At 38.7% G+C, this 57671-nt stretch carries 62 protein-coding genes and 1 pseudogene (2 of these 63 cut by a window edge); 52 read left to right on the forward strand and 11 right to left on the reverse strand.

All coding sequences use genetic code 11. The annotated features are described in order from the left end of the window. A protein-coding gene (locus B3D94_RS16690) for a hypothetical protein (protein ID WP_036225075.1) crosses the window boundary here: on the forward strand, nucleotides 1–34 show its 3' end. 212 nt of this gene lie to the left of the window's left edge; 34 of the gene's 246 nt are visible here — the last part of the coding sequence; its start codon lies off the left edge, out of view; it ends in the stop codon at nucleotides 32–34. A gap of 51 nt (nucleotides 35–85) precedes the next feature. Here the strand turns inward: B3D94_RS16690 and B3D94_RS16695 are convergent, their stop codons facing one another. Beyond that, nucleotides 86–1135: an NAD(P)/FAD-dependent oxidoreductase gene (locus B3D94_RS16695; RefSeq protein WP_291758513.1), complete on the reverse strand. Its 1050-nt coding sequence runs from the start codon at nucleotides 1133–1135 to the stop codon at nucleotides 86–88. A gap of 147 nt (nucleotides 1136–1282) precedes the next feature. Here B3D94_RS16695 and B3D94_RS16700 point away from each other — a divergent pair, with 147 nt between their 5' ends. The 7 genes from B3D94_RS16700 (at nucleotide 1283) to B3D94_RS16730 (ending at nucleotide 6095) form a co-directional block, all read left to right on the forward strand. Continuing rightward, nucleotides 1283–2071 carry an ABC transporter ATP-binding protein gene (locus tag B3D94_RS16700; protein WP_036125139.1) on the forward strand — a complete coding sequence of 263 codons (789 nt, stop codon included), beginning with the start codon at nucleotides 1283–1285 and terminating at the stop codon, nucleotides 2069–2071. A gap of 16 nt (nucleotides 2072–2087) precedes the next feature. Further along, entirely contained in the window at nucleotides 2088–3014 is a 927-nt protein-coding gene (locus B3D94_RS16705) for an iron-hydroxamate ABC transporter substrate-binding protein (RefSeq protein ID WP_069480945.1), read from the forward strand. A 23-nt stretch (nucleotides 3015–3037) separates the two neighbouring features. Continuing rightward, nucleotides 3038–4039: a FecCD family ABC transporter permease gene (locus B3D94_RS16710; RefSeq protein WP_069480946.1), complete on the forward strand. Its 1002-nt coding sequence runs from the start codon at nucleotides 3038–3040 to the stop codon at nucleotides 4037–4039. Continuing rightward, on the forward strand, nucleotides 4032–5039 hold the full coding sequence (locus B3D94_RS16715; RefSeq protein WP_069480947.1) for a FecCD family ABC transporter permease: 1008 nt from the start codon (nucleotides 4032–4034) through the stop codon (nucleotides 5037–5039). Before B3D94_RS16710 ends, B3D94_RS16715 begins: the two co-directional genes overlap by 8 nt. 157 nt (nucleotides 5040–5196) lie before the next feature. Next, entirely contained in the window at nucleotides 5197–5505 is a 309-nt protein-coding gene (locus tag B3D94_RS16720) for a hypothetical protein (RefSeq protein ID WP_291758519.1), read from the forward strand. 35 nt (nucleotides 5506–5540) lie between these two features. Continuing rightward, entirely contained in the window at nucleotides 5541–5738 is a 198-nt protein-coding gene (locus B3D94_RS16725; protein ID WP_291758520.1) for a hypothetical protein, read from the forward strand. Nucleotides 5739–5762: 24 nt separating this feature from the next. Next, nucleotides 5763–6095 carry a DUF4288 domain-containing protein gene (locus tag B3D94_RS16730; RefSeq protein WP_291758521.1) on the forward strand — a complete coding sequence of 111 codons (333 nt, stop codon included), beginning with the start codon at nucleotides 5763–5765 and terminating at the stop codon, nucleotides 6093–6095. 430 nt (nucleotides 6096–6525) lie between these two features. On the opposite strand, the gene B3D94_RS16735 is transcribed toward B3D94_RS16730, so the two are convergent. Continuing rightward, nucleotides 6526–6945 carry a topoisomerase gene (locus B3D94_RS16735; RefSeq protein ID WP_291758522.1) on the reverse strand — a complete coding sequence of 140 codons (420 nt, stop codon included), beginning with the start codon at nucleotides 6943–6945 and terminating at the stop codon, nucleotides 6526–6528. A 158-nt stretch (nucleotides 6946–7103) separates the two neighbouring features. Here B3D94_RS16735 and B3D94_RS16740 point away from each other — a divergent pair, with 158 nt between their 5' ends. The 5 genes from B3D94_RS16740 to B3D94_RS16760 all read left to right on the forward strand — a co-directional run bounded on the left by B3D94_RS16740 (nucleotide 7104) and on the right by B3D94_RS16760 (nucleotide 12727). Then, nucleotides 7104–7523: a MarR family winged helix-turn-helix transcriptional regulator gene (locus tag B3D94_RS16740; RefSeq protein WP_069480949.1), complete on the forward strand. Its 420-nt coding sequence runs from the start codon at nucleotides 7104–7106 to the stop codon at nucleotides 7521–7523. Between the two features lie 13 nt (nucleotides 7524–7536). Beyond that, complete coding sequence (locus B3D94_RS16745) at nucleotides 7537–8739, forward strand: MFS transporter (RefSeq protein ID WP_193831610.1); 1203 nt, start codon at nucleotides 7537–7539, stop codon at nucleotides 8737–8739. A 162-nt stretch (nucleotides 8740–8901) separates the two neighbouring features. After that, entirely contained in the window at nucleotides 8902–9771 is an 870-nt protein-coding gene (gene efeO, locus B3D94_RS16750) for an iron uptake system protein EfeO (protein ID WP_193831611.1), read from the forward strand. Nucleotides 9772–9777: 6 nt separating this feature from the next. After that, nucleotides 9778–11037, forward strand: coding sequence for an iron uptake transporter deferrochelatase/peroxidase subunit (efeB, locus tag B3D94_RS16755; protein WP_291758530.1), 1260 nt, complete (start codon nucleotides 9778–9780; stop codon nucleotides 11035–11037). After that, a complete protein-coding gene (locus B3D94_RS16760; RefSeq protein ID WP_291758532.1) occupies nucleotides 11012–12727 on the forward strand; it encodes an FTR1 family protein in 1716 nt (571 codons plus the stop codon). Before efeB ends, B3D94_RS16760 begins: the two co-directional genes overlap by 26 nt. A gap of 57 nt (nucleotides 12728–12784) precedes the next feature. On the opposite strand, the gene B3D94_RS16765 is transcribed toward B3D94_RS16760, so the two are convergent. Then, nucleotides 12785–13639 (reverse strand): pentapeptide repeat-containing protein, encoded by an 855-nt coding sequence (locus B3D94_RS16765; protein WP_291758534.1) that lies wholly within the window; start codon nucleotides 13637–13639, stop codon nucleotides 12785–12787. A gap of 176 nt (nucleotides 13640–13815) precedes the next feature. Between B3D94_RS16765 and B3D94_RS16770 the strand changes: the two genes are divergently transcribed. The 4 genes from B3D94_RS16770 to B3D94_RS16785 all read left to right on the forward strand — a co-directional run bounded on the left by B3D94_RS16770 (nucleotide 13816) and on the right by B3D94_RS16785 (nucleotide 19439). After that, nucleotides 13816–15396, forward strand: coding sequence for a PucR family transcriptional regulator (locus B3D94_RS16770; RefSeq protein ID WP_254664251.1), 1581 nt, complete (start codon nucleotides 13816–13818; stop codon nucleotides 15394–15396). 131 nt (nucleotides 15397–15527) lie between these two features. Next, nucleotides 15528–16796, forward strand: coding sequence for a cytosine permease (locus B3D94_RS16775; RefSeq protein WP_291758536.1), 1269 nt, complete (start codon nucleotides 15528–15530; stop codon nucleotides 16794–16796). Continuing rightward, nucleotides 16793–17896, forward strand: a complete 1104-nt coding sequence (locus tag B3D94_RS16780) for a DUF917 domain-containing protein (RefSeq protein WP_069480956.1) — start codon at nucleotides 16793–16795, stop codon at nucleotides 17894–17896. Before B3D94_RS16775 ends, B3D94_RS16780 begins: the two co-directional genes overlap by 4 nt. Beyond that, the gene (locus B3D94_RS16785) at nucleotides 17889–19439 is read left to right on the forward strand and encodes a hydantoinase/oxoprolinase family protein (protein WP_291758539.1); all 1551 of its coding nucleotides are present in this window, start codon (nucleotides 17889–17891) and stop codon (nucleotides 19437–19439) included. Before B3D94_RS16780 ends, B3D94_RS16785 begins: the two co-directional genes overlap by 8 nt. Nucleotides 19440–19497: 58 nt before the next feature. On the opposite strand, the gene B3D94_RS16790 is transcribed toward B3D94_RS16785, so the two are convergent. Beyond that, nucleotides 19498–19710: a cyclase gene (locus B3D94_RS16790; RefSeq protein WP_069480958.1), complete on the reverse strand. Its 213-nt coding sequence runs from the start codon at nucleotides 19708–19710 to the stop codon at nucleotides 19498–19500. A gap of 209 nt (nucleotides 19711–19919) precedes the next feature. Here B3D94_RS16790 and B3D94_RS16795 point away from each other — a divergent pair, with 209 nt between their 5' ends. From B3D94_RS16795 to ptsP, 11 genes are all read left to right on the forward strand, one after another. Continuing rightward, nucleotides 19920–20699 (forward strand): hypothetical protein, encoded by a 780-nt coding sequence (locus B3D94_RS16795; protein ID WP_291758543.1) that lies wholly within the window; start codon nucleotides 19920–19922, stop codon nucleotides 20697–20699. Then, nucleotides 20696–21052, forward strand: a complete 357-nt coding sequence (locus B3D94_RS16800; RefSeq protein ID WP_069480960.1) for a GntR family transcriptional regulator — start codon at nucleotides 20696–20698, stop codon at nucleotides 21050–21052. Before B3D94_RS16795 ends, B3D94_RS16800 begins: the two co-directional genes overlap by 4 nt. 9 nt (nucleotides 21053–21061) lie before the next feature. After that, nucleotides 21062–21784 carry an ATP-binding cassette domain-containing protein gene (locus B3D94_RS16805; protein ID WP_069480961.1) on the forward strand — a complete coding sequence of 241 codons (723 nt, stop codon included), beginning with the start codon at nucleotides 21062–21064 and terminating at the stop codon, nucleotides 21782–21784. 42 nt (nucleotides 21785–21826) lie between these two features. Beyond that, on the forward strand, nucleotides 21827–22747 hold the full coding sequence (locus B3D94_RS16810) for an ABC transporter ATP-binding protein (RefSeq protein WP_291758544.1): 921 nt from the start codon (nucleotides 21827–21829) through the stop codon (nucleotides 22745–22747). Continuing rightward, on the forward strand, nucleotides 22725–23663 hold the full coding sequence (locus tag B3D94_RS16815; protein ID WP_069480963.1) for an ABC transporter permease: 939 nt from the start codon (nucleotides 22725–22727) through the stop codon (nucleotides 23661–23663). The genes B3D94_RS16810 and B3D94_RS16815 overlap by 23 nt, the downstream gene beginning before the upstream one ends. 174 nt (nucleotides 23664–23837) lie before the next feature. Next, nucleotides 23838–25787, forward strand: coding sequence for an N-acetylglucosamine-specific PTS transporter subunit IIBC (nagE, locus tag B3D94_RS16820; protein WP_291758545.1), 1950 nt, complete (start codon nucleotides 23838–23840; stop codon nucleotides 25785–25787). Nucleotides 25788–25884: 97 nt separating this feature from the next. Continuing rightward, a complete protein-coding gene (nagA, locus tag B3D94_RS16825) occupies nucleotides 25885–27036 on the forward strand; it encodes an N-acetylglucosamine-6-phosphate deacetylase (protein ID WP_069483310.1) in 1152 nt (383 codons plus the stop codon). Between the two features lie 33 nt (nucleotides 27037–27069). Then, on the forward strand, nucleotides 27070–27780 hold the full coding sequence (locus tag B3D94_RS16830) for an SIS domain-containing protein (protein WP_291758546.1): 711 nt from the start codon (nucleotides 27070–27072) through the stop codon (nucleotides 27778–27780). Then, complete coding sequence (locus tag B3D94_RS16835; protein WP_414674011.1) at nucleotides 27758–28507, forward strand: glucosamine-6-phosphate deaminase; 750 nt, start codon at nucleotides 27758–27760, stop codon at nucleotides 28505–28507. Before B3D94_RS16830 ends, B3D94_RS16835 begins: the two co-directional genes overlap by 23 nt. Beyond that, on the forward strand, nucleotides 28507–28773 hold the full coding sequence (locus B3D94_RS16840; RefSeq protein WP_069480967.1) for an HPr family phosphocarrier protein: 267 nt from the start codon (nucleotides 28507–28509) through the stop codon (nucleotides 28771–28773). Before B3D94_RS16835 ends, B3D94_RS16840 begins: the two co-directional genes overlap by 1 nt. Continuing rightward, complete coding sequence (gene ptsP / locus B3D94_RS16845; protein ID WP_069480968.1) at nucleotides 28770–30482, forward strand: phosphoenolpyruvate--protein phosphotransferase; 1713 nt, start codon at nucleotides 28770–28772, stop codon at nucleotides 30480–30482. Before B3D94_RS16840 ends, ptsP begins: the two co-directional genes overlap by 4 nt. A gap of 118 nt (nucleotides 30483–30600) precedes the next feature. On the opposite strand, the gene B3D94_RS16850 is transcribed toward ptsP, so the two are convergent. Continuing rightward, nucleotides 30601–30726: a hypothetical protein gene (locus tag B3D94_RS16850; protein WP_414673997.1), complete on the reverse strand. Its 126-nt coding sequence runs from the start codon at nucleotides 30724–30726 to the stop codon at nucleotides 30601–30603. 83 nt (nucleotides 30727–30809) lie between these two features. After that, nucleotides 30810–31577, reverse strand: coding sequence for a sporulation protein (locus B3D94_RS16855; protein WP_069480969.1), 768 nt, complete (start codon nucleotides 31575–31577; stop codon nucleotides 30810–30812). A 307-nt stretch (nucleotides 31578–31884) separates the two neighbouring features. On the opposite strand from B3D94_RS16855, the gene B3D94_RS16860 reads away from it, so the two are divergent. The 3 genes and pseudogenes from B3D94_RS16860 to B3D94_RS23050 form a co-directional block, all read left to right on the forward strand. Further along, nucleotides 31885–32622, forward strand: a complete 738-nt coding sequence (locus B3D94_RS16860; protein WP_069480970.1) for a sulfite exporter TauE/SafE family protein — start codon at nucleotides 31885–31887, stop codon at nucleotides 32620–32622. 26 nt (nucleotides 32623–32648) lie between these two features. Next, the gene (locus tag B3D94_RS16865; protein WP_069480971.1) at nucleotides 32649–33359 is read left to right on the forward strand and encodes a cytochrome c biogenesis CcdA family protein; all 711 of its coding nucleotides are present in this window, start codon (nucleotides 32649–32651) and stop codon (nucleotides 33357–33359) included. Between the two features lie 116 nt (nucleotides 33360–33475). After that, nucleotides 33476–33627 (forward strand): annotated as a pseudogene (locus B3D94_RS23050) (multicopper oxidase domain-containing protein); the annotation flags it as partial. 51 nt (nucleotides 33628–33678) lie between these two features. Here the strand turns inward: B3D94_RS23050 and nhaC are convergent. Beyond that, a complete protein-coding gene (nhaC, locus tag B3D94_RS16875) occupies nucleotides 33679–35061 on the reverse strand; it encodes a Na+/H+ antiporter NhaC (RefSeq protein WP_069480972.1) in 1383 nt (460 codons plus the stop codon). 536 nt (nucleotides 35062–35597) lie between these two features. Between nhaC and B3D94_RS16880 the strand changes: the two genes are divergently transcribed. From B3D94_RS16880 to B3D94_RS16910, 7 genes are all read left to right on the forward strand, one after another. Next, nucleotides 35598–36218 (forward strand): DUF47 domain-containing protein, encoded by a 621-nt coding sequence (locus tag B3D94_RS16880; RefSeq protein WP_025114899.1) that lies wholly within the window; start codon nucleotides 35598–35600, stop codon nucleotides 36216–36218. A gap of 15 nt (nucleotides 36219–36233) precedes the next feature. Further along, nucleotides 36234–37250: an inorganic phosphate transporter gene (locus tag B3D94_RS16885; protein ID WP_008175807.1), complete on the forward strand. Its 1017-nt coding sequence runs from the start codon at nucleotides 36234–36236 to the stop codon at nucleotides 37248–37250. A gap of 104 nt (nucleotides 37251–37354) precedes the next feature. Beyond that, the gene (locus B3D94_RS16890; protein ID WP_069480973.1) at nucleotides 37355–37549 is read left to right on the forward strand and encodes a hypothetical protein; all 195 of its coding nucleotides are present in this window, start codon (nucleotides 37355–37357) and stop codon (nucleotides 37547–37549) included. Then, entirely contained in the window at nucleotides 37550–38248 is a 699-nt protein-coding gene (locus tag B3D94_RS16895; protein WP_291758558.1) for a response regulator transcription factor, read from the forward strand. Continuing rightward, nucleotides 38245–39684 (forward strand): HAMP domain-containing sensor histidine kinase, encoded by a 1440-nt coding sequence (locus B3D94_RS16900; protein ID WP_291758560.1) that lies wholly within the window; start codon nucleotides 38245–38247, stop codon nucleotides 39682–39684. Before B3D94_RS16895 ends, B3D94_RS16900 begins: the two co-directional genes overlap by 4 nt. Nucleotides 39685–39691: 7 nt before the next feature. Then, the gene (locus B3D94_RS16905) at nucleotides 39692–40762 is read left to right on the forward strand and encodes a LolA family protein (RefSeq protein ID WP_291758562.1); all 1071 of its coding nucleotides are present in this window, start codon (nucleotides 39692–39694) and stop codon (nucleotides 40760–40762) included. A 9-nt stretch (nucleotides 40763–40771) separates the two neighbouring features. After that, a complete protein-coding gene (locus B3D94_RS16910; RefSeq protein ID WP_036225161.1) occupies nucleotides 40772–40993 on the forward strand; it encodes a hypothetical protein in 222 nt (73 codons plus the stop codon). A 265-nt stretch (nucleotides 40994–41258) separates the two neighbouring features. On the opposite strand, the gene B3D94_RS16915 is transcribed toward B3D94_RS16910, so the two are convergent. Continuing rightward, complete coding sequence (locus tag B3D94_RS16915) at nucleotides 41259–41612, reverse strand: DUF4260 domain-containing protein (protein ID WP_069480977.1); 354 nt, start codon at nucleotides 41610–41612, stop codon at nucleotides 41259–41261. Between the two features lies 1 nt (nucleotide 41613). Next, nucleotides 41614–42039, reverse strand: coding sequence for a MerR family transcriptional regulator (locus B3D94_RS16920; RefSeq protein ID WP_069480978.1), 426 nt, complete (start codon nucleotides 42037–42039; stop codon nucleotides 41614–41616). A gap of 115 nt (nucleotides 42040–42154) precedes the next feature. On the opposite strand from B3D94_RS16920, the gene B3D94_RS16925 reads away from it, so the two are divergent. From B3D94_RS16925 to B3D94_RS16935, 3 genes are all read left to right on the forward strand, one after another. After that, the gene (locus tag B3D94_RS16925; protein WP_069480979.1) at nucleotides 42155–42661 is read left to right on the forward strand and encodes a sigma-70 family RNA polymerase sigma factor; all 507 of its coding nucleotides are present in this window, start codon (nucleotides 42155–42157) and stop codon (nucleotides 42659–42661) included. Beyond that, nucleotides 42654–43844, forward strand: a complete 1191-nt coding sequence (locus B3D94_RS16930) for a hypothetical protein (protein WP_291758566.1) — start codon at nucleotides 42654–42656, stop codon at nucleotides 43842–43844. The genes B3D94_RS16925 and B3D94_RS16930 overlap by 8 nt, the downstream gene beginning before the upstream one ends. Before the next feature lie 233 nt (nucleotides 43845–44077). Continuing rightward, a complete protein-coding gene (locus tag B3D94_RS16935) occupies nucleotides 44078–45526 on the forward strand; it encodes a tetratricopeptide repeat-containing diguanylate cyclase (RefSeq protein ID WP_291758568.1) in 1449 nt (482 codons plus the stop codon). Between the two features lie 46 nt (nucleotides 45527–45572). Here B3D94_RS16935 and B3D94_RS16940 read toward each other — a convergent pair whose 3' ends face one another. After that, nucleotides 45573–46127 (reverse strand): GNAT family N-acetyltransferase, encoded by a 555-nt coding sequence (locus B3D94_RS16940; protein ID WP_291758569.1) that lies wholly within the window; start codon nucleotides 46125–46127, stop codon nucleotides 45573–45575. Between the two features lie 166 nt (nucleotides 46128–46293). Here B3D94_RS16940 and B3D94_RS16945 point away from each other — a divergent pair, with 166 nt between their 5' ends. The 9 genes from B3D94_RS16945 to B3D94_RS16985 all read left to right on the forward strand — a co-directional run bounded on the left by B3D94_RS16945 (nucleotide 46294) and on the right by B3D94_RS16985 (nucleotide 54541). Further along, entirely contained in the window at nucleotides 46294–46764 is a 471-nt protein-coding gene (locus B3D94_RS16945) for a DUF2975 domain-containing protein (RefSeq protein ID WP_291758571.1), read from the forward strand. A 10-nt stretch (nucleotides 46765–46774) separates the two neighbouring features. Then, nucleotides 46775–46987 (forward strand): helix-turn-helix domain-containing protein, encoded by a 213-nt coding sequence (locus tag B3D94_RS16950; protein ID WP_008175824.1) that lies wholly within the window; start codon nucleotides 46775–46777, stop codon nucleotides 46985–46987. 202 nt (nucleotides 46988–47189) lie between these two features. Next, nucleotides 47190–47837: a TetR/AcrR family transcriptional regulator gene (locus tag B3D94_RS16955; protein ID WP_036146244.1), complete on the forward strand. Its 648-nt coding sequence runs from the start codon at nucleotides 47190–47192 to the stop codon at nucleotides 47835–47837. A 38-nt stretch (nucleotides 47838–47875) separates the two neighbouring features. Beyond that, entirely contained in the window at nucleotides 47876–50194 is a 2319-nt protein-coding gene (locus tag B3D94_RS16960) for an ABC transporter permease (RefSeq protein ID WP_291758577.1), read from the forward strand. Between the two features lie 3 nt (nucleotides 50195–50197). Beyond that, the gene (locus B3D94_RS16965) at nucleotides 50198–50956 is read left to right on the forward strand and encodes an ABC transporter ATP-binding protein (protein WP_291758579.1); all 759 of its coding nucleotides are present in this window, start codon (nucleotides 50198–50200) and stop codon (nucleotides 50954–50956) included. Between the two features lie 124 nt (nucleotides 50957–51080). Then, nucleotides 51081–51599: a sigma-70 family RNA polymerase sigma factor gene (locus B3D94_RS16970; protein ID WP_069480987.1), complete on the forward strand. Its 519-nt coding sequence runs from the start codon at nucleotides 51081–51083 to the stop codon at nucleotides 51597–51599. Next, nucleotides 51586–52248: a TIGR04104 family putative zinc finger protein gene (locus tag B3D94_RS16975; protein ID WP_291758581.1), complete on the forward strand. Its 663-nt coding sequence runs from the start codon at nucleotides 51586–51588 to the stop codon at nucleotides 52246–52248. The genes B3D94_RS16970 and B3D94_RS16975 overlap by 14 nt, the downstream gene beginning before the upstream one ends. A 148-nt stretch (nucleotides 52249–52396) precedes the next feature. Then, nucleotides 52397–52948 carry a biotin transporter BioY gene (locus B3D94_RS16980; protein WP_008175833.1) on the forward strand — a complete coding sequence of 184 codons (552 nt, stop codon included), beginning with the start codon at nucleotides 52397–52399 and terminating at the stop codon, nucleotides 52946–52948. Nucleotides 52949–52966: 18 nt separating this feature from the next. Next, entirely contained in the window at nucleotides 52967–54541 is a 1575-nt protein-coding gene (locus B3D94_RS16985; RefSeq protein WP_291758584.1) for an amidohydrolase, read from the forward strand. Nucleotides 54542–54561: 20 nt separating this feature from the next. On the opposite strand, the gene B3D94_RS16990 is transcribed toward B3D94_RS16985, so the two are convergent. Continuing rightward, nucleotides 54562–54771 (reverse strand): hypothetical protein, encoded by a 210-nt coding sequence (locus tag B3D94_RS16990; RefSeq protein WP_069480989.1) that lies wholly within the window; start codon nucleotides 54769–54771, stop codon nucleotides 54562–54564. Nucleotides 54772–54992: 221 nt separating this feature from the next. On the opposite strand from B3D94_RS16990, the gene B3D94_RS16995 reads away from it, so the two are divergent. Then, on the forward strand, nucleotides 54993–56765 hold the full coding sequence (locus B3D94_RS16995; protein WP_291758587.1) for a glycerophosphodiester phosphodiesterase: 1773 nt from the start codon (nucleotides 54993–54995) through the stop codon (nucleotides 56763–56765). 118 nt (nucleotides 56766–56883) lie between these two features. Continuing rightward, on the forward strand, nucleotides 56884–57671 hold the 5' portion of the coding sequence (locus tag B3D94_RS17000) for a copper amine oxidase N-terminal domain-containing protein (protein WP_291758589.1). The gene runs 163 nt beyond the window's last position; only the first 788 of its 951 coding nucleotides appear in the window; the start codon lies at nucleotides 56884–56886; its stop codon lies beyond the right edge, outside the window.

Raw genomic sequence — 57671 nt, forward strand, 5'->3', positions numbered from 1 at the left:
ACAGATGGGGGCACTATTAAGTTTATTCAGATAAAAGAAAGAAACCCTCTTAAGAATGCTTTCTTTAAGAGGGTTTCTATTATGATTAATGGGATGGGACAAGTTCTTTTTCGATAATGGAGCGGTTTTTCTCTTTAAATAGTTCATTATGAGAGGACACCATTCCATGGCGATAAGCAGTTGGCTCTAAATAAGTTTTAATAGAGTTGACCGCATTGGCTGCATCCTGGAATGTCCCAAGCAGTAAATTAATTTTTCCTTCAAATGATAAAATATCTCCTGCCGCAAAAATACCAGGCTGTACTGTTTCACCTGTTGCTTTGCCTTCGAAATAATAATCATCCTTTTTAGGAATCGAAATCGCTTCATCAAACGTGAGGGACGCTTCACAATTATAGCCATGACTAATGATGACCTCATCAATTTGACGAGTGTAGCTTTCTTTTGTTTTTGAGTTTTCACATCTCACTAATTGGATAGCCGTTTTATCATCATTCGCTAAAAGCTTTGTAATCGTCGTATTACATTCAATAAGGACCCCAGCATCAAGGGCTTCTTTTACGGTTGCCTCATGCGCTGATAATGTATCTTTACGGTAAACCACTGTCACACTTTTAGCAATGGGGCTCAGTTCGACAGCCCAATCAATGGCCGCATTGCCGCCCCCGGAAATAAGGATATCCCTATTCACAAAACGTTTATAGGATTGAACGGTATAGTGTAAATTGGACATTTCATACTTCTCAGCACCTTCCAGCGTTAGTTTCTGAGGATTAATAATACCTCCACCAACCGCTAGTATAACTGTTTTTGAATAATGCTTTTCACCAGTTGCTGTATGTACAATAAATAGACTTTCTTGTCGTTCAATAAAATCTACTTTTGTATTTGTTAGGATAGTAGGGTCAAATGTTTTAGCTTGCTGGATCAATTGTTTAACAAATTTCTCGCCTAAAATAGGGGGGTGACCTCCTATATCCCAAATAAGCTTTTCAGGATAAAGTAATACTTTTCCACCAAGTTGAGATTGGCTCTCTATTAACTTTGTTTTTAATCCTCGTAAACCACTATAAAAGGCGCTATACAAGCCGGCAGGGCCTCCGCCAATAATTGTCACATCATACACATGTTGCATTGTTATTGCCACATCCTTAATTAATAGTAAAAAAGTAATTGACAAAATCTTATCATAAAACTAGACTAATTTTAGTGATAATGATTATCATTTTTAACAGTGCCTATAATAGCATGGAATGAAGTAAAAAGAAAGAGAGGGTCCAAATTGCGTTTAGAAGTAGAATCGATTCGTGTTGGTTATGAGAATAAAACGATTGTGCATGACTTATCGCTGCAAATTCCAGATGGCAAAATCACAACGATTATTGGTTCAAATGGTTGCGGAAAGTCTACCTTATTAAAGGCCATTACACGTATTTTAAAGCATGAGAGTGGACAGGTCATTCTGGATGGTCAAAATATATCCAAGATGAACACGAAAGAATTGGCGAAAGAACTTGCCATTTTACCGCAAAGCCCAGAAAGTGCACATGGTTTAACAGTGGAAGAGCTTGTATCCTACGGTCGATTTCCCTATCAAAAGGGCTTTGGCAATTTATCACAGAAAGATAAAGAGGTCATTGACTGGGCTTTACAAGTTACAAAAACAGAAGACTTCCGCTTGCAATCTGTAGATGCTTTATCAGGTGGACAGCGTCAACGAGTGTGGATTGCAATGTCCTTAGCCCAAGAAACCGACATTATATTTTTAGATGAGCCGACAACCTATTTAGACATGGCACATCAATTAGAGGTTTTAGAATTACTCTATAAGCTCAATGAAGAACAAGGGCGTACGATTGTTATGGTACTCCATGATTTAAATCAAGCCGCACGTTTTTCTGATTATATTGTGGCACTGTCACAAGGAGAGCTTGTTAAATTTGGAACAGCTGAGGAAGTCATGGTTCCAGAAGTATTAAAAAAAGTGTTTAATATTGATGCTGTAATTGGCCAAGATCCCCGAACAAACAAACCAATGTGCATTACATATAACTTATTACAAACCGTTTAAAGGAGAATGAAAGACAATGAAGAAGTGGTTATTACCAATGTTTATGATGCTCGTACTCGTACTTGCGGCGTGCGGCAATAAAGAAGAGAAAACAGAAAAGGCTGATGAAGGCTCGAAAGAAGCAACTTCAGCAGAAACAATTACTTATCAATCTGAAGCAGGTCCTATTGAAGTACCAGCAAACCCTAAACGTGTAGTCGTGTTATCTTCATTTGTAGGGGATTTATTACAGCTTGATGTAGATGTTGTCGGTGTAGATGCATGGGCAGCAAAAAATCCAAACTTTGAAGATGCTATTAAAGATGCAGTAGTTGTAGAAAATACTGATATTGAAAAAATTCTTGAGCTAGAGCCAGACTTAATTATTGGTTTAAATGGTATAGAAAATGCTGATAAATTATCAGAAATCGCTCCAACTGTATTATTTACGTATGGGAAAGTAGATTATCTACAACAATTTATTGAAATCGGTAAAGTTGTAAATAAAGAAAAAGAAGCAACGGCATGGGTAGAAGATTTTAAAGCACGTGCAGCAGAATCAGGTAAAAAAATTAAAGAAAAAATCGGTGAAGATGCAACTGTCACAGTGGCAGAAAACTTTAATAAACAATTTTATATTTATGGCGATAACTGGGGTCGCGGAACAGAGATTTTATATCAGGAAATGGGCTTGAAAATGCCTGAAAAAGTTAAAGAAACAGCTTTAGAGCCTGGCTACTATGCGATTTCTCAAGAAGTTTTAGGGGATTATGCAGGGGATTATGTGATTTTCAGTATGTTCCAAGACCAAGATAACTCATTTACAGACGCAGCATGGTTTAAAGATTTAGAAGCAGTGAAAAATGGTCATTTATTTGAAGTGAATGCAAATGCCTTTTATTTCAATGACCCGATCACGTTAGAACATCAACTGAAGTTCTTTGAAGAGAAATTTTTACAATAATTAGTAGAGAGTAGCGAAGGCAAATGACAAAGTTTCGACAGTTACCATTTTGGCTTCAGGTATTGCTTGCATTGATCGTATTAATCGGCACAGCCTGTATCTCACTGTGCTTAGGTGCAGCGAATACGAGCATTCAAGATGTCTATCAAGCAATTGTCGGACAAAGTGGTGGTAAGCATTACACGATTTTACGTGAAATTCGATTTCCTCGTATCATTGCTGCTATTTTTGTTGGCAGTGCACTCGCAGTTGCGGGAGCGATTATGCAGGGGGTTACACGCAATCCATTAGCTGATCCAGGGCTACTTGGTTTAACAGCAGGGGCAAATGCTGCCCTTGCTTTAACGATGGCATTTATCCCGAAATTTTCCTATTATACATTAATTTTAGCCTGCTTTATTGGAGCTGGAATTGGTATGATGATCGTTTATGGGATCGGTGCCTCTACTAAGAAAGGCTTCTCTCCATTGAGACTTGTTTTAGCTGGTGCAGCGGTTACTGCTTTATTACAAGCGGTTGCTGAAGGCACGGGCATTTTATTTCAAATTTCCAAGGATGTTTCGATGTGGACAAGTGGCGGGTTCATAGGCACGACATGGCAGGCGTTATTGATCGTTCCTGTTATTGTCATAGGTCTCCTATTGTCATTTGCTTTTAGTCGTCAATTAACGATTTTAAGTTTAAATGAAGAAGTTGCGGTAGGTGTTGGACAAAATACAACATTGATTAAAGGTATTATGATGTTTGCTGTCGTTATTTTAGCAGGCTCTGCCGTAGCTCTTGTTGGAAATCTAGCATTTATTGGCTTAATGGTACCCCATATTGTTCGTGCGTTTGTAGGGACAGACTATCGTTTTGTCTTACCGATGAGCGCAATAATTGGCGGCTGGTTTATGGTGACGGCTGATTTTGCAGGACGCATGATTAATGCACCATTTGAAACGCCAGTTGTAGCGATTGTTTCGATTCTTGGTCTACCATTCTTCCTACTATTAGTAAGGAAGGGAGGACGCCAATTTGTTTAAAGAAGGTCGCAAAAAACAGCGAAAATGGCTTTTTACTTGGCTTGTTGTCACGTTATTCATTTTTGTTTTAGGCATTTCTTTAGGACCAGCCTCAGTTTCGTTTGATCGCATTCTCCCAACTTTGCTAGGCGATGGTAGTTTTAAAGAATCCTTCGTATTATTCTCAGTTCGCTTACCAAGAATGTTGGTATTAGCAGCGGCAGGGATGGCATTAGCTTTAGCAGGTGCAGTCCTACAAGGGGTTACACGCAATGATTTAGCAGATCCAGGGATCATTGGTATTAATGCAGGAGCAGGTGTCGGGATTACAGTCTTTTACTTACTTGTAAATGGAGATCTCCCACACTTTGCTTATATATTGCCAGTTGTAGGATTTTGTAGTGCTCTTTTTACTGCCCTTTGCATTTACTTTTTCTCTTATCAACGCAATAAAGGGGTGCAACCCGTCCAACTGATTTTAATTGGGGTAGGGGTAGCCTCTGCTTTATCTGGGGTTATGATGGTATTAATTTCCTCAGCAGAGCGTAGTGATGTGCAATTTATTTCCCAATGGCTTGCAGGAAGTGTTTGGGGTACGGATTGGCCATTTTTCTGGGCTTTAGTGCCTTGGCTTGTCGTGGGGATTCCGTATATTTTCTATAAATCCAATGTCTTAAATGTCTTGGCGATGACGGAGCAAACAGCCGTAGGTCTTGGGATGAATATAGGGCGCGAGCGGTTACGCTTATTAATCGTGGCTGTGGCACTAGCAGCAGCAGCTGTTTCTGTAACAGGTGGAATTGCCTTTATAGGGTTGATGGCACCTCATATTGCCAAACAGCTTGTCGGACCACGCTACCAATTCTTTTTACCATTGACATTATTCATTGGCGCAAGCCTATTAATGCTGTCTGATACTATTGGTCGTGTTGCCATTGCTACTGCAACTGTACCAGCGGGTATCATTGTTGCCTTTATTGGCGCACCTTACTTTTTATATTTATTACGGAAAAATGTATAGAAAAGTGATAGCATTAGTTAATGGATGCTCGAAAGCAAAGGCTTTTGAACTAGTGAAATGAATGAAAGATTTATTTTTCAAAATATATATGGCAAGTTTTTAGGAACCTCATTTGTTGAGGTTCTTTTTTTATATAATCAAGGCAGGAGGTGAATAAATGATTCTATTAGCACGTCGAACATCGGAGACACAAAAGACACTAGAAGCTATTGTTCGAAGACTCTCAATCTCTCACAGTGAGTATTCGAATTTTGATGAAAACTTAAGACGTTTAAAGGCTGGACACGCAGACGAACAGTGTATTGATGCAGAATGGCTTGAGATAGACCTACCTGCCCCCTATCATTTTCTCCTTGATTTTCAAACTAAGAATAACTTCGGCTATACTCACCAAATGGACACCATTTTTCTTTGTCGACAAAAGTTGAAGAAATGGATCGGTCATTCCCTCTACCTTGCCTTTTGAGGTCATCATTGTCAATTGTGCAGGGGATGTATCATATGAGAGAACGCCTGTTGTATTTTTTATTTCTACAATCCGTAAAAAAATCTAAGAATAGAAAAGAGACTATTAAAAGCGAATTTTCAGGCGAATATTATGACAAAACCCTTAACGAAATTGAAAAAGACGCTAAAGCGGCTAATGCACGTGCAAGAACGGCAAAAAAACTGTTAAATGATAATCACTTTAAAAAATGAATGAATAATTTAGGGAGATAAACTATGAGTATCTATTCAGTAAAATTATTATTAGAATCTACTGTAACACCAAACACTTATTCATCTAAAACATTCGAAGAAACAATCATATTAATAGAGGCTGCAAGTCACAATGAAATAGAAACGAAAATTCATAGACATTTTGTTGATAATACTTACGAAAATGCAGATGGTGGACAAACTACGTGGAGTCTGGTCAAAATTTTGGATACATTTGAGATTATTGATGAATTCGAAGGGAATATTAATTTCAAAGAAGTTTACAGCCGCTTTTTACCATTTGATGAACCTATTACTGCAGATGAAGTCATAAAATTATATTACCTTGACAAGTAAGAAACAGTTTTGTGCTATAGAATAGAATTTTAATCAAGAATAAACAATGATACAGTTAAAGAGAGTAGATTCCTACTCTCTTCCAAATAATTCTATCACGTAAAAAATTAGTTTAAATTACCATTCTATTTCTTTTTCCAGATCTTCTTTTTCTAATAAAAATATAAGATTGATGAAATAAAAACGGAGTAGCAAAACCAAATGCTACTCCGTTTCCATTTCATCAATCATTTCTAATTGAAACTAAACAGCAGATACTTCTTGAATCTCACGCTGTATGTATTTCTTTTCACCCCAAGTATATAAAATTAAATATAATCTGTTGTATCAACCTTCATATACTCTTTCAATTCACTATGACTAGTATACTTTTTTAACTATCTTTTTAAAACGGAGGTACTACTAATCTCATATGTCGCTAACACTTCCGTTAGTATGTCTCAATTGTTATGGTTATATTTTCTTCGTTAATTGTTATGTTTTCGGTTTCAGTAACATGCTTAATGGAATCTTCAATTAAAGGTTGAATCACTGAATCATCCACTTTTACATTCTTGGGGAAACTTACTGAAATGGTCATTTCTTTAGAGGGGTTACCATCTAGCATGATTGCTATTGACTCACTATCAAGTTCCGTTTGTTCTGTAATAGATCTGATTATTTCATTTTTTAATTCTGATAATAACGTTAATTCAGCGTTTTCCTCATTTGTCGGAGCAACTACTGCTTCCTGCTCGCTTTCTACTCCTTGTCCTCCTTTCTCTTCTCCATTACAGCCAACTAATAAAATTGACATAAATACCATGCCCGAAATTATACCCTTTTTCAATATTTTTCTTTCTTCTTCCAAAGTATTTTATAGAATCCTCACTTAATTCAAGTGTTACAAAAAAATAACAAATGCACCCAAAACATCCTTATTTTGTAGATGTGAAATCCCGACTAGACAAATAAAGATTTTAGGTATATAGTTAGCTAGGCTAACTAATATAAAGAGGAAGTGATCTTGTGACAATTGAGCAGGAGTTTTTTAATCAGTATCGTTTAATGTATAGACCATTTATCAATAAGTTGAATGTGCAACTTGAACCGTATCAGTTATATAGCTCACAGTGGGCAGTACTTCGTTTTTTAAAGGATAAAGGTCCGCATTCCTTTGTTGATATTGCGAATTTTATGTCTATTGAGAAGCCGAGTGTGACGAAGCTTGTACATAAACTTGTGGAGCTTGGCTATGTAGAAACGATGGCGGGCAAGGATAAGCGGGAAAAGCTTGTCCATTTATCGGCGCATGGGGAAGAGCTTGTGCAGGAGATTAAAGCACACTTGAAGCCATTTTTTGAGCATGCACTGGCAGGTGTACCTCAACGAGATATTGAAATAGCGACACAGGTTTTTGAAAGAATTTGTATGAATATTAATCAATAGGAGAGCGAGTAACGTGGAAGTAACAACAAGAAAGAAACTATGGACAAAGGACTTTTTAATTGTCTCACTCATTAATTTTACCATTACGTTAATCTTTTATTTATTAATGGTTACGATTGCTGCTTATGCAGTGGAACATTTTAATGCATCTACAAGTACAGCCGGTCTTGTTTCGAGTATTTTTATTATCGGGACATTATTAGGGCGTCTTGGGACGGGCCGTATTATTGGGGATTGGGGAAGTAAGAAGACATTATTTTGTGGATTGCTTTTATTTATGCTGTCAACGATGTCCTATTTTATAGCAGGGAATTTACCTTTACTTATGCTGAATCGTTTAGTACAGGGGATTGCCCTTGGGGTAGCAAGTACAGCAACGGGAACGATTATTGCACAGATTTTACCCCCTGAGCGACGCGGGGAAGGGATTGGTTATTATAGCTTAAGTGCCATTTTAGCCACAGCAATTGGACCATTTGTCGGTATTTTATTAACGCAGCTGTTTGAGGATTACCGCATGATTTTTGCTGTAGATTCAGTTTTAGCTATTATCTGCTTTTTCATGTATTTTATCGTAACAGTGCCAGATGCACCGAAGAAGGCGAAGGATGCGGCAGCGAAGGCTGGCTTTAAGGTGACGAACTTCATTGAATTGCGCGCTGTTCCGATTGCTTTTGTTGCACTAGTCATCGGTTTTGCGTATTCGGGCGTCATGTCCTTTATGACCTTTTATGCGAAGGAGCTTGATTTAGTATCAGCAGGCAGTTACTTCTTCATTATCTATGCTATCGTCATTTTAGCTACACGTCCATTTACAGGGAAATTACTGGATACAAGAGGCGCTAATATTATCATTTATCCATGTTTGGTGATTTTTGCTATAGGTATGTATGCATTTAGTTCAGCGTCAACAACGATTGCATTTTTAATTGCTGCAGCTTGTATCGGTATTGGCTATGGTAACTTTAACTCTGTTGCACAGGCTATTGCTATTAAAGTAACTCCGAATGAACGTTTAGGACTTGCGACATCTACTTACTTCATTTTTTATGATTTAGGATTGGGTGTCGGGCCTTATTTCTTAGGATTATTTGTTCCATCTGCGGGCTACAGAGCCATATTCTTTGCGATGGTCTTTGTCATTTTATTATCTATTGTGCTTTATTATTTCTTACATGGTAAACATGAAAAATTGAAACAATCAAAAATTTTGTAGATTAGAATCATTATATTGTAGAAAAAACGTCTTTTTTCTAGTTGTTCGTAGAAAACAACTTAAAAATGACGTTTTTTTCTTTTTAAAAAAAATTATCTTGCATTAGAGGATGATAATCATTATCATCACAATATAAAACAAAATCGGGAGTAGGTACGAAGTATGAAAAACAAATCATTATTGTCAGTATTAGTAGCAGGAGGTATTCTAATGGCTGGCTGTGGTAATACAGAAGATACAAAAAAAGAAGATAAGTCTGAAACAGAGCAAACAGACAAAGTTGCACAAGAGGTTGATTTATCTTCTGAACTATCAGCCTATCAACAATTTGCATTAGAGCAAATGGATCAATTTTTACTAGAAACAGAGAAATTCGTGAATCTTGTTAAGGCTGGCGATATTGAAGGAGCAAAAGCTGCGTATGCACCAGCGCGTATGTATTTTGAACGTTCTGAACCAATTGCGGAAAGCTTTGGCGACCTAGATCCCCGTATTGATGGTCGTTTAGCTGATATACAGGAAGAAGGAAAAGGCGAAGAAGAATGGTCAGGCTATCATAAGCTTGAGCATGCGCTATGGGAAGAAAATACAACTAAAGGCTATGAGACTGTGGCTGACCAGCTACTTGCAGATGCCAAGGAATTACATGCCCTCGTACAAACAGTTGAAGTGACTCCTGATTTAATGATTACAGGTGCTGTTGATTTATTAAATGAAGTGTCAACATCTAAAATTACAGGTGAAGAAGAAATTTATTCACATACAGACCTGTATGATTTTAAAGCGAATATTGAAGGTGCTGAAAAAATCTTTGAAATTTTACGTTCAAAATTAGAAGCGAAAGATTCAACATTAGTCACAACACTTGATGAAAAATTCAAAGCGGTGGATGATTTATTAGCACAGCATGCAACTGCTAATGGTGGCTATGTTTCCTACGAGGAATTAACTGAGGACCATACAAAAGCGCTTGCGGCAGCGGTAAATCAGCTTGGAGAACCATTAAGTCAAATGGGAATCATTTTGGAGTGAACATAAATGACAGCGTCAAATGAAGAAAAATGGATGAATAAAAAAATCTCTAGACGTGATATGTTGAAACTGACTGGCATTGGGGTGGCAGGTGTTGCCATCGGTGCATCTGGTTTAGGTGGCGTGATGAAAGCAATGGGCTATGATGTTTTTGAGCCTGTTGCTGACAGTTCCACTGCGAGCAATAAGGTCAATTTCTACGGTAGCCATCAGTCAGGTATTGTAACACCAGTACAAACGAATATTTATTTTGCTTCTTTGGATGTGTTAGTGACATCTAAGAAGGAACTGCAAGAGTTGTTCCAGCAATGGACACCTCTTGTTGTGCGCTTAATGAATGGTGAAGTAATGGCTGATGTATCGTCGAATACGAGAGTACCGACAGGTGATACAGGTGAGGCAGAGGGCTTAGATGCTGCCAATTTATCAATTACTATTGGTGTTGGAGCTTCCTTATTCGATAAGCTTGGTATGCAGCATTTAAAGCCAGTGGAATTAAAGGATTTACCACATTTCCCAAAGGATCAGCTACTGAAAGAATATACAGGTGGTGATCTATGTATTCAAGCCTGTGCAGATGATCCGCAGGTGGCATTCCATGCAGTCCGCAATTTAGTGCGTGCAGCGTCAGGGAAAGTGGAGATTAAATGGTCACAGGCTGGCTTTAACTCGTTTCCAGCAGGTGGTGGTACCCCTCGAAATCTCTTTGCGTTCAAGGACGGTACGGTGAACCCCTCCATTACAGATGAGAAGGATTTAAAAAAGGTTGTTTGGGTGGATAAAGGCTGGCTAAAAGGAGGCTCTTATTTAGTTGCGCGTAAAGTTCAAATGCATCTTGAGACATGGGATCGTACATCTTTAAAAGATCAAGAGGCTACATTTGGTCGTTACCGTGATAGTGGGGCACCGATGGGTAAAACAAAGGAATTTGATGATTTTGATGTAGAGGCGAAGGATGATAAAGGGAATTATATTATGCCTGATACATCACATGTTCATTTAGCCCGTAAATCAGGAGCTCGTATTTTGCGTAGATCTTATTCCTATGCATCAGGTGTAATGTCAAATACAGGCACTCATGATGCGGGGCTTATCTTTATTTCATTTCAAAAAGACCCAGCCCAATTTACGACGATTCAAAATAGCTTAGGGCGTATGGATAAAATGAATGAGTATATTACCCATCGAGGCAGTGCAGTGTTTGCTTGCTTCCCTGGTGTACAAAAGGGGAGTTATTTAGGTGAAGCACTTTTTAACGCGCTGTAGTATCGTGATTGCTTTAGTTCTAACTTTAGCTTTACCTGCACAAGCTGCCCAATCCTATAGTCATTTATATATTGCGATTAGTGACGCATTGATGAATACGAAGCAGGATAAAGAGGCAGAGGCAAAACAGGCACTAGGACAATTTGCTACAGACTGGGCTAAGGTTTCTTCTGAACAAAAAGAAGCGAAAGCAAAGGTTGATGAGATCCTTGCGCAAGCAACAGAGGCCAAGTCAAAGGATGACCGTTTAGAGGCACTTTCTGCATTGTCGAATGCATTACGAGCTCTAGAAAAACTGGAAAATCCAGTAGATGAGGCTGCACAGCGAGCAGAGTTTGGGCAAAAGATGAAGCCTATTTTGGCAGACTTTGAAAAAGCTTTAGCTAGTGGCGATGTTCAGGCTATTGATGAAGCCTACAAGGATTTTAATCTCAAATGGAATAAAAGCGAGCGACCTGTACGTGAGCAAAGTATTGCCATGTATGGGCAAATCGAAACACAGATGGCATTTCTACGAATCTCTATTTCTGCGGAAGAGCCGGATATCGCTTTAATGAAAACTCAATTTGCAGATTTACAACAAACGATTGCAGATTTTGTAGCGGGTAAAGAAACAGCTGAAGCGGTAGAAGGGGACTATTCATTAGCTACATTAATTGCTTATATTGATGAGGCATTGGACTTTGTAAGTGATGGTGATTATAAAGCAGCATCTAATAAGGTTCGGGAGTTTATTACGATTTGGCCACGAGTTGAAATAGAAATCTCAACTCGTAATGGTAGCCTTTATACAAAAATTGAAAGTGATATGCCCATTATCGCAAGTGATTTATTAAAATCCTCTGTCGATCAAGAGGCTATTACGAAAAAATTAAATACATTCCGTACCGAAATAGAGTTGATTCAAGGTGATTCAGATTATACAGTTTGGGATGCAGCGTTAATATTACTTCGAGAAGGGCTAGAGGCTTTACTCATTATATTAGCTCTTGTGTCATTTCTTAATAAATCAGGGCAGAAGAAAATGCGTAAATGGATTTATATTGGAGCGTTTGTGGGCGTTCTGTTGTCAGCCGTTGCCGCAGTTCTTATGTCAACGATTTTAAATTCGGCTACAATTGATACGAATCGTGAATTAATGGAAGGCTATGTAGGCTTACTGGCTGCAGCGATGATGATTGGTGTAGGTATTTGGCTGCATAGTAAATCGAGTGTGGTCAGTTGGAATCGCTATATTTCGAAGCAAATGGGCAATGCCATTTCAAGTGGCTCTATTTTTGCTATGGCAGCGATTAGCTTCTTATCCGTTTTCCGAGAAGGGGCAGAAACGCTTGTCTTTTACGCGGGTATTGCACCGAAAATGGCGACTTCTCAATTTATCCTTGGGATTGTCGTGGCACTCATTATCCTTGCCGTGCTTGCCATTGTGTTGTTTAAGGCTAGTGGCAAAATTCCTATTCATAAATTCTTTGCTGTCGCAACATGGCTCATTTATATATTAGCCTTTAAAATAATCGGTGTCAGTCTGCATACATTGCAGCTAACAAATAAGATTTCTACCACGATTGTCGATGGCTTACCTGTCATAAGCATGATTGGTTTTTATCCAACCGTAGAAACTATGATTGGGCAAGCGATTTTACTAGCATTGATCGTGGCAACGATCATTTATAAAAAGAAGCAGGCCTAAGTTTCTTTAGCAAACGTCTATGGCCGGAAAAGGATGTCTCTATGGAGGCATCCTTTTTTATTGCCAATGAGCTGGACGGTTAATATATGAGGGTAGTTTCGTAGTGTTGTCACCTTGTGCGGCATTGATTTGCATTTGTGTTAAAAATAAACTTGTCGATAAATCTGCACCGCGTAAATTCGTATCACGCATATCGGCCCCAATGAAATCTACCCCTTGTAAATTGGCTCCTTGTAAATTGGCAGCAATTAAATAGCCACCTCTTAAATCAGTAGCTCGCAAATCTTTCCCCTTTAAATTTTTACCCATCCAATCAGCACCACGCTGATTTATTTTGGGAGAAGTTTTCCCCTTTACTAGACGCTGTCGCATTTGTTCGCTAGTTTTTAAAAGGAGTGCATTTACCGGCATACGAATAGCAACCATGTCCAGTGCCAATAAACCATTTGCGTCAAGCTCCGTTGCCTGCTGTAGCTGCTCTAATTGTACGAGGAGCTGCTCATGGAGCGCATTGTCAACTTGATAGGATAGAGCTTCAGCTACATAAGCAATCATTTCATACAGCTGCTCCATAATTGGAAACACTTGAAACATCTTGTCAGCATGTTCTCGTGATTGGCGCCAATCTTGCCCTTTAAATGTCACTTGGGAAACTTGCTGACCCGCACCTAAGCAATCAAAAACAGTACAGCCTTTATAGCCGCTTTTTCTTAGCATGCTATGGATTTGGCAGCTATAGTCCTCCTTTAAATTGGAGCATGGCTTACCTGCTGGTTTATCCATGGCAAAATCACTGGAAGCGACTATATTTAATGCTGTACAACATAACCCAAAACAGCTTTGGCAATCTGCCTGTAAGCTTTCTCGGATTGTCGTGCCAAACGATGTGTCTCTATTTGTTAGTTTAGACATCCTCTTTTTCCCTCTCTTACCTCATAAACTTAGTTATTAGTTTAGCACGTACATGCTAGCTTATGAAATATGAAGATAACCATATTTTGAAAGACAGGTGCGATTATGGTATTCTTCTTCACAAGACGTTGTATAGAAAATTTAGAAAAGTAGTGGTGGTTGAACATGGGGTAACGGTGAAGGATTTATTGCAATTGCCTTCCTTTCGCGGGGCAGAGGTTTTAACAGGTCGAGATAATCTGCATCGTACGGTCTCTTCTTTATCCGTTTTAGAAGTATCGAATGTTGATTTTTATTCGAAAATTATTAATCGTGTGCAAGAGGAATGGTATGCAGAAGAGCTGGTGATTAGCTCTTTTTATTCCATTCGAGATAGTGTAGAACAGCAATGTGAAACAATTCAGCATTTACACGATTTAGGAGAGCTGGGCCTTATCTTATATTATGTTGGTATCGTGTTGCCACATATACCAGAGGAAGTTCTCGCCTTAGCTGAATCTCAAGGGTTTATTATTATCTGTATGCCAAAGAATGATTATTCCCTCCGATATAATGAGGTGATTTATGAGGTTATGGAAGCGATTGTTAGTAACCAGGGTGTCAATGACCATTTTGTCAAGGAAACATTAGAGAAGGTATCCTTATTGCCTGAGCATTTAAGAAGTGTTGAAATTACATTGAAAATGCTTTCAGATCGTTTGAAAGCCAATATTCTGCTAACCAATAGTCATTTGGATATTATCAATCAAGTCATGTGGCCAAGAAACTCATCATTAGATGTGGTCCACGCTATCCATGAATGCTCACAATCACAAGTTTATCGTGAAACAGGTAAATTCGAGTTAAAACGAAGTGACATCTCATGTGTGATTGACTATAAAAGAGTGCATCAAAAAAATGGGGAGCCTCTCTTTTTATTCCTTATAAAGGAAAATACCGATTTACCTGCCAAGACAATTGAAAAGGTGAGTGAGGTTGTCCAAGTCGCGATTAATTTATGGGGAGACAAGCATGATGAGGTCAGCGAATATGCCTTAGTCAAAGCAATCATTAATGATGAAAGTGAAAAAATGAGAAGATTAGCCAATCTCCTTCATATTGATGTTTCTGCTATTCAAATGATGTGGCTAGTATATATGCATGATTTAGCAGATGAAAAAAGGATTCGAGATGAGTTAGAAGAGCAGCTGTCTAAGTACTATCAAACAAGAGTCATTCAATGTATTGACCATTGTATGATTGTGTTACTTGGGAATTGCCTATATAAGCACCATGAGTTTGAAATTACTGCTGAATATAATGAAACTACCAATTACGCTGGACAAATCGCAGAAATCGTCTATGCACCAAAAATGAAAAACACGAAGGCTGTTCGTCAGATGTATCAGTTGGTCAATCAGGTAGGGGATAAAGCCCACACGATATACCCCATGCGAAAATTGTTTACGGCAGCTGAGGTTCGTTCCATGAAACGAGCTATTGATGTAAGTAAGCAGGGGGAAGAAATGATTGAGGAATATTTATCAGTCATTGAACCCATTTTACATGATCATGATACATTACAGACATTGGTTACCTTTTTATTAGATGCAAATGCAAGTGTGGAGCGCTGTGCAGAGCTACTTTATATTCATAAAAATACGGTGAAATATCGTATCAAAAAAATTAGTGAGCTGATTGGCACAGATGTGACCATTTACGCCGAATTTTATGATGTGTATATGGCTTGCATGCTCTATCGATTAATTAACGATTAGAATAATCTGGAATTTTGTCGTTTTGAACAAAATTTCAGATTATTTTTTTTATTTACGCAAAAGACTCCCTTCTATGCTTTCTTTATAATTAAAAACATTCATCCATCACCCAAGTATAAGGAGGGAGTCACTTGAGAAATGACAACAATGTTCAATCGTGGTATAGCTTAGGGATTATTTGGGCTGGTGCCATGATATGTATTCCAAGTTTATTAGTAGGAAATGCACTCGTTACAAGTATGAGTTTATCGAAGGCACTGGCCGTAGCATTTGTAGGCTACGCAATCGTCGTATTCATTATGATATTACAAGGAATGCAAAGTAGTGATTTAGGTAAGCCGACTGTCCATGTCGCTGGGCAAGTGTTCGGTAAAAAGGGCTCTCGCACTATTTTATCTATTATCCTAGCTATCGCTTGCTTAGGGTGGTTTGGTATTCAGGCTAATGTTTGTGGGGTTGCCTTAGCGAATTTGCTAGCAATCTATCACTTGAATATACCAGTTCCTCTAGCATCGTTCATAAGTGGTATGGTCATGGTTGTATCTGCTATTTATGGCATGAAAGTATTACGTACATTAAGCTATATTGCTGTCCCATTATTAGTCATTATTTGCGTATATGGTTTAGTTCAAACATTAACTGGGGATCAGCTTGAGTTTATTCGTGCTTACCAACCACAAGGAAATATGAACTTTATGGATGGGTTAGCTGTGACAATTGGTTCATTCGCATTAGGGGCAGTTATAGCGGGTGATTATTCTCAATTTTCCAAAAAACGTTCAGATGTTTTCAAGGCTGCTACGTTAGGAATTATTCCTGCTGGCGTGCTAATGATTGGCGTAGGTGCTATTTTAACAATTGCATATCAAACAAGTGACATTACCGCAGTCTTTTTGCATATTGCTACACCATTTATCGGCGGGGTTGGCTTGATTTTAGCCACTTGGAAAACCAATTTGGTCAATGCGATTTCAGGCGGTATTGCCTTAATTAATGTATTTGACGTAGCTAAAAACAAAGAGAGAATGGCAATTTTTGTTGCTGGGACAATTGGTACTATTTTAGCAGTCGTAGGGATTTTAAATTACTTCACACCGATTATGTCCATTCTATCCGCGATGATTCCACCTGTTGCAGGAGTCATGATTGCTTCCTATTGGGTCATCCATAAAGGTCGTAAAGAAAGCTGGGTTGAGGTGGAAGGTGTTAATCGCTTAGGGGTGTTTTCTTGGCTAGTAGGGGCAGTGATTGCCTGTATGCCCGTTGTATTCTCCTTATTTCCTAAATTGCCGACATTACCTAATCAACCAATGATCGGCATTATTATTTCATTTGTTATTTATTATATTGGGTATCGTGTATCCGTACAAAAAACTGTCATATTGGAGGAACATAGATGAGATATTTAGATCAAGCGGCTATTGAACATATAGCTATAGGTGCAGCATTTTTAGGAACTGGGGGTGGCGGAGATCCATATATCGGGAAATTAATGGCGCTTTCTGCCATTGAAAAAAATGGCCCTGTTCGGTTGTATTCCGTGGATGAAATTGATGATGAGGATTTTTTCATTCCCGCAGCTATGATGGGAGCACCATCGGTTTTAGTTGAAAAATTTCCTCGTGGCGACGAGTTCGTAAAAGTTTTCCAAAAGCTTGCGCAGTATTTGGGTAAGGATAAAATTGCTGGTACATACCCGATGGAAGCGGGTGGGGTCAATTCGATGATTCCGATTGTGGTAGCTGCACAGCTAGGTTTACCTTTGATTGATTGCGATGGTATGGGGCGCGCATTCCCAGAGTTGCAAATGGTGACGTTTAACTTAGATGGCATTTCGGCCACACCTATGGCCATCACAGATGAAAAGGGCAATATCGGCATTTTTGAAACGATTGATAATAAATGGACAGAGCGTATCGCTCGCTCTGCAACTGTTGAGATGGGAGCTAGCTCTTTAGTGAGCTTGTATCCAACAACCGGTGCTCAAATTAAGAAAAGTGGTGTGCATCATATTGTGACACTTTCAGAAAAAATTGGTGAAATTATTGCCTCTAAAGATCAAGAGGTGAACGATAAGCTAGCAAGCCTTTTAAAGCTTATTGCAGGGTACGAGCTATTTCAAGGGAAAATTGTCGATGTGATTCGTGAAACGAAGGGCGGCTTTAACTTAGGGAAAATGCTTCTAGAAGGAATTGATGGCTATAAAGATGATCAGATGAAGGTGCATTTCCAAAATGAAAACTTATTGGCAGAGAAGAACGATCAAGTTGTAGCGATGACACCAGATCTGATTTGTTTAGTCGATTATGAAACATTATTGCCTGTGACGACAGAAAGTTTAAAATACGGCAAACGTGTGCGCGTCATTGGCTTACCATCACATGAAAAATGGCGCACAGCAAAAGGGATAGAAACAGCAGGACCAAAATACTTTGGTTATGATTATGATTTCGTGCCAATTGAAGAATTGGTGAAAAAGGGGGTAGCTGAACATGTATAAAATTGGAATTGACGTAGGCGGAACAAATACAGATGCCATACTTTTAGATCATAATAGTCAGCTTATTTATAGTGTGAAGTCACCGACAAGTTTAGATATTAAATCAGGTATTGAACAATCATTACAGCAATTATTACAGGGGGCAAACATTGATAAAACGAAAATTACACATGCCATGCTAGGGACAACACAATGTACCAATGCCATTGTTGAACGTAAAAAACTAGCAAGGGTTGGTGTTATTCGACTGGGCTATCCAGCTACAGCCTCAGTTCTACCTTATACAGCTTGGCCATCCGATATGATTGATAAATTATCAGGAAATTATGCAATCACACATGGAGGCTATGAATACGATGGCCAGTTATTGAGTGCGCTTGATCAGGAAGAGATTACAAAGCTCTTAGAAGAATGGCGTGACCAAGTAGAATCAATTGCTATTGTAGGTGTCTTTTCATCTATTAAAAATGATCAAGAATTGCAGGTTCGTGACTGGATTCAAGCAATCTATGGTGAAGATTTCCCGGTTTCTTGCTCATCGTTAATTGGCTCTGTAGGCTTAATTGAACGTGAAAATGCCACGATTCTAAACGCAGCTCTATGCAAGGTCATTGAGACGACAACACATGGCTTTATTCAGGCCCTTCAAGCGGAAGGCATTTTTAATGTAGAAGTGTACCTATGTCAGAATGACGGTACATTAATGTCCATCGACTATGCGAAGCAATTCCCAATCTTGACGATAGCTTGTGGGCCAACAAATAGTATTCGAGGTGCTTCGTATTTATCACAAATTCAAAATACAATGGTATTAGATGTAGGTGGTACGACTTCGGATATTGGCGTGTTACAAGATGGATTCCCCCGAGAATCTTCAGTCGCGGTGGAGGTAGGGGACATCCGCACTAACTTTAGAATGCCTGACATTATTTCAGTCGGACTAGGTGGCGGTAGTATCGTTCGAGTGAAGGATAATAAAATTACCGTTGGTCCAGATAGTGTCGGCTATAAAATTAGTGAAGAGGCATTAGTTTTTGGTGGGTCGACTATGACAACAACAGATATTGCCGTCCGTTTAGGTCTTGCAGAAGTAGGAGATCCAAATTTAGTGGCACATATTGATGAAGCATTTGCTAAAGCCGTTCAAGAAGAAATTTCTTCGTTACTAGAACAGGCCATTGATAAAATGAAAACATCGTCAGAGGATGTATCGCTTGTTTTAGTGGGCGGGGGTAGTATTATTGTGCCAGAAAAAATTCAAGGTGTTTCAACGATTGTCAAATCGGAATACGGCGGTGTGGCAAACGCCATTGGAGCATCCATTGCACAAATTAGTGGACAATACGAGCAAATTTATATTTATTCCAAAGAACCTCGTGAGGAATCTTTAGAAGACGCACAAAATAAAGCAGTAAAACAAGCTGTATTAGCAGGTGCCCTTGCGGAAACAATTGAATTGGTTGAAGTGGAAGAAACACCATTAGCCTATCATCCAGAAAACGCAACAAGATTAAAAGTAAAAGTAGTAGGGAAAATGATTTAGCGAAGAAGAGTCCTAAAGAGGGCTCTTCTTTTTTAATGCATTAAGAGGGCGAGTTGGACTAATCTTGTCGTTTATGTTTTTCATTAATAATTTTCTTGTTAAGAATGCTTACTCTGCCAACCATTAGTAACCTCATATCTTCTACAATATATTGAGCTAACGCTTCGTCAGATATATCATCTCCTTCAATATCTAGGCGGAATCTTTGCCCTTGAATGCCCCCTCCATTTGTAAACTCAATGTCAAAATCAAATAGCACCCTTTTTTCCATTCCACTATCACCTTTCCTCCGTCTTCGTGTGCTCTCAATGTATTCTGATTTTACTAAATTGATGCGTGAAGACCCTATGCTATACAGGTTTAATTGTTTCATCCTAATCAAATGAGGCTCTATCTTCTTTTTTCTTGTATTTGGCACTTGAAAATCAATAAGTCATAGTGTAATATCTGACTAGTACACTATGACACGAGGTGTTGAGCATGAAAAGTTTTGTTGGACTTTTAAAAAAAGAATGGGTACTTTACCGCTCTTGGTTTTTGATGGGGATATTTGCGGGCATTATGCTTTCCTGGATCGTTCCCTATGTATTGCATCAATTCGTTGATCTCTTTGCTCAAGAAAATCAGCTTGCATTTGCCTTTACGCTTCTCGTTCTTTTTGTAGGTGGATTTTATTCCGTCTTACAATTTTTAGGGAGTATGCGATTGGATATTAAAGCTAAGGAAAGTTGGCTCCATTCCACTAGCTCCATCACAAAGCTAATAGGAGCAAAGATAGCCTGTTCACTAATAGGGTATGCGCTTTTTAATACGCTCTTTGTGAGTTTTGCCATTTTTCATCTAAAAGAAGAGTTTATTGCAAATATTGGACAAATCGTTTTTGTTTTAGTAATAATTGTTATTATGTTAACCGTTTTCCAATTTATGTTATTTGTTTTACTGTTGTTCTTTTTAGCTTTTTACTTGCAATTGAAGCATGTAATTGGGCGTTTTTCCATTGTGTTGACGATGGTTGCTTTTGGCGTTACAACATCTGCTTGGGTACGAATAACGGAGAGTCCGTTTTACGAAACGGTTTTCCAACGTGGCGCCATTTCGTTAAGCAAATTAGAACCGTTTTTACCCAAAGTAAGAGCGACGACAACGATGGAATGGAGGCTAGGCTCTATTTATGTTGTTGAAGAAGTTGCTTCTATTTTACTCATCGTGCTGCTCTTTTTAGCGGCATCCAAGTGGCTTGAAAAGGTGGTATTACGATGACGATGGATTTTTCACGTGATAAACCGATTTATAGTCAGCTTGTCGATCGGATATGCGGGGACATTTTGAAGGGGCAACTATTGCTTGGGGATCGACTGCCCTCTGTTCGAGAATATGCAGTCGAAACGGGTGTCAATGTTAATACGGTGCAACGAGTCTATAAGGAGTTAGAGGCAATGAATATAACGGAAACCAAACGAGGACAGGGCACATTTATTACAACCAATGAAGAACGCATTGAAGTATTACGAGATGATATGAAAAATAAATTAGCCGAAAGTTTTTTAACATCCATCGAGGCATTGGGGTTTTCTAAAGAAGAGATGCTCATTGTTTTAAAAAATAAAGCGTGAGGTGAAGGAATGTTACAGCTATCGAATGTGTCTTTTCAGTATAAGAATAAGCCCATTTTACAGGATATATCCTTTTCCTTTCCTATTGGACAGATCATTGGGCTAGTTGGGGAAAATGGTAGTGGTAAATCTACACTTCTCAAAGTTTTAGCTGGCTTACTACGATCTTCAACTGGTGAAGTAGTATTGAATGGAAAACCTATTTCTCGCAGAAGTGCGGATCAGATTGCTTACTTACCAGATACAGATTTGTTTTTTGATTATTATACGGGGGAACAGCTTTTTCAGCACTACGCCTCACAATTTGAAGACTTTTCCTATGATAAGGCTTGTATAGTCGCAGAATTTTTGCAGGTGGATAAAAATACGAAGCTACGTCAATTATCAAAAGGGAATCGTGGTCGTATGAAAATGGCTGCTACACTGGGCCGAGAAGTTCCTTATTATTTAATGGATGAACCATTTGCTGGGCTAGATCCCATTGTGCGTGAGCAGCTCATTAAAGGTTTAATTCAATTTACGGACATTGAAAATCAAACGATTTTGCTATCTACACATGAATTATATGAGGTTGAACCGATTTTAGATCAAATTATTTTATTAAAAGCTGGCTCTATCACAGCTTATGAAAACGTAGAGACATTACGTGATGTGACCAATAAAGATGCGGTTGAGTGGATGAAAGGTTTTTATCGTCATTCTACCAAAGACACAGACCACAATTACTTTTAACGATAAAGGCTTAGGCGTAACAAAAAGAAAGGGTGAATAAATATGACAGAACCAATTGTTCAATTGCAAAATCTATCGAAGACCATTCATGGAAAGCAATTAATACAACAATTAAACATTGATTTATATCCAGGACAAATTACAGGTTTCTTAGGTCCAAATGGGGCAGGGAAAACAACGACGATTCGTATGATGACAGGTCTCATGCATCCAACAGAGGGCAAGGTCATCATTGATGGGCTATCGCTACAGGAGCATTATGAAGAAGCGATTAGCAAGGTCGGTGTGATTGTCGAAAATCCAGAAATGTATAAATTTATGTCAGGCTATAAAAATTTATTGCATTTTGCACGTATGCATAAAAATGTTACAAAAGAACGAATTATGGAGGTCGTTAAACAGGTTGGTCTAGAAAATCGTATCCATGAGAAGGTTTCAACGTATTCTCTTGGTATGCGTCAACGACTTGGGCTTGCTCAGGCGTTGTTACATCGACCAAAATTTCTAATATTAGATGAACCAACGAATGGTTTAGACCCAGCTGGTATTCGAGAATTCCGTATGTACCTTCGCAAAATTGCGGCAGAAGATAATGTTTCTGTTTTTGTATCTAGTCACTTATTATCTGAAATTGAGCTAATGTGTGATCGAGTAGCCGTAATTCAAAATGGGAAACTGATCGACATTCGTGAAATTCACAATGAAAGTACATCGTTCTTCTATGTGGAAGCACAGCCACAAGAGCAGGTTTCTGCCCATCTGGCACAACATGATTACAAGTTTGAGGCAGTGAATCAGGGCTATGTAATTGAATTGAAGAAAGAGGATGTTCCTGCATTGACGTTAGGGCTTGTGCAAGCAGGTATGCAGCTATTTGCCGTACAGCCACATCAGAAAACATTAGAGGATCAATTCTTAGAAATGACTGGAGGCGGACAAATTGCTGAAGCTAATTCAAAATGAATGGATGAAATTATGGCATAAAAAAGGGACGTGGGCAATGGTCGCTATGCTTGTCCTTGTCATTCTAGTTCCTGGTGGCATCATGAAATATTATGAGGGTAAATCATCAGATGAAGGATCATGGCAGGAGATAGAGCAGCAGTCTATCCAAAATAATAAGGCAATGCTAGCAGAGGAGGATATATCCGAGGAAGACAAAGCATTTTTTGAAGAGCGAATTGCTATTTCGGAGTACCGTTTAGCCCATGATGCGCCGAGTCAAAAAGATAACAGCCTTGCAAGCTTTATGTCCTTTACAAGCAATATGCTAACACTTGTTACTTTATTTACGGTTATTACAGCTGCAAGTATTGTATCTAGTGAATTTTCAACAGGTACCATTAAAATGCTGCTGACTCGTCCAATGTCCCGTGCGAAAGTGTTAACGTCTAAATTATTGACGACTTTTTTATTCGGTTTGTTTTTAGTTGCTGTAAACGTAGTCGTGAGTGCAATTGTAGGTTTAGTATTATTTGGGGTAGGTTCAGGTGTGGAATTAGAGATTGTCAATGGGCAGGTGGCTGAAAAGGCCGTATGGAATGATTTAGCCTATCATTACCTACTATCTGGCGGTGATTTTGTCATGTCGACATTATTTGCCTTTTTAGTCGGTTCAGTGTTCCGTTCTAGCTCATTAGCAATCGGCTTAACGATGTTCCTTTCATTTACAGGTGGTATGATCGTCATGTTCTTAAGTAGATACGACATTGTAAAATACATTTGGCTAACACATTCAGATTTAACTCAATATGAAAAAGATATGTTAATGGTTCCAGATATGACAATGCCATTCTCGCTAACTGTATTAGCTATTTACGCTGTAATTTTCCTAGTGATTAGTTATACATCCTTTATGAAACGAGACGTTACTGCATAATTTAAATAAGAACTGTGCCCTAATACTATATTGGGGTACGTTTTTTTTTGCAGCAAGAATTATTAAAAAAGTATTTATTTTTTTTCAAATTGCGCCTATAATAATAGCAACTTAATGAAAACGCTTTTTTTTCATAAAAGTGGTCTAGACAACTATACCAAAGGGGGATAAAGAATGTTTGCTTTCTTACAAAAAATCGGTAAGTCACTTATGTTTCCAATCGCGACATTACCGGCAGCAGCCTTGCTTTTGCGTTTAGGTTCTGGGGATATGCTTGGTGCAGTACCGAATGAAGCAATCCAGTATATTGCTAGTATTATGGCCGCTTCTGGAAATGCTATACTAGGCAATTTACCTATTATTTTTGCGATTGGTATTGCGATGGGGTTAGCACATGATAGCAGTGGGGGAGCAGCTCTTGCGGGTGCGATTGCACACCTCGTATTAGTAGCCGTTTTAGGGACGGTTAATGAAGAATTAAATATGGGTGTGTTTGGCGGTATTATTGCCGGTATTACGGCAGGCTTACTGTATAACAAATATTATAATGTGAAATTTCCAGAATGGTTATCATTCTTTGGTGGACGACGGTTTGTACCAATTATTACGTCCATCACCATGGCAATTTTAGCGAGTATTTTAGCGATCGTTTGGGGACCAATTCAGGGCGGTATTGATGCTGTCGGCAATTGGATGATCGGTGCAGGATCACTTGGCGTTGGGATGTATGGTTTTTTCAACCGTCTGTTAATACCAGTTGGTCTTCACCATGTAATCAATACCGTTATTTGGTTTGATTTCGGTGAATTTACGAATGCCGCGGGAGAAATTGTGAAAGGGGATATTAATCGTTTCTTAGCAGGTGATCCAACAGCTGGACATTTCCAAGCTGGTTTCTTCCCAATTATGATGTTCGGTTTACCAGCGGCTTGTCTTGCGATGTATTTTACAGCGAAAAAAGAAAAACGTCCGATCGTTGGTGGGATGTTCGTATCTATCGCTTTAACAGCCTTTTTAACAGGTGTTACGGAGCCGATTGAATTTTCATTTATGTTCTTATCACCAGTACTTTATGGTATCCATGCAGTACTAACAGGTATTTCTCTTGCAGTTGCCTATATAGTTGGGTTCCGTGATGGCTTTGGATTCTCAGCAGGGTTAATTGACTACTTGCTAAACTTAGGTTTGGCCGATAATCCATTACTGCTACTACCATTAGGTTTAGGCTTTGGGGCAATATATTTTGTGGTCTTCTATTTCTTAATTAAAAAACTGGACTTAAAAACACCAGGGCGTGAAGATGATGATGAAGAAGATGGGGAAACAAATTCAGTTATTTCCGATGATATTGATTTACGTGCCTATTACACAATTGAAGCATTAGGTGGTAAAGATAATATTCAGCAAGTGGATTACTGCACGACTCGTTTACGTATGTCCGTACAGGATGCCAGTGTCGTGGATGAGAAAACATTGAAACAAACAGGTGCGCGAGGTGTTATGCGTATTAGTAAAACCAATGTACAAGTAATTATTGGAACATCTGTTGAGTTTTTAGCGGAGGCTATGAAAGAACGTCTGCAAAAAGGCAACCCAGCACCTGCTAATGCCCAATTGCCGACTGAACAGCCTGTAGCGACAGTTGAAGTAAAAAGTGACGCAACAACAACTTTCCATGATTTTGAAATGCCGATGACGGGAGATTTATTACCGTTATCAGAAGTACCGGATGAAGCATTCTCTGCTGGCCTGATGGGTCCTGGTTTTGGGATTCGTCCGACAGATGGAACTGTTTATGCACCGTTTGACGGTCAAGTGGTGATGATTTTCCCTACGAAGCATGCGATCGGTTTAAAATCTGATACAGGATTAGAATTATTAATTCATGTCGGATTGGATACTGTAACGCTTAATGGTGAAGGCTTTGACATGCTTGTGTCAGATGGTCAAACAATTAAACGTGGGGATGCATTATTAAAAGCAGACATCACAAAAATTAAGGATCAAGTGCCTTCCATTATTACGCCTGTCGTTTTCACTAGCCTAATGGGGCAAGAGATTACGCTAGGAAAATCAGGTTACCAAAGAGCAGGCTCTACCAATATTATTTTAATGAAAAAGTAACAATTCATGGGGCTGTTTGCGGAGGAATACATGGGCAATCATATTGCAAATGGATACCTTTTCAACAGCCCTTGTTCAAGAAGAGGAGATGTTTTTCTTGAGTTTAATAATTCGGAACATCACAGTGGTCAATGCTAGTGGACGAGATGAACAGATGGATGTGTGGATGAAGGACGGTAAAATTGCTCAGGTTGCCCATCATATTGAGGCGCAGGGCATTGAACAATTAGATGGTTCAGGCAAGTTTTTATTGCCAGGATTTATTGATATGCATATTCACGGGTCTGCCCAAATGGATACAATGGATGCATCCGATGAAGGGTTACATATCATGGCCAAATCACTTTTAAAAGAAGGTACAACCAGTTTTTTAGCAACTACGATGACACAAAGCTTTGACAATATCGAACGGGCCATCACCAATGTGGCACAATTCCAGCCAAAGCTAGATGAAGCGGAAGTACTTGGTCTTCATATTGAAGGACCTTTCGTATCGAAGCAGCGGGCAGGAGCTCAGCCACTTGATTATATTGTCCAGCCAGATATAGAAGTGATGACAAAATGGCAAGCATTAAGTGGTCAAAAAATTAAACAAATTACGCTAGCACCTGAAGAACCTAATGGAATGACAGCAGTCCAAAGCCTTTCTGAAAACGGAATTATTGTATCAATTGGTCATTCCGATGCTACATTTGAGCAAATGCAAGAAGCTGTTCAATTAGGTGCGTCACAGGGGACTCATTTATACAATCAAATGCGTCCATTCCATCATCGTGATCCTGGTGTGGTCGGTGGGGTTTTGCTTTTAGATGCCATAAAGGCTGAACTGATTGTTGATTTTATTCATATGCATGAAGGAGCTGTGGAAATGGCTTATCGCTTGAAGGGGGCAGACGGAATTATTTTAATAACGGATGCGATGCGAGCGAAGGGTATGCCATACGGTGAATATGATTTAGGTGGTCAATTGGTGCATGTGACAGAATCAGGAGCCCATTTATCGAACGGTTCACTGGCAGGTAGTATTTTAACAATGGATCAAGCTGTACGAAATATGCATCAGATTACCAATTGTACATTGGAGGAGCTTGTGAAAATGTCCAGCTATAATGCCGCTCAGCAATTAAAATTAACGAACAAAGGGCAGCTTATAGAAGGATATGATGCGGATGCAGTGATTGTGGATGAACATTTACTGCTACATCAAACGATTAAAGCTGGCCAAATCAATAGGCATGCAAACAATTAGTAAGAAACGTTTGAAATGAAAAGGTGATAGATCATGAATACCTATTTTCAACAAGTCAATCGCTATTTAACAATGGTGGCACAACAAGAAAATGAACAAATTAACCATCTTGCAAAGTTAATCGTCAAACGTCTCGTACAGGGAGGCATTATCCAGTTATTTGGTTCAGGCCATTCCATGTTATTAGCACAAGAATGTTATTTCAGGGCTGGTGGCTTAGTCCCTGTCAAACCGATACACATTGAATCCTTAATGCTACATCAGGGAGCACGGCAATCCTCACAAAATGAAAAGAAGCAATCATTTTTAGCCTCCTATAAGGATCAGCTACAGTTTGATGACAAAGATGTTTGTATCATTATTTCAACATCTGCCAACAATCCAGTCCCTATTGATATGGCGATCTACGCAAAAGAAGCAGGTGCGCATACGATCTCACTGCAATCATTGGCCTATCAACATCAGCCATCACGCCATCCTACAGGCAAACGTTTAGAGGATATCGTAGATGACGTTTTAAATACGCATGTCCCATTAGGGGATGGGGTTTTAACAGTTGATGAGTTGCAATATGGACCTGTATCTACAGTGTTAGGTGCAGCGCTATTAAATGCTCTATTCGCCCGAATCATTGAAGTTCTGCATGAACAAGGTGCCAGCTTACCAGTGTTTGCTAGCAGTAACCTAGGCAACACCAATAATGACGAGCTCATTGATCAATATGGTCAGCGCATTCATTTTTAAGTCTTTAGGAGAAGGAGGATATGTGGTGAACATAGAAAGATTTGATTCAAAAGAAGATTTATATGCACGTGCAGTAGCCATCATAACAGATGCTAAAAATAATGGGTCCACAACGTTCGGGCTAGCTACTGGTGGGACGATGGAACCGTTGTATGCTAAAATCTGTAAAACGGATATTGATTTTTCGAATTGCATCAGCTTTAATTTGGATGAATATGTAGGGCTTGAAGCCAACCATGAGCAAAGCTATGCCTATTATATGCATCAGCATTTATTTCACGAAAAACCATTCCAGGTATCTTATTTACCAAATGGCTTAGCAGCTGACCCTTTAAAGGAAGCAGCTCGCTATGAGGCGCTATTACAACAACATTCCTTAGACTTTCAATTGCTGGGTATCGGACAAAATGGACATATTGGTTTTAATGAACCAGGCACACCATTTGAATCCTTGACACATCTTGTGACATTGGAAGAATCGACTCGTCACGCCAATGCTCGCTTCTTCTCATCGATTGATGAAGTTCCCACGCAAGCGTTCACTATGGGGATTCAATCTATCATGCGTGCAAAATGCATTTTGTTACTAGCAGTGGGAGAAACTAAGCGTGAGGTGTTAGAACGTGTGCTGGCCTCTGATTATACGGAGGAAATTCCAGCAAGTGTTTTATCCAGACATCCAAATGTCATCATTTTAACAGACTTACAAGTAGAGGAGAATAAATAATGAAAACACAACAATTTACAGTAATCGATCCTTTAGGAATTCATGCACGTCCAGCGAGCCAGCTTGTGGCAAAAGCTACGCCATTCGCTTCAGCTATTGAAGTACGTACGGAAGAAAAAGCAGCAAATTTAAAATCTATTCTTGGGGTAATGGGTTTAGCATTAAAGCAAGGTTCTCAATTTACTCTTTATGTAGAGGGGGAAGATGAAGAGCAAGCATTTGAGGCATTAGCAACATCATTGACAGAAATGGGGCTTGCACAATGACACATCTCACTGGTATTGCCGCTTCAGACGGCATTGCCATTGCTAAAGCGTATCGTTTTGTACAACCGGATTTAACATTTAGCCAAACAACAGTTCAAGATGTTCAGGCGGAGCAGCAACGTTTAGCCGCCGCCCTTGCCAAAACGGAGCAAGAGCTAGTGGCGATCAAACAGCAAACATTAAAAAAATTCAGTGCCGAGGAAGCAGCCATTTTTGATGCGCATTTATTAGTGGTGAATGACCCAGAATTAATTGGGCCTATTAATCAAAAAATAGCTGACGAAGGGGTCAATGCAGAGTTTGCCTTACATGAAGTTTCATCAATGTTTGTGGCATTGTTTGAAAGTATGGATGATGAATACATGAGTGCACGTGCATCCGATATTAAAGATGTGACAAACCGCATGTTAGCACATTTACTCGGTGTACATATTCCAAACCCAAGTAATATTAGTGAACAGGTGATTATTATAGCCAATGATTTGACTCCTTCAGAGACGGCTCAATTGGATCGTAACTTTGTTCTTGGCTTTATTACTGATATTGGGGGCCGTACCTCTCATTCAGCGATTATGGCCCGTTCGTTAGAGATTCCTGCAGTAGTTGGAACTGGAGCAGCAACGACGACTATTCAAGATGGAGATTTATTAATCGTGGATGGTTTATCAGGTCAAGTGCTGATCAATCCGACGGCAGATGTGATTGCCAGCTATCAAGAAAAAGCACAAAGCTATCGTACTCAACAAGCGGAATGGTCAACTTTAGTAAACGAACAAACGGTGTCTCAAGACGGTGTACATGTAGAGCTAGCCGCTAATATTGGCTCTCCAGGCGATTTGGAGGGCGTGTTGCGTCACGGGGCTGAAGGAATTGGCTTATATCGAACAGAGTTTTTATATATGGGTCGAGAAAATCTGCCATCTGAGGATGAGCAATTTACAGCTTATAAGACAGTTCTTGAAGGAATGCAAGGTAAGCCTGTGGTCATTCGAACACTAGATATTGGTGGAGACAAACACTTGCCGTATTTACCGCTACAAGAAGAAATGAATCCATTCCTTGGTCATCGTGCCATTCGTCTATGCTTGGATCAACAGGAATTATTCCGTACGCAATTGCGCGCATTACTAAAAGCATCTGTATATGGCAATCTGAAAATTATGTTCCCAATGATTGCGACTATACAAGAGTTCCGAGATGCCAAAGCTATTTTGTTAGATGAGCAAGAAAAGCTAGTAGCAGCAGGGAAGGAAGTAAGTGCTGACATTGAAATAGGCATGATGGTGGAAATCCCTGCTACAGCAGTGATGGCTGATGTTTTTGCTAAGGAAGTTGACTTTTTCTCCATTGGAACGAATGATTTAATTCAATATACAATGGCTGCAGATCGTATGAATGAAAAAGTATCTTATTTATATCAGCCTTATAATCCAGCTATTTTACGCTTGATTCAAATGGTGATTCATGCCGCCCATCAAGAACAGAAATGGGTAGGGATGTGTGGAGAGATGGCAGGTGATGAGCTAGCAGTTCCTTTATTGCTTGGCTTAGGCTTAGATGAATTTTCAATGAGCGCAACATCCATTTTAAAAACACGTTCTTTATTGAAGCGCCTGTCTGTAAAGGACATGCAAGCTTTAGCGGCTGAGGCATTACAATGTGCAACAGCTGAAGAAGTTATGGAAAAAGTAAAGCATGCAGTAAAATAACTTTATGCTCAAAACCATCTGGAGGGTGGTTCAGGCTGTAGATGAACTCAAAAAATTTGAGTTGTCTACAGTCTTTTTTCATTTCGATGAAATAGAACGAAGAAGATTAAGCATTAACTCAATAGCTTTCTTTTGGAATATGATTCAATGTCTTACCATATTGCGAATCAATAAATAATTTTACAGATTCATCTCTATTCAACAAAATTCCATTTAAATCAAATAATACTGCTTTTATTCCCATGCAATAAAACCTCCGCCTTCATAATAGGAGCTAGGAGAAAAAGTAAAGTAGTTGAAGTGCTCTTCAACTACTTTTTATTGAAATTATATATGCTTTGAAATAAGTTGTTGGAGTTTTTCTGGAAGCGTCGGTAAATCGTGCATCGTAATCGTTGTTCGAACGTAGCTTTCATCCATCTCTAAAGCCTCTGCAAAGAAGCTCCCAATGCCTCTTACTTTGCGGTCAATTTGTAAAAGAATTTCTGCTGAATGATTGGACTGGGACAGGAAGACCATTTCAAGTTCATCTAGATGACCTCTAAAGGAGCCTGTTGGTACAAATTCAAACTCCTGTACAAATGGATAATACCCACGGAAGCGAGCTGGGGCTTGCTCACATTCTGCTTCTCGTAAACGAAAACCTAATCGACCTATAGCATCAAGTATTTGCGCTGCGAGGCTTGTTGGCTGGACACGAATATAATCTTTGTCACTTGGGTCAACGGCGTTTTTAATATCGAGTCCAGTTTGAATCCAAACCTGCGTTTTGCCCGCACTAATCGGTGTCTCAAATGGCAGTGTCAACGAAATGGGAATGACCTTCTCTTCACTAGCAGCTAGTGTAAAAGGCTCTGTCACTTTGACTTTTTGTAGAGTGGCCACCTCTGTATGTTTATGATCATTTGACTCTCGTATATATGTCGTATTAATAGACAGATAGATGGAATCCACTTGTTGTTCAACTTGACCGCCACGCACGATGATTTCCCCGCGCATGACTTCTCCAGCTTGATAAGTATCTTTTTCCAACCTTGTATCGACCGTTGCTGAACCTATCCCAAAACTTGCTAGTGCTTTATGAAAAAAAGACATTCTTACATTCCTCCTACTGACATTGTTAGCTATACATACGCACAGTTTGAAAAAAGGTTTCAAGACTCGCAAATTTTCACCATACTAATTGAAAATCGAAAAGGGATGCAGTACCTCAAACGGAAGGACCTCTCTCCGTGAAGATTCGAATTAAAGCTTCTACCAACAAAAAGACATACTTTGATCACATCATCGTCTTCTAAAAACAGGAGAGTCGATTTCTGCATCATTTATTCATATTTAACCTTTATACTAGTTTTGGCTAGTTTGTAAAGCTGAAATGATGAACAGATTGAAGGTGTTTAAATTGTATAGTTTTTTGTCAGCTATTAGTCAGTTTCTAAGTGAGCCGATCAATCAATTTTTAAATGCATATGAGCATTCAGCATGGGCTATGGCGATTCTGTTAGGTCTCATAGGGGCACTAGCTCCATGCCAAATAACCGGCAATATGAGTGCTATTACATTTTATGGAAATAAAACCATGCAAATGAAAAATAATTGGCAGGAGATACTGTTTTTTATTTTTGGCAAAATAGTTGTTTTTAGTGGACTTGGGCTTTTAGCATGGTTATTTGGTCAATCGTTTGAAACTAAAATGACATTGTATTTTCCCATTTTCCGTCAGGCCATTGGACCAATTATGGTGATGACAGGACTCGTTTTATTAGGTTTATTGAAGCTGAAATTTTTAAATCGTCTGTCGATGTTTATTCCTCCCGTTATGAAAGGGGGCAAATTAGGCTCTTTTTTAATGGGCGCTAGTTTCTCTATTGCCTTTTGTCCGACCATGTTTGTGCTGTTTTTTGTATGGCTAATGCCCATCGTAACTGGCACATCCTATGGGTTTATCTTACCTAGTATTTTTGGGGTTGCAACTTCTGTACCACTACTCATTATGCTTCTTTTCATTTATCTTTTCGATGCTAAGCGACTCATTTTACGAACAAGCATGAAGATGGGGAGAGTTATTCAAAAAGTGGCAGGCATATTGTTACTATTACTAGGTATAATGGACACGATTACATATTGGGGAATAACTTAGCATGTAATATGTAAGGAGCGATCAAAATGAATCCAGATATGAATCTTTTTTTAGCCTTTGGCGCAGGGTTTTTAAACTTTATTTCGCCATGCACCTTACCGCTCTATCCTGCTTTTATTTCTTATATTACAGGGATGTCACTGGATGAGCTTCAGGGAAACAATAAAAAATTAAGAACGATTGGTATGTTGCATACACTGTTCTTTTTAATTGGATTTTCAGTAATTTTTATTTTCTTAGGATATAGCTCATCTGTTGTCGGGTGGTTTTTCTTCCAGTACCAAGATGTATTGCGACAGGTTGGGGCTATTTTAATTGTTCTCTTTGGTTTAATTATTATAGGGGCCTTGACCCCGAAGTTTTTAATGCAAGAAAAACGTCTTTCCTTTAAAAATCGTCCTACAGGCTACTTGGGCTCCTTTTTCATCGGGCTTGCCTTTGCAGCGGGATGGACCCCTTGCACAGGTCCGATTACTGGGGCAGTTTTTATGATGGCTTCTCAACATCCAGGGATGGGTATGTTTTATATGGTTGCCTATGTTTTAGGGTTTGCCATACCATTTTTCCTGCTATCACAATTTGTCACGAAACTCGCATGGATACGAAAATATAGTCAAACGATTACAAAAGTGGGTGGCTATTTCATGATTGTGTTAGGAATTGTTTTATTTTTCGACGGTTTAACAGTAATCATCATTTGGCTAAGCCCATTGTTCGATGGTTTTTCAGGATTTTAACGCTCTTCATCATTCCTCTATACTACTTTGTTACATTACTTTTGTCGTAACAAACAGTATTGATTTTACTTATAGGTGTGTGTAGTACTAGTAAAACAGCAGACGATGTTTCTCTCAATGAACGGGGCTGGAAAGATACGATGTCCATTGAACCAGATGAAACAGTTAAATTGGCAGGAAGATTCAAGATAAGGGTGTCTATATGTTCCATTGTCATTTATTAGTGCATAAAGATATTGGTATGATGGGACAAGTGAAGGTAGAATAGAAACTTTTTGAAACAACAAAAGGTAGCTGATCAAAAATCAGCTACCTTTTGTTATTGCTCAAGCTTTGTTAATGTTTTGCCACTCCAACCAAAAATAACCGTTAGAATTGGTCCAAGCAAACAGAAGAAGGTGAATGGTAGGTAATCGAGTGTGGAAATTCCAAGGACACTTGTGATGAAAATACCACAGACACTCCAAGGTACAAGTGGATTGACAACCGTTCCAGCATCCTCCATGACACGTGATAAGTTTTTAGGTGCTAGGCCAACCTTCGCAAATTGAGCTTTAAATGCTTCACCCGTTAACAGGATAGATAAATACTGCTCACCGATTAATGTATTGACTCCAATGCCGGTAAGAGCGGCGCCTGTAATAACGGAACCGGCACTTTTAAATAAGCTTTCAACCTTAGCTAAAATACTTTGTATGATACCAAGTGTGAACAAAAGGCCACCCATTGTTAAGGCCAGTAAAACAAGAGCAATTGTAAATAGCATACTATTCATGCCTCCGCGTGTCAGTAAGGCATCTACTTCCTTATTACCAGAGTGAGAGACATAGCCATCAAATAAAACTTTGAAGACGTCTGAAGCTGGTAGGGGATCTAGTGTATAAGATAGGCCTACACCGAGAATAGAGACAACGGCTAATGTAATAACGGCAGGAGCTTTATAAAAAGTCATAATAACGAGGACAACAATTGGCAATAATGTATACCAATGAATAAGTCCTGTAGTCAATAATCCTTCTTTAAATTGCTCCACAGTGTCAAAAGATGTTGCTTCGCCTGTTGGCGATAAAATAGCGTATAGTACGAATGAGATCAGGAAAGCAGGGATAGTTGTCCAGCCCATATTTTTAATATGTTCAAATAAATCTACACCGACTGTTCCTGAGGCAAGATTGGTTGTATCGGATAATGGTGACATTTTATCACCAAAAAAAGCACCAGAAACAATTGCACCAGCTGTTATGGTTAATGAAATGTCCATGGCACCTGCGATACCCATAAATGCCACTCCGACAGTTGCTACTGTTGTTAACGAACTACCAACAGAAATACCAACGATGCTACAAATTAAAAAAACAATGGCAAAGAAAAAGTTTGGTGAAACAGTTAAAAAACCATAATAGATGAGCGTAGGGATTGTTCCACCCATCATCCAGCTCGAAATTAAAATACCAATAAAGAAAAAGATGAAAACAGCGCCCAATCCAGCACTAGCACCAGCAATCATTCCACCCTCTAGATCGCGAAAGGGAACTTTTTTTAGTAATCCATAGGCTAGTAAAAGTGAAATAACGAGAAAAATCGGAATATGGGGTGTTGCTTTTAAATACCCAATACTAATAGATATTGTGGCAATAATTAAAAGTATAACGAAGCTTGCCTCAATAAATCGAGGGTTGCTTTTAGCTTCTATTCGAAACATATGAAACCTCCTAATAAATACTTCTTCGCTTCAATGCGGTGAAGCCCAAAAGTATTATAGCACGCTAATATTTTTTGTCAATTGACAGAAAATTGCAGGATTCCCTCAAGTAAATGCTCTGTCCGCAATTTTATGTATAAGCAGTAACGAGGACGAGCATAACAAATAGGAAAGGTGACATGTTTCGACATTCTGTAGGTAAAAAATAACAGGGGTAATACTTATATCGAATGTAAATATCGTTTACAATTCCTTAACATTTCACGTGGTAAACAAATAGGGAGAAAAAAGATTATTTCAAGTATTTTTATAAAAATAACAGAAAAAATGGTCATATTTAAAGAAAAAATAGTGATTTTTATTATTTGATTTCCAACGTTTACAACTTGGAAACCAGCCTGAAAATAAATGTGGCAAATTTTATATTACAGTTTTGTAAAATCAACATTTAACTGTTTAAAATTTTGTAGAATTGTGTAAATGTTTTGTTATGATGGTTCAGAAATTGATAATTTTTATTTTACAGGAGGAACAAGATGTTCAACTCAAACAAGCAAGATCCATTTTTTCAGTCATTATTAAAAATCGCTAAAAATGTGAATGAGGGAATTTATTATGCTCATAATGCCCATATTCAAGATATAGATGCGTTAAAAGAAATTGCCGATACAATGAAAGAATATGAAACAAGCGGCGATAAATTAATTCATGAGCTTATCGTTATGCTCAATAAATCATTTATGACACCAATTGAGCGAGAAGATATCTTAGCTTTAGCCAATAAATTAGATGATGTAATTGATGGAATGGAAGGCTGTATTGCTCACTTCAATATGTACAATTTAACGGAAGTAACGGAGCCAATGCGTCAATTCCTAACATATATTGCGAAGAGTACTGATGAGATGGTACAAGCCATGGAGCTATTAAATAATAAAAAGCTTGTAGAGATGCGTAAACATGCGATTCAAATTAAAGATAATGAACGTGAATGTGATGAAATCTTCCGTTCCTCTATGAAACAGTTATTTATTCAAGAAAAAGATCCAATGCGCCTCATTGTTTTCAAGGATATTTATGAGCAATTCGAGGATATTGCTGATAGCTGCCAAACAGTGGCAAACACAATTGAAACAATAATTATGCGTAACGCATAAGATGGAGTGTAACAAATGGATACAATATTACTAATTACCATATTAGTCGTTATATTCGCCTTAGTGTTCGACTTTATAAACGGCTTCCATGATACAGCGAACGCTATTGCAACGTCTGTATCAACCCGTGCATTAAAACCACGTACAGCGGTTTACATGGCTGCGGTTATGAACTTCGTCGGAGCCATTACATTCGTTGGGGTTGCCAAAGCCTTAACAAAAGATATTGTGGACCCGTTTACCTTGAATGCCTATGATGGCGATATCACAGGTTCTGTCGTCATTTTAGCAGCTCTATTATCTGCCATTACATGGAATTTACTGACATGGTATTTTGGAATTCCATCTAGTTCCTCCCATACATTAATTGGGTCAGTAGCAGGTGCCGCTATTGCAGCAGCTGGATTCAGTATTCTGAACTATGCTGGGTTTATTAAAATTTTACAAGCATTGATTTTCTCACCACTACTAGCGTTTGCCGCTGGTTTCCTAATGATGACCATATTGAAGGTTATCTTTAAAGATATGAATTTATACCGTACAAATAAAGGCTTCCGTACCATGCAAATCGGGACAGCTGCCTTGCAATCATTTACACACGGAACGAACGATGCTCAAAAAGCGATGGGTATTATCACATTAGCTTTAATCGCAGGTGGATTACACACAGGTGACGATATTCCTTTCTGGGTACGTTTTGCAGCAGCTACAGCAATGGGTCTTGGTACCTCTGTAGGTGGTTATAAAATCATCAAAACAGTGGGTGGCAAAATTATGAAAATTCGCCCAGTGAATGGAGTAGCAGCTGATTTAGCTTCGGCTTCCATCATCTTTGGTGCGACATTAATACACTTACCAGTATCCACAACACATGTTATTTCTTCATCTATCATGGGTGTAGGAACAGCACACCGTGTCAAAGGCGTTAAATGGGGAATGGCCCGTAAAATCGTCACAACATGGGTCATCACTATGCCAATCTCTGCAGTAATGGCCGCATTAATTTACTATTTTTTAAGTTTATTTTTCTAGCTTGATCAGAAGAATGCACAATCACTGTGCATTCTTTTTTTGTTTGGGAAAAAGTTCCGGATAGCCCAAGCAGAGTGTAGGATAGAATTGAGGAAACGGATTGAATGAGTGAAGTGACGGATAGCGCTGCTGAAGTGACGGATAGAACGACCAAAGTGAAGGATAACCCGTGCAGAAGAAATGGAAAACCCCAATCATTTGTGCAAAATTCAGATTCGTTCTATGTTAAATATAAAGAAAGTGTAAAGTTCGGAGAAAATCGTATTTTCCGTAGTAAGGTTAGTGCAGGAGGAGAATGAATGAAGGTAAAGTTATTACTGATTGAGGATGATGCAGCTATTGGTCGCATTGTCAAAGATACAATGGAGCAAGAGGGCTATCTTGTAACATGGGCCACTACAGGTCTTGAAGGGCTGGCAGATTTTCAGGCACAACCATTTGATTTAGTGTTGGTGGATTGGATGCTACCAGAAATGGATGGTCTTACGGTTTGTCAAAATATACGTTGGGAAAGTGATGTGCCCATCCTTATGATGAGTGCTCGTAAGGAAGAAGCGGATAAGGTGGAGGGCTTGCAGGGAGCGGACGATTATATTGCAAAGCCGTTTAGTTTGGAGGAATTAAAGGCTCGGGTGGCATCTCATCTTAGACGCTGGAGACGCTATAACAAGAAAGACGATGTAGAAAAGCAGACTGCCTATGCCAATGGATTATTAATTGATTGGCAACGAGAAATAGTGAGCGTTAATCAGCAAGAAATAGCGTTAACTCAAAAGGAATTTGCTCTTGTCAATCTATTAGCAAAAAATCCGAATCAAACTTTTACGAAAGAGGAACTATATCAGCATATTTGGCAGCAAACGACTTTAGAGGACACACATACTGTCACAGTACATATTAAGGCACTACGAGAAAAGCTTAAGGATTCGGTTAAACATCCATATTTTATTCAAACTGTGTGGGGCAAGGGTTACCGTTTTATTGGTGAACCATTATGAAAATTAAATCTTGGTTACTTATCACTTTTTTTATTGTCATGGTGTTGCCCATATCTGGTGCTTATAGTCTATATGTGTGGATAAATGCTTATTATCAAGATAAAAATGTTGCCGAATACTTTGATAAATGGACAGAGCTAAATCAGGTAAAAGCGGTCGTTGACAATCCAGCACTATATCAAAAAAATGCAAATTTAGAAGAGATAGAAGAGCTGACCAATGAGCAGCTAGCGATTACACTTTACACGAAATCAGGTTTTGTCTTATATTCCTCTAACCCTTTACAATCGGGCTATGTATGGAAAGAGCGTATGTTTAAAGGTTTATATGATTTACAACAATCGTACAACGCCTTTACCTACAAGGAGCCTGTATATCACAATGGGGACTTGTTGGGCATCTATGAAATTCAATTAATAAGAACTGATTGGGTAAAAGGTGTAGAGAAGCGTTCATGGCTTGTTATTATAGGCGCCATCTTGCTGTTTCTAGTGATTTATATAGGGGTCATTTTGTTGCTTAATGGGAAACTTAATCGACCATTAAGAGAACTGATGCATCAAATGCGAAATTTTGCCAAAGGTGAGCATATAGAATCCAATTTAAGTACAAGAAAAGATGAGATTGGTTCACTCTCCCAAACATTTTTGGCGATGCAACATGAAATTGAAATGACCCGGGCTTCCTTAAAAGTAGAACAACAGCAAAAAGAGATGATGATTGCAAGTATCTCCCACGATTTAAAAACGCCTCTTACCGCTATTCAAGCCTATGCCGAATCCTTACTAAACAATGATTTATCACAACAGCAGCAAGAAGAATATCAGCAGGTCATCATCACGAAGGCTGATCGAATGAAGCATATGCTAGAAGATTTATTGATGTTTACATTACTCCAATCAACGAACTATGAATTAGAGCTAGTAGCCGTTGATGGGGAAGAATTTTTTGAGATGGCTTTGTCAGACTATGAACCGTTATGTAAGGAACAAGGTTTTACATTAGAAGTGTTCTGTGATGTAGATGGGCTGTATGCTGTGCACCCTAAACAACTTCAGCGCGTGATTGATAATTTATTGAGCAATGCATGGCGTTATGGTGAGATCGGTACATCTATTGGTTTAGCAGCGATTAAAGCTGGAAGTTTTCCGGAATGGGGGTTTGATTTCCTTAAGCCAGCTTTAACGAAGCAAGAGGGGATGTATTTGATCGTGCAGAATGTTGGGCAGGGCTTGCCACAAAAGGACATTGTAAAGTTATTCGAGCCTATGTATCAAGCGGATCATGCAAGATCAAAGGCTGGAGAACGAGGAACGGGACTTGGCTTAAATATTACAAAACAAATAATTGAAAAACATGGTGGCACTGTAGAGTTGCTTTCTAGGGAGAATGATGGAACAGCTGTTATCTGCTGGCTACCACCTATAAAGGAGTAAATGAACTATGAATTGGAAAAAATCATGCCGAGCAGCGGGCTTAATCGCTGCCATGACATTTAGTTTAGTAGGCTGTAATACGGAGGCATCGTATTCACCGCAAGAAATTATTGAGCAAGCACTCCAGGAATCGAGGGAACCACTTACCTATTATGGCGAATATACGTTAGAAATGGGGGAGCTAGGTGGCAAAGCTCAGGTGAAAGAATGGGTCAAGAATAGCAATAGACGTATAGAGATGAAAGGGGATAATGATGAACATGTCATCACGATCAAAACTGATTCTGAACTGATAAGTTATGATGTCACTCAACATACAGCCTATAAAATGGCTTATCCACAAGGTGATTTAGACGGACTGCAATCGCCTAGGGAAGAGGTACAGCTTGTTTTTAATTTGGTTAAAGATACACATGATATTAAGATATCCGGTGAAGAGAAGGTTGCTGGGAGAGACACATATAAAATTGTAGCAAAAGCTAAAAAAACTGAATCATTATTTGGGGATATAGAAGCATGGATTGACAAAAAAACTTGGCTGACGTTAAAAATGAAATCAGATAATGCGGGTAATCAAATGATCACTGAATACTCAAAAATAAATGTTGGTGAAAAAATTGATGATCAACAATTTATGCTTGATCTACCAAAGGATGTAACAATCCAAGAAATTAGCGGTGAAGATACTTCAGAATTAATTTCATTGGACGAAGCGAAGCAACAACTAGAAAAGTTTTTAATGGTTCCGCAAGCAAATGGTCTTACTATAGATAAAATTTCAATGGTTAAAGGATTAGAGGATCGACCAGAATATTCTTTTGACATTGGATTAGATGGGGAGCTAGCTTTTTTCGTCACTATTTTTAAAGCAGATGATAGTATCGCTGAAATTGGCCCCATCTTAAATGAAAAAGAGATAGATATTCGAGGACAAAAAGGAACGGTTATGGATGATAAAAATTTCCGTTCGATTGCTTGGCAAGAAAACGGCTACCAATATAGTATTATTGGCGAAAATCCTGAATTAACGATAGAGGATCTTGTAAGCTATGCAAAACAAATGGAACTTGTTCAATGAGGTGATGCTATGAAACGAGCACAAGGGTTGAAATGTCTTGCACTGTTTTTATTTACTACTATTTTTTTATACGGGGTAGGCGATACCTATCAAGTGTCTTGGCTACAATTTCATTTTACAGGCCAATATGATGAAGTAGGCTTTTATTTCAGCTTTACTTCACTTATTCCGATATTAATAGGATTATTGATGGTAGGGCTTTATGAATCACTGTTAAAACGATTAATATAAAAAGTTTAAAGGCAGGATCTCGGATGAGGGGTCCTGCTTCTTCTAGTAGGAATACAGAGTATCTATTACAATGTTTATGTAAAAAGGTTTTAAAAGGAGGTTTTATCCTCAACAATAGATTTCCCCCTTGTTAATAGTCAGTTGCTTTTTTTTTACGTTAACGTATTTACATCATTTAAAAGAGAAGACATTCAAGTAAATGAATCATTGATCCCTTAAGGAGCCTGGTTATCCAAGCTCCTATTTTTTTGCTTCATCTTGCTCATTATGCAATCTGCTGTAAATGTGTTTTTGTAAAGGCTTCGTCATATTTTAATCCGTAACCGAGTGCTCGATCTAAGAAAATATGTGCCAGCCAAATCAAGGCCACCATTAGAAGTGTTGGTATGGAAAGCGTAAAGCCAATCACGAGAAGTACAGCAGGTATGACAAAGCTATGGCCCATATTATAGCAAAGGGCACCCATTTTTGAATTGATCAAATAACCGACCATAGTGATATCAGGCAGCAATAAAAATAAAATAAATGATAGCCATGAAAAATCTAAATGCCCATAAAAAAAGGCCGTCAAGATAAAGGCGATGACATATTCTAGAGAGATAATTTTACGTAGTTTCATTCTAGCCACGACCTTCCTGTAAATTTTGGTACATACCTTCAATAAGTGAGTTAATTTTTTCTTGATTGTTTTTAAATTGTCCATTAGCCATTAACGTTTTAGTTAGCTGTAGCGATTGTAGTGCATGCTGATAAAAGTGCATGAGCTGTTCAATATGGTCAATCTTTGCAGAAAATAGCTGTACTGTTTCTTCATTACACTTTGTGGATATAGGTTTTTGTTCGAGTGTCAGTAAATAGTTGATTTCTTGTAAGGTAAAGCCAAGCTGGCGAAGGACGAGAATAAATTTCATGGTCTGTTCACATGTGCCATCATACTCACGGTAGCCATTGTTTAACTTCTGTGGATGTAATAGTCCTTCTTTTTCGTAATAACGGACTGTATCGGTGGATAATTGAAACTTCTCGGCAAATTGTTTAATTTTCATATGAGCACCTCCTAAAATCATCCTAACATTGGAGTATGCTCCAAGGTCAATAAACTTTAAGAAAAAATTTGAAACGGTCATGAAGTGGGAATCGTTTATTGTGTAAGAGGAGGAGGTGGATGGCATACTTGAACAAATAATTGATGAACATGCAGAGCATTTATTGCGTCTCGCTTATTTTTATGTAAAGAACCGACAAACGGCGGAGGATATTGTACAGGAGGTTTTTATTAAATTTTCTCAATGTAATTATGAGGAACGTGGGCAGCTACGCGCTTTTTTATCCACTTTAACGATTAATCAAAGCAAGGATTATTTAAAAAGCTGGCATTATAAAAAACTACTAGTACAAGAAAAAGTGTTTCCTATGAAGTGGAATAAACAGCGTGATGAGCTAGTCGTGGCGGAGGAGCGATCCTCTGTGGGAGCCTCAATATTAAAGCTAACACTTCTGTATCGAGAGCCAATCATTCTTTATTATTTTGAAGAAATGAAAATACATGACATTGCCCGCTTATTAGGAGTTTCAGAAAATACGGTGAAAACAAGGCTGAGACGGGCAAGAGAGGCATTAAAGCCCCATCTGAAGCAGGAGGAATGGGAGGTGCTAAAGGATGAATAAATTACACAAAGAATTGGTGAAAGTAGCGGGGGATATGACGAGTAGCAAAGAACGTGTTAAACATCGTGTGCTCCATCCTAGGAATTCCAACAAGAAGCCTTATCGATTCACACTTTTATCGGTCGTGCTCACCCTATGTGTGGCAGGATTTATACTGGTACAGCTGTTAGGGAAGGGAACAACCCAGACGACTACATGGTTTCATGAAACACAGCTCAATCATTTCGAGCGTATAACCCAAATGATGTGGCCAAATCAAAACAAGGAATATTATAAAGAAGAGGCTTATCGTTCGTATGAGAAGCTTGTTGCTGCCTACTATTTTGCAGAGTCATTAGGAATTACCTATACGAAGGATGAACTTGAGATGGAGAGGAAAAACTTCGTTGAGCAAATGGAAATACTAAAACAATCGCCTAAATATAAAGCTTTTTTTCGAGGGTTAGAACCAAGTAAATATGTGGATGTTTATATGAAACCCCTCCTGCCGATGTATACAGCTAGAACGAAGCTCTACGCGGTGTATAAGGAAAAATATCCAACTTTTTATGCCTACAAAGGAGTAGCAGATATTGAGGCTAGTCGGTACTTCCAAATGAATTTTGCTGAACAGGTGACGGCCTTTCAAAAGGAAAATAACATCGTGGACCATTCTAGTACATCTGGCACCTCTTTAGTGGGAACCGTTGCAAAGGTTGAGTCAAATATCTTTTTATTTATCGAAGGTATTATTCCAAAAGATCTCGATCATATGACAGAAAAACAGTTGGAGGAAAAGTATGAGCAAGCTGACTGGTACCCTGTATTAGCTGATTTTCCTGTAGAGCAAGGGGACTATATTACCCTCCATTCGACTGAAACGGGTAGTATAGAGGAAAATGGGGGTGTCCGAAAATATGGCTTATTAAACGATGTGAAGGTATTAGAGCCTGACGTCACTGTGGAGCTCAATCTGCAAAATGAACAAGAAGTAGCTGAATTCTTGCAGGATATACCTTGGCAGACTGCTGACTATATGAGAAGCCCACCTAATTACTCCTTTCAGGTGGAAGGGGTGCGTATTGAATTATGGAAAGGCTATGGAGGTTCACTTTATCTCCAAAAGATAGGAAGCGGAGAAATCAAATTGAACTCCGAAAAGGCTAAGAAATTAAAAGAATTACTGGGTATAGAAGAATCTTAACAAGTCTCTGTGAAAGAGGCTTGTTTTTTGTTAGCGAGAAAATTATAGTGAAAGTACTATGTTAAATTTACCATTAAAATATAAAATTAGAAACATAGGATAATATACACAATAATTTGTTTGTCTAGTATTAATTGCTTAATTTTGTAAAAATAAATGAGTCCAAAGAATTGTAATATTTTATTTGTGCAGGTAGTATTAAAGAAGTAAGGTTGAAGATAAGGGGGAGCGGTATGAACGTACAAGAATTTGAAGAATTATGGATTACGCTCAATGAATTGTATAACGCGGATCGTTTTTTAGAATATATAGAAATAAGTAGTGCCGCAGTCGAAAGTGCCATTAAGCTTGGAATGTATGATAAGGCAATCCTTCTATTACGTTATAGCTGTGCCAGCTATTTTCAAACAGGTGATTTACAGCTATCGATTAGTGTACTTGAACAATATCGTGAGCTAACTTTTCAACATGGTAATGATATTGATCTCATTCAGTATTATAATATAGCCGCGATTTATTGGGGGACATTTGGTCATTTAAAGAAATCTGAAGAGCTGATGTTAAAGGGCTTAAAAATTGCTGAATCTATTCAACATGTGGAGAGCTTGGGGAAAATTTATAATAATCTGAGCGATTTGGAAATCTCTATGGGCAATTATCGTACAGCCAAGGAATTCGCCTTAAAAAGTCTTTATTACTCGAATGCGTTTGAAGTGCAACATAAAGAGCCTTATACAGGAATTATGTATCCAAAAACAAACCTAGCAGTATCACTTATATGGCTGAATGAGTTTGATGAGGCCAATATACTATTACAAGAACTACTAGCCACGATTCATAACCCGCCTTATTCAAAAGTACAATTAGAGGTTTTCAATGCCTATGCCATTCTCTGTGAACGACAGGGACGGGTAAGTGAAGCTATTGATTTATATCAAAAGACTAAACATTATGCTTTGCAAAACAATGATCTGTCTTTGCTTCAAATCATCTATAATTCATTAGTGAAGCTTATAGAGGATCAAGGCAATAAAATTGTATTATGTGCTGTTCAAAAAGAATATATTAATATTTTGTTAGAAATTCAACGTGAAAATTACTCTCATGTATTATTTGAAATGGAGTACAACGATCATAAGAAGCAATTTGAAAAAAATGCTTATTTCGATCCGCTGACGAATATTTACAATCGACGCTACTTTGATGAAAATGCAAAGAGGATGCTCGAAAAAGCAGCTGAAGGTAATCAGCAATTAGCATTAATGATGGTGGATTTAGATCATTTTAAAGAAATTAATGATATGAATGGTCATCTATTTGGAGACGATGCATTAACGAATACCGCCAAAACATTGCAAGATTATTTTCAACCCTTTGAATCAATAGTCGCACGTTTTGGTGGAGACGAGTTTATAATTCTCAGTCAAGTAAAAGAGGGGGAAACGGTACAAACATTGGCCGACAACCTTTATCAAACCTTAACGGCTTTGTCACTCACGATGAATGGTGAAACAGTTCAATTGGAATTTAGTATTGGTGTTAGTACTAATAATTTTGGCAAGATAAAGATAGTGGAAGAGCTCATCAAACATGCAGATGAAGCGCTCTACAAGTCGAAGCGTAATGGACGCAACCAACTTACGCACTATAACCATTATTGTGATGTGGGAAATGGTATTTAAAGAGAAAGAGGCATGACTTTATAGTAGGTGCCTCTTTCATGTACGTTTACAAGCTACTGTATGGATTAATAATGCCGTAAAATACGATATCTTCAAAAATTCCATTTTTAAAAACATGATCCTTTAACTTACCTTCATACTGCATGCCACACTTCTCCATGATTTTGCCAGAGGCGGGATTGGAAAGAAAATACTGCGCATAAACACGATGATACTGTTTTTCTTTAAAAGCAAATTCAATGATGGCACGGGCAGCTTCTGTTCCATAGCCATTTCCCCAATACGGCTCACCTATCCAATAAGCCATTTCTCCATTTTGGTGTTGTTGACGATTCGACAGTCCAATTGCCCCATATAAATGCCCACTTTGTTTGTTCGTTATGGCAAATTCATAAAGCTTCTCTTGCTCAAAATTTTGTTGATGATTGGAAATCCATGACATTGCACACTCTAACGTATAGGGATAGGGTAAATTTAACGTGCTTTTATATAGAGCAAAATTATTACATAATAAACTTACTTCAGGTGCATCAGCTTCTGTGAAAAGTCGGAGCAAGAGACGCTCGGTTTCTATTGTTTTTTCTGCAGCTTTGTAAATCATTGAAATACCTCCTTCATCAATGGTAAAACCGATTATAGCACAATAAAAAGAAAAACAAACCAAATAATGGATATTCGTATCATCATGAAATTAGATAAAAATTTATTGTAAAACGATAAATTTTATGGTAAATTGAACAGGATAATAAATAAAAGAGGTGCGTAATATGAAACGGGAAACGCTCTTTTTAAAGATCGCTGTTTTTCTAATGGGATTGCCAGTTTTTGCCTTATGTATATGGGTGGTGCCACGTGTTGCTTTAGATACAGCCCAGCATTCACCGGTCTTAACGACTGTTGCATTACTTGGCGTCTACGCAACGGCAATCGCTTATTTTGTTGCTCTATATACGACGATCAAACTGCTAAGCTATATTGATCAAAACATTGCATTTTCAGAGCTATCCGTGAAAGCTTTAATTAAAATAAAATATTGTGCAATTGTCATTAGTAGTGTTTACGTGGTTGGCATGCCACTGATATACTATGCTGCAGAAGTAGACGATGCCCCAGGTCTTATACTTATTGGAATGGTCATTATTGGTGCTTCTTTTGTAGTGGCAGTTTTTGCAGCTGTTCTTCAAAAGCTTCTAAAAAATGCCATCGATATCAAATCAGAAAATGATTTAACGGTTTGAGGTGAATACTATGGCGATGATTATCAATATTGATGTCATGTTGGCGAAACGGAAAATGAGTGTAACAGAACTTTCAGAGAAGGTTGGCATAACGATGGCGAATCTTTCTATTTTGAAAAATGGTAAGGCGAAAGCGATTCGCTTTTCAACGTTAGAGGCGATTTGTGAGGCGTTAGAATGTCAGCCAGGGGATATTTTAGAATATAAAAGAAACGAAGAATAAAGACTGTAGGTAAAAGCCGTCGAGAATCACTCTCGATGGCTTTTGTCGTTTTTCGTACGGGTCATCAGCATCTAATTAGAATGGGATAGCTCTTTTTATTGTAAAAAAAATGTAGAAAATATTGCCATATGGAATATAGTTGTGCTACGATAAAGCTAAGATAATTCGACAGTCAGTCGGTCGGTTGTAGGGGGTTATTAAGATGAGGGAAATGAAAAAGGCAGAAGAACGCAGAAATGAAATTTTAGATGCAGCAGATGAACTGTTTACGCAGAAGGGATTTGATGGCACTAGCACAAATAATATTCTTGAAAAAGTAGGGATTGCACGCGGTACTCTTTATTATCATTTTAAATCCAAGGAAGATATTATGGATGCCCTCATCGAACGTTATACGGAAACGATGTTAACGAAGGCAAGGGCAGTGGCAGGGGATAGTAGCATTGCGGTGAATGAGCGCATATTGAGGGTTGTGATGGCATTAAATATGCAGAATGAAAATGGTCAGGAAATTATGGACCATATTCATAAGCCACAAAATGCATTAATGCATCGAAAAATACAGCAGGTGGTTATGAATCAAGTACCGCCATTATTGACGAGTATTATCCGTGAGGGTATTGAACAAGGAATTTATCATACACCGTACCCATACGAATGCATGGAGATGATTGTTGCCTATACAAATACCGTTTTCGATGATGATTTGGTGTTGTTGTCAGATGAAGAACGGGCTGCTCGTGTCCCAGCATTTATCTTCAATGTGGAGAGAATGCTTGGCGTGGAAAGTGGTAGTTTGTTGTACATGATGAAAATGTTTGGTCATGAAGGGGAAGACGGGACGAAATAATTGTACTTAGGGTCTTAAAACTGACAAAGGGGTGACCTATGTATTTCAAAATTGTGCGGAATGATATAGCGAATAGTAAGCTAATTACATGTTTGACAACACTGTTTGTCGCAGGTGCGGCTATGCTTGTTACGCTTTCAGCCGTCCTTATTGTTCATTTATCAACTTCTATTAATACATTATTAAATCAAGCAGAAACACCTCATTTTCTACAGATGCATTCGGGTACTATCGATCAAGCGCGTCTCATTGATTTTGCCGAGCGAAATGAGCTGGTGGATGAATTTCAGATCAACGAATTTCTCAATGTAGAAGGTGCCAAGATCAACATTGCAGGCAAAACACTTGCACAAAATGTTCAGGACAATGGGTTGACCACGCAAAGTGAGAAGTTTGATTTTTTACTAGACCTTGATGGGCATGTGATTGAAGTGGATAATGGTGACATTTATGTACCTGTAGGCTATATGAAGGACGGCACAGCCAAGCTAGGTGATACAGTGATGGTCCATAATAAGCCATTTACGGTTGCAGGTTTTTTACGGGATTCGCAAATGAATTCCATGTTAGCATCATCCAAGCGATTTCTCGTGAGTGAAGAGGATTATGCAGCGATTCGTTCAACCGGCACTATTGAATATTTAATAGAGTTTCGTTTGAAAGATTTGGCTGATTTAAGAAGCTTTGAAGAGGCCTATCATCGTGCACATTTAGAAGCGAACGGACCAACGATAACATGGCCGCTCTTCAAAATGCTAAATGCCATATCGGATGGTTTGATGATTGCTGTTATTTTATTAATCAGCGTACTCGTGGTGGTCATTGCATTTATGTGTATCCGTTTTACATTGCTAACTAAAATGGAAGAGGATTACCGTGAAATCGGTGTAATGAAGGCCATTGGTATACGTGTTGCAGATATTCAGAAAATGTATCTTGCTAAATATAGTGTAATAGCGGCATTTGGCTGTGTGCTTGGCTTTATACTTTCCTTTATGGTGAGGGATATTCTTTTAGAAAATATCCGCCTATATATGGGAGATACAGCCAATACATCATTGGTCTGGCTGTTCACTATTATCGGTCTGTTGCTAGTATTTGCTTCTATATTATTTTATGTACAATTTATGTTGAAGCAGTTTCGCAAGCTTTCGGCTGTTCAGGCTATCCGATTTGGAGCGATACAAAGTAAAACAAAACATGCAAAGTGGCTAAATATTAGCTCCAATAAAAGACTTCCAATTAATCTCTTTATGGGCGTGAAGGATGTGCTTTCCCGTAAAGGTTTATATGCGACGATGCTCACTGTCTTCATATTAGCAACTTTTATTATCATTGTGCCTCAAAATTTATACAATACAATTTCCTCCAAAAATTTTATTACGTATATGGGGATTGGCAATAGCGACATTCGCATAGATATCCCTCAAGGTGACCAACATGTTCAGCATGTAACAGATGTGGTCGAAACGCTAGAGAATGATGTAGATATTACAGATTATACGGTTTTGACGACGAAAAAGTTTACAACCATTACAAATGATGGCGTGGAAGAAAGTCTAAAAATAGAGTTGGGCGACCATACCGTTTTCCCAGTAGAATATGCGCAAGGTAGGGCGCCGGTAGCTCAGGATGAAATAGCACTTTCTGTTCTTAATGCGGAGGAGCTTCAAAAAAAAGTGGGCGATACGATTTTACTTTTCATCCAAGGTGAAACGAACAGCTTAACCGTAAGTGGCATCTATTCGGATATTACAAATGGTGGGAAAACAGCGAAGGCTGCATTCGTTGATGTTTCCACAGAAAGTATGTGGAATGTCTTCTATGGTTCACTATCGAAACAATCGGAAGTCGAGAAAAAGGTTACAGAGTATGCAGATAACTTCCATTTTGCCAAGGTTTCAGGCATCGATGAATATATTTTTCAAACATTTGGAACGACCATCAACTCCATTAAGCAAGTATCGAGTGCAGCGCTTGTAGTAGCTCTCTTTATGTGTGTGCTGGTGACACTGTTGTTTATGAAAATGCTGATCGCAAAGGATCGATCTACCATTGCTATCTTGAAATCGATTGGCTTTACAAACGTAGATATTTCCAAACAATATGCGGCACGATCAGTTGTTGTATTAATGCTCGCTATTTTTGCGGGGACAGTTCTTGCCAACACATTAGGGGAATTTCTGACGACCACTGTCATTGCATCATTTGGTGCAGCTTCATTTAATTTTAGGATTAATCCACTAACTGCCTATGTTTTTTGCCCATTAGCCCTCCTATGCGTCGTACTTCTCGCAACGTTTATTGGTACTGTGAAGGCGGGACAGTTAAAAATAATGGATTATATAAAGGAGTAGAACATGAAAAAGCTTGTGAGTGGTGAACAAATAGTCAAGTCATTTCAGGTGGGAACAGAACGACATGAGGTTTTAAAGGCTGTATCCATCGATTTATATGAGGGAGAGTTCGTATCTATTATGGGTCCCTCAGGTTGCGGCAAATCAACCTTACTGTACGCTCTCAGTGGAATGGACAGCATAGATAATGGTCGGGTTTCTTTTGATGGAGTGGATGTAACAACACTCCATGACAAGGAGCTAGCTGAGCTACGTCGAACGAAGATGGGCTTTGTTTTTCAGCAGCCAACCTTTCTTAAAAGCTTAAATATCCTTGATAATATATTGTTACCTGCAGTCCGTGATCAGCGAAAAAATATGGATGCATTAACGGAAAAAGCACAGAGCATCATGAAAAGAGTAGGGATTGCAGACTTAGCAAAACGTGATATTACGCAGGTTTCAGGTGGCCAGCTTCAGCGGGCAGGCATTTGCCGCGCCTTAATTAGTAGTCCATCGATGATTTTTGGTGATGAACCAACAGGCGCATTAAATTCAACATCTGCCGAGGAAATTATGGGTTTTCTAGCCTCCATCAATCAAGAAGGTACAACGGTTATGCTTGTGACACATGATCCGAAAATTGCTGCACGAACAGAGCGTATTCTCTTTATGAGTGATGGTTCTATAATCAGTGAATTGCGTTTACCTCAATTCACAGGTAAAGATTTGAATGTTAGAATGGCAAAAGTTGCAACAATGATGCGAGAAATTGGTATTTAATAGCTGAATTCAAAAAATCCGCAATGACTTGAAAGTAGCCGTTGCGGATTTTTTATTTTTTATAGAAAAAATGAATCGCTTTGGGAATGGCGTCCGTCAGTAATATAGAAAGTAGGTGAGAGCAATGATGGATATTGAACAAGTGATCGAGGAGCATGGGGATTACTTATTAAAGGTCGCCTATTTATACGTGAAGAATAAAGCGACAGCGGAAGATATTGTGCAGGATGTGTTCATAGCGTTTTATCAAAAGCAGGAACAGTTTCGCCAGCAAGCATCATTGCGTACATATTTAGTAAAAATGACAGTCAATCGGAGCCATGATTATTTACGAAGCTGGAAAAGTAAACGCCTGACATTATTTGAAAAGATTACGGGCCGCACAACGGCGATTACACCCGAGAAGGAAATGCTCGAGAAGTCTGTCAAAAAAGAGCTGACAGAGGCGTTATTTACCTTATCGGTAGCCTACCGTGAGGTTTTAATTTTGTATTACTTTGAGGAGATGACAACAGTGGAGATTGCACAGCTTGTCCAATGCCCAGAAGCGACAATTCGTACAAGGTTACAACGAGCTCGTAAACAGCTGGCAACAGCAATCGGTGACTTTGATTGGGAGGTTCTACGTCATGAATCAATTTAAAGAAGAGCTATTAAAGGAACTACAAGAGGTAAAATTTTCGGGGAAGCGTAAACAACTAATCGCAGAAAAGGCTAGACGAAAAGAAAAGCATAAAGTAGGTAATCAATGGACGTACCGCGTCGTACTCGCGACCTTTACTATATTGGTCATTAGTTTTAGTTATCTTTTAACAGAGCAGAAGGAACAGCGCTCCACAGGTCACCAAGCAGCAACTATACAGGCCGATGCCTGGAGCTGGTGGTCAATTTTCAATTCTGATTATGTGCGAGGGTTTTTGTTGGTGGGCTTTTTTATCGGTGCTGCTTTTATTGTCAAGCGTGTATTACTAAAAAAAGGATATGGTCTTCCTATTTGTATAGAATGCGGGGAGAGCTGGTCTGAAAAGGAAGCACGCAAATTGTATCGCAAAAATGGAGAAATTGTGTGCCCTCATTGTGGCCAAAAACAGTATCGTACGAAAAAATCCATGCAATTAGGGGGCATGCTTTCAATGCCGATACCACTATTCATTATGTTGCAACATGTATTTCATAATTACTTCATTGGTTTTATTTTCTTTCTAGTAGGGGTGCTGATTTTTCTTTATCAAGTCGTGCCGTATGTCTTTAAGCTACAAGACAAGGATTCTATGAATGAACCTTTATGGTAATCATAATAGCGAAGAGAAATTGCGATAGTTATCTAGCAATTTCTTTTTTTTACACCAAAATACATTGACAACCGTTTTTATTTGCATTATCTTTGTGTTAACTTATTTTTATTATTAGTTAACGTATAGCAAAGGGAGGCTTTTTACATTGAAAAAAGGAAGTACATATCAATATGTGTTAGCAGCATTTGGGGCAGCGATTATTGCTGTTTTGGCACAGGTGACTATTCCACTACCTCTAATTCCAATTACAGGACAAACTTTAGCAGTCGGCATTGTCGTGACTATTTTAGGGACAAGACTAGGAACATTATCTGTTCTATTATATATTTTACTAGGAGCAGCTGGTTTACCAGTGTTTAGTGGAATGTCTGGAGGTCTAGGAATTTTAGTCGGTCCAACAGGTGGATATATTGTAGGATTCCTTGCCACAGCGATTATTATGGGCTTATACTTAGATAAATTTGGTATTACATTTACCCAAGCAATTATTGCAAATATCATCGGCATGATTATTACGTTATCATTTGGTACGGTATGGTTAAAGATCGTAGCAGATTATACATGGACAGCAGCCTTCTTGGGTGGTACTGCACCATTTATAGTAGTAGGGATTGTCAAAGCGGTAATGGCAGCATGGATTGGTGTGATTGTCCGTCGCCGCTTAGAAAGAGCACATTTAATTGAAGCAATAGCATAGGACATAGGGGGAATTGTTTTGGCAACATTATGGACAGGTGGAAAGATTTACACGATGGCTCAGGTTGGTGAAACAGTAGAAGCAGTCCTTGAAGAAGATGGGAAAATTGTGGCGACAGGCTCAGTGGAGAGCTTGTCGCCATTAGCTACTTCTACTCGACATTTACAAGGCAATGTCATGTATCCAGGTTTTGTAGATAGTCATTTACATATTATTGGTTACGGGGAAAAATTAAAGCATCTTGATGTATCAGCTATTACGAGTAAAGAGGCGTTACTAGAAAAGCTTCAAGAGCGTATGTCCAAGGCATCGCCCAAAGAATGGGTTATTGCGATTGGATTAAATGAAAACCAATTTGAAGAGCCCATTTTCCCAACTTTAGCAGAGCTGGATGCGCTTGGTGAAGCCTATTTAATCATAAAGCGTAGCTGTCACCATTTAATTTTAGCTAATTCTAAGGCACTTGCTTTTGTAGGAATTACCAATGCTACACCTTCACCAGAGGGAGGAATCATTGAAAAAATGGATGGTCAGCTCACTGGCGTATTAAAGGATGCGGCGTTATATTTAGTGGTCAATCAGATGCCCCATATTACACCTGCTTATATTGAAGATGCATTAGTGAAAGCGGTGGCCTCATTACAAGCATATGGTTTAGTGGGAGGTCATTCGGAGGATTTAAGCTATTACGGACCACCAAGCCAACCCATTCAAGCCTACCGTAAAATAGTGGAATCTCAGCAATCTTTCAAAGTTCATTTATTGCAGCATCATGCCGTATTTGAAGAGGTAGAAAAGTTGGATACTACTTCCTCGCCTTTCTTGGAGTTTGGTGCCATGAAAATCTTTATTGATGGAGCCTTTGGCGGAAGAACGGCAGCGCTTCGTCAACCATACAATGATGATCCATACAATAAAGGGATGCTTATTCATACGACAGAGCAATTAACGAAGTATGTGCAGCTGGCTCGTCAATATGGACAAACTGTCGCTGTCCATGCAATCGGTGATTTAGCCATCGAACTAATTTTAGATGTTTTTGCGGCATATCCACCACCGGCTGGTCAGCTTGATCGGGTGATCCATTGTAGCTTGGTCGATGAGGGCCTATTAACTAAACTAGCTGAATTGCCTGTAGCTATCGATATGCAGCCGCAATTTGTTCAGGGGGAGTATGACGCTGAGCTATCGAAGCTTGGAGAGGAGCGCGCTCAAGGTTTACATCCTTTAAAGTCACTTCTTGACCGTGGACTTGTTGTTGCTGGTGGTAGTGACGCGCCGATTGAGGTACCGAATCCATTAATCGGAATCTATGCTGCTGTCACAAGATGCAATGTGGGAGAAAAACATGATGGCTATAATCCTAAGGAGAAAATTTCTCGTTTCGAAGCGGTCCATTTGTATACAGGGGGAGCGGCTGAAATAATTGGTCAGCAGCACATTCGTGGTAAAATTGCAGCAGGCTATACTGCTGATTTTACCATTTTAAAAGAGGATATTTTCACTGTGGATATAGAGCAACTACCTCAAATTGAAGTATTTTGTACTGTGGTAGATGGTAAGATTGTATATGAAAATCGCTGCGAAGGGTAACCTTGCAGCGATTTTTTTAGCTATTTTCTATTCGCAAAATTATTTACTTGGTGTTCTAAGCTTGTTACTCGTTTTGTTAAGTCCTCTACTTGCTGTTGCATGGTTGGTGGAGGAGGCACAGGTATCGTTGCTTTCATTTTTTTGATCATACGAATCATGCCGAAAAAGATAGCTAAAAACAGGCATAGAAGAACCGTTGTACTAATCATATCGCCAATGTCGAATTTCATGTTTGCGCTCCTTTCGCTACGGGGTATCTAGTTATATACAGGTTAGCTTCGAGAAAAGTTTCAAGAAAATGGAGAATGTCACGATAAATACACAAATCTTTTCTCTCCAAGTTGCATAGGATACTTGAACAAATTGCTATTTTATTGCTTTGAGTACTGTGCCGTGGCGGTCAAAACATACGTTAGAAGAGAGCGATTTTAACTGTGACAGGGGTGATTATGTGCACAAGGCAGGACAAGTAATGCGACAGGCTGTTAATAACATTTATATATATCGATTAGACTATGTACAGGTTTTCGCATTAATTAGAATCTTTCAGTTTTTATTAATGATCCCTGTAAGCTCTATGATGTTAAAGCTCATGCTCAGAGTAACAGGATATACACATATCACCGAGCAAAATTGGCAAAGCTTTGTAGCCCATCCCTTTGTTATTATGATGATTTGTCTATTAATCTTGTTGTTCTTATTATTTGTTTATTATGAAATGGGCTTTTTATTTTTAATGGCCTTTCATCAACAAAGAGGAATGCGTTATCGATTTTTTTCTATATGGCAGCAACTAAATCGTAAGGTTGTTTATTTTTTTAGTGTCCAAGTACTATTTTTAATCGTCTATCTTGCTCTATTAATGCCACTCGCTTCTTTCATGCTACCACTCACCTTAACCCAATCCATCTCACTTCCACATTTTTTAACAGAAGAAATCATGAGTAGTCGAACAGGTAGGTTAGCCTATGCCGCAGTGGCAAGTATTTTAGTAATGATCGGTATTCGGAGTATTTTAACGTTACCTATTTTTACGATCCAGCCAAACATTTCTATTTTAAGTTCTTTCAAGCAAAGCTGGCGATTTTCCAAAAGAGGTTTATTGGAGCTTTTAGCCTTATTGGTCATGCTTTTAACAGGGCATCTATTCGTCATGCTCAGTATAACAGTAATTGGCACAATTCCACTTTATTTAATGGAACGCTTGCTACCAAATGCTGCATTGGTGACAGCAGGGCTAACGCTCGCCTTTTTAGAAATGGTCTTTGTGGTACTTTTTAGTTTATTACAGGCCATGTTTTCACAAGTCATGGTTGCCATCACTTACAATACACCAGTTATAGGGAAAATCAACAAATCGGGTAAGCATAGGAAACGACGTTATAAACCTTTACTGCTCATTTGCTTTGTTGTGTTTGTAGTTTTAAGTATGATGAATATCAATTCTTTAGAGAAAAGTGTCTATGCACCCGATACAAAAATTATTGCCCATCGAGGCTATGTGGCTGGCAATGTTGAAAATACGATTAGCGGGCTAGTGAGCGCGGCTAATGCCGGTGCAGACCTCATTGAAATTGATATTCAGCAAACAGTGGATGGTGAATTTGTCGTATTCCATGACCGTACATTGCGGCGATTGGCAGGTAAAAACGGGGTCATTGCTAATATGACCTTAAGTGAATTAAAAACGTTAACGATTCATCAAAATGGCTATAGCGATAAAATTGCCTCTTTAGAGGATTGTATCGAAATTGCTAAAGCTTTAGATGTTGCGTTACTCATTGAGTTAAAGGTACACGGCAAGGAAACGGAAGATGTGTTACCTAAATTAGTGGAAAAGCTACGAAAATACAAGGTGCTAGATTCGTATTATGTGCAATCTGCAGATGGGCAGAAAATGACACAATTAAAAAAATTAGTGCCTAATCTAAGAGTGGGTATTGTCTACGCACTTAATATCGGTCCGATGGAAGAAAGTGTGGATTTCATTGCCTTAGAGGAGTCATGGGTAACAGAGCAGCTGATTGAGGAGCTGAAGCAAAACCCGATGGATTTATTTGTATGGACGCTGAATGATGACCGTTCTTTACAAACGTTTATCGAGAAAAATGTGAGCGGCGTCATTACCGATCATCCTGATGTTGCTCGGGATTTAAGAACCAAGCAAAGTGAGCATCAATACTTCTTGCAACGCATCCTAAACCGATTGAAATTTATATTTTAACTAAGGAATGTGATACCTGTATAATGACTGTTTCAAAAAAATTTAGCCTTCGTGTAACCTTTTTCATATGAGGACGACTACTTCTATGAATTCGTGAAATGAAGGAGATGCTTTTTGTATGAAAATGACGAAGGTCGTACCATTTGCTATGACAGCATTATTAGTAGGGAGCGCAATGGGCGTTCCAACTGCATCAGCGAGCGAGGTTGAGGCTGTTGTGAATACTTCAGAAACTAACGAGCAACAAGCCCAGTCAGTTTTTGTTAAAGTAACTGGGAAAGTTGAAAATGTTGATGTCCGTGACAACGCAACTTACTATACGGTGGTAGAGGGTGAACAGACGAATATTGTGGTTGTCGATAAAGATTCATTAGTATTCGACAATATGGGGAAAGAAGTGAAGCTTCAAAAAGGGGATAAGGTGTCAGCTTACTCTTATGCGAAAAAGCCTATGCTAGCTATTTATCCGCCACAATATAACCCAGAAGTAATTATTGTAGAAAAAGATAATATGGGCAGTGTGGAAGTCGATTACTTCGATAAAAACTTAATCGATACGGACAATTATTTGAAATTAAATGTGGGAGAAGACACAAAAATTGAAAGTGTTTCTGGCAAAGAGCTAAAAGCTAGTGATTTAGAAGAGCAGCACTTAGTAGTGTTCTACACAATCGCAACAATGAGTATTCCTGCCCAAACACCACCTTCAAAGGTTATCGTGTTAGATAATATTGAGAAGGAAGAGCCAGTTGAAGTGGACCCAGTGCCAACGCCTGAACCAACACCAGATCATGGTGCCATTGAAGAGATTATTCAAAAAGATTTTTATGAAGTAGAAGGGACAAAAATGGTTCCTTTACGATTAATCGTAGAAAAGCTTGGCTTTGAAGTTGAAGTAACGCCTAA

It is taken from the genome of Lysinibacillus sp. UBA5990 (assembly GCF_002429815.1).
GTDB lineage: Bacteria > Bacillota > Bacilli > Bacillales_A > Planococcaceae > Lysinibacillus > Lysinibacillus fusiformis.

What these genes read in the sequence shown, in the direction of transcription:
- B3D94_RS16695 (WP_291758513.1), bottom strand. Translation starts at nt 1,135, where the DNA reads ATGCAACATGTGTATGATGTGACAATTATTGGCGGAGGCCCTGCCGGC.
- B3D94_RS16705 (WP_069480945.1), top strand. Translation starts at nt 2,088, where the DNA reads ATGAAGAAGTGGTTATTACCAATGTTTATGATGCTCGTACTCGTACTT.
- B3D94_RS16710 (WP_069480946.1), top strand. Translation starts at nt 3,038, where the DNA reads ATGACAAAGTTTCGACAGTTACCATTTTGGCTTCAGGTATTGCTTGCA.
- B3D94_RS16720 (WP_291758519.1), top strand. Translation starts at nt 5,197, where the DNA reads ATGATTCTATTAGCACGTCGAACATCGGAGACACAAAAGACACTAGAA.
- B3D94_RS16725 (WP_291758520.1), top strand. Translation starts at nt 5,541, where the DNA reads ATGAGAGAACGCCTGTTGTATTTTTTATTTCTACAATCCGTAAAAAAA.
- B3D94_RS16730 (WP_291758521.1), top strand. Translation starts at nt 5,763, where the DNA reads ATGAGTATCTATTCAGTAAAATTATTATTAGAATCTACTGTAACACCA.
- efeO (WP_193831611.1), top strand. Translation starts at nt 8,902, where the DNA reads ATGAAAAACAAATCATTATTGTCAGTATTAGTAGCAGGAGGTATTCTA.
- efeB (WP_291758530.1), top strand. Translation starts at nt 9,778, where the DNA reads ATGACAGCGTCAAATGAAGAAAAATGGATGAATAAAAAAATCTCTAGA.
- B3D94_RS16765 (WP_291758534.1), bottom strand. Translation starts at nt 13,639, where the DNA reads ATGTCTAAACTAACAAATAGAGACACATCGTTTGGCACGACAATCCGA.
- B3D94_RS16780 (WP_069480956.1), top strand. Translation starts at nt 16,793, where the DNA reads ATGAGATATTTAGATCAAGCGGCTATTGAACATATAGCTATAGGTGCA.
- B3D94_RS16785 (WP_291758539.1), top strand. Translation starts at nt 17,889, where the DNA reads ATGTATAAAATTGGAATTGACGTAGGCGGAACAAATACAGATGCCATA.
- B3D94_RS16790 (WP_069480958.1), bottom strand. Translation starts at nt 19,710, where the DNA reads ATGGAAAAAAGGGTGCTATTTGATTTTGACATTGAGTTTACAAATGGA.
- B3D94_RS16795 (WP_291758543.1), top strand. Translation starts at nt 19,920, where the DNA reads ATGAAAAGTTTTGTTGGACTTTTAAAAAAAGAATGGGTACTTTACCGC.
- B3D94_RS16800 (WP_069480960.1), top strand. Translation starts at nt 20,696, where the DNA reads ATGACGATGGATTTTTCACGTGATAAACCGATTTATAGTCAGCTTGTC.
- B3D94_RS16805 (WP_069480961.1), top strand. Translation starts at nt 21,062, where the DNA reads ATGTTACAGCTATCGAATGTGTCTTTTCAGTATAAGAATAAGCCCATT.
- B3D94_RS16810 (WP_291758544.1), top strand. Translation starts at nt 21,827, where the DNA reads ATGACAGAACCAATTGTTCAATTGCAAAATCTATCGAAGACCATTCAT.
- nagE (WP_291758545.1), top strand. Translation starts at nt 23,838, where the DNA reads ATGTTTGCTTTCTTACAAAAAATCGGTAAGTCACTTATGTTTCCAATC.
- B3D94_RS16830 (WP_291758546.1), top strand. Translation starts at nt 27,070, where the DNA reads ATGAATACCTATTTTCAACAAGTCAATCGCTATTTAACAATGGTGGCA.
- B3D94_RS16835 (WP_414674011.1), top strand. Translation starts at nt 27,758, where the DNA reads ATGGTCAGCGCATTCATTTTTAAGTCTTTAGGAGAAGGAGGATATGTG.
- B3D94_RS16840 (WP_069480967.1), top strand. Translation starts at nt 28,507, where the DNA reads ATGAAAACACAACAATTTACAGTAATCGATCCTTTAGGAATTCATGCA.
- ptsP (WP_069480968.1), top strand. Translation starts at nt 28,770, where the DNA reads ATGACACATCTCACTGGTATTGCCGCTTCAGACGGCATTGCCATTGCT.
- B3D94_RS16850 (WP_414673997.1), bottom strand. Translation starts at nt 30,726, where the DNA reads ATGGGAATAAAAGCAGTATTATTTGATTTAAATGGAATTTTGTTGAAT.
- B3D94_RS16855 (WP_069480969.1), bottom strand. Translation starts at nt 31,577, where the DNA reads ATGTCTTTTTTTCATAAAGCACTAGCAAGTTTTGGGATAGGTTCAGCA.
- B3D94_RS16865 (WP_069480971.1), top strand. Translation starts at nt 32,649, where the DNA reads ATGAATCCAGATATGAATCTTTTTTTAGCCTTTGGCGCAGGGTTTTTA.
- nhaC (WP_069480972.1), bottom strand. Translation starts at nt 35,061, where the DNA reads ATGTTTCGAATAGAAGCTAAAAGCAACCCTCGATTTATTGAGGCAAGC.
- B3D94_RS16880 (WP_025114899.1), top strand. Translation starts at nt 35,598, where the DNA reads ATGTTCAACTCAAACAAGCAAGATCCATTTTTTCAGTCATTATTAAAA.
- B3D94_RS16885 (WP_008175807.1), top strand. Translation starts at nt 36,234, where the DNA reads ATGGATACAATATTACTAATTACCATATTAGTCGTTATATTCGCCTTA.
- B3D94_RS16890 (WP_069480973.1), top strand. Translation starts at nt 37,355, where the DNA reads ATGAGTGAAGTGACGGATAGCGCTGCTGAAGTGACGGATAGAACGACC.
- B3D94_RS16895 (WP_291758558.1), top strand. Translation starts at nt 37,550, where the DNA reads ATGAAGGTAAAGTTATTACTGATTGAGGATGATGCAGCTATTGGTCGC.
- B3D94_RS16900 (WP_291758560.1), top strand. Translation starts at nt 38,245, where the DNA reads ATGAAAATTAAATCTTGGTTACTTATCACTTTTTTTATTGTCATGGTG.
- B3D94_RS16905 (WP_291758562.1), top strand. Translation starts at nt 39,692, where the DNA reads ATGAATTGGAAAAAATCATGCCGAGCAGCGGGCTTAATCGCTGCCATG.
- B3D94_RS16910 (WP_036225161.1), top strand. Translation starts at nt 40,772, where the DNA reads ATGAAACGAGCACAAGGGTTGAAATGTCTTGCACTGTTTTTATTTACT.
- B3D94_RS16915 (WP_069480977.1), bottom strand. Translation starts at nt 41,612, where the DNA reads ATGAAACTACGTAAAATTATCTCTCTAGAATATGTCATCGCCTTTATC.
- B3D94_RS16920 (WP_069480978.1), bottom strand. Translation starts at nt 42,039, where the DNA reads ATGAAAATTAAACAATTTGCCGAGAAGTTTCAATTATCCACCGATACA.
- B3D94_RS16930 (WP_291758566.1), top strand. Translation starts at nt 42,654, where the DNA reads ATGAATAAATTACACAAAGAATTGGTGAAAGTAGCGGGGGATATGACG.
- B3D94_RS16935 (WP_291758568.1), top strand. Translation starts at nt 44,078, where the DNA reads ATGAACGTACAAGAATTTGAAGAATTATGGATTACGCTCAATGAATTG.
- B3D94_RS16940 (WP_291758569.1), bottom strand. Translation starts at nt 46,127, where the DNA reads ATGATTTACAAAGCTGCAGAAAAAACAATAGAAACCGAGCGTCTCTTG.
- B3D94_RS16945 (WP_291758571.1), top strand. Translation starts at nt 46,294, where the DNA reads ATGAAACGGGAAACGCTCTTTTTAAAGATCGCTGTTTTTCTAATGGGA.
- B3D94_RS16950 (WP_008175824.1), top strand. Translation starts at nt 46,775, where the DNA reads ATGGCGATGATTATCAATATTGATGTCATGTTGGCGAAACGGAAAATG.
- B3D94_RS16955 (WP_036146244.1), top strand. Translation starts at nt 47,190, where the DNA reads ATGAGGGAAATGAAAAAGGCAGAAGAACGCAGAAATGAAATTTTAGAT.
- B3D94_RS16960 (WP_291758577.1), top strand. Translation starts at nt 47,876, where the DNA reads ATGTATTTCAAAATTGTGCGGAATGATATAGCGAATAGTAAGCTAATT.
- B3D94_RS16965 (WP_291758579.1), top strand. Translation starts at nt 50,198, where the DNA reads ATGAAAAAGCTTGTGAGTGGTGAACAAATAGTCAAGTCATTTCAGGTG.
- B3D94_RS16970 (WP_069480987.1), top strand. Translation starts at nt 51,081, where the DNA reads ATGATGGATATTGAACAAGTGATCGAGGAGCATGGGGATTACTTATTA.
- B3D94_RS16975 (WP_291758581.1), top strand. Translation starts at nt 51,586, where the DNA reads ATGAATCAATTTAAAGAAGAGCTATTAAAGGAACTACAAGAGGTAAAA.
- B3D94_RS16990 (WP_069480989.1), bottom strand. Translation starts at nt 54,771, where the DNA reads ATGAAATTCGACATTGGCGATATGATTAGTACAACGGTTCTTCTATGC.